At 72.8% G+C, this 57,671-nt stretch carries 46 protein-coding genes and 1 tRNA gene (2 of these 47 cut by a window edge); 22 read left to right on the top strand and 25 right to left on the bottom strand.

The features are described from left to right. A protein-coding gene (mfd, locus tag AB0D67_RS07735; RefSeq protein WP_362931074.1) for a transcription-repair coupling factor crosses the window boundary here: on the bottom strand, positions 1 to 2,640 show its 5' portion. It extends 930 nt beyond the left edge of the window; only the first 2,640 of its 3,570 coding nucleotides appear in the window; its start codon is at positions 2,638 to 2,640; its stop codon lies beyond the left edge, outside the window. Between the two features lie 162 nt (positions 2,641 to 2,802). On the opposite strand from mfd, the gene AB0D67_RS07730 reads away from it, so the two are divergent. The 3 genes from AB0D67_RS07730 to AB0D67_RS07720 all read left to right on the top strand — a co-directional run bounded on the left by AB0D67_RS07730 (position 2,803) and on the right by AB0D67_RS07720 (position 5,864). After that, the gene (locus tag AB0D67_RS07730; RefSeq protein WP_362931072.1) at positions 2,803 to 3,531 is read left to right on the top strand and encodes a methyltransferase domain-containing protein; all 729 of its coding nucleotides are present in this window, start codon (positions 2,803 to 2,805) and stop codon (positions 3,529 to 3,531) included. A 101-nt stretch (positions 3,532 to 3,632) separates the two neighbouring features. After that, positions 3,633 to 4,880 carry an adenylyl-sulfate kinase gene (gene cysC, locus AB0D67_RS07725; RefSeq protein WP_362931070.1) on the top strand — a complete coding sequence of 416 codons (1,248 nt, stop codon included), beginning with the start codon at positions 3,633 to 3,635 and terminating at the stop codon, positions 4,878 to 4,880. 30 nt (positions 4,881 to 4,910) lie between these two features. Next, a complete protein-coding gene (locus tag AB0D67_RS07720) occupies positions 4,911 to 5,864 on the top strand; it encodes a sulfite exporter TauE/SafE family protein (protein ID WP_362931068.1) in 954 nt (317 codons plus the stop codon). On the opposite strand, the gene AB0D67_RS07715 is transcribed toward AB0D67_RS07720, so the two are convergent. Beyond that, complete coding sequence (locus AB0D67_RS07715) at positions 5,748 to 6,833, bottom strand: hypothetical protein (RefSeq protein ID WP_362931066.1); 1,086 nt, start codon at positions 6,831 to 6,833, stop codon at positions 5,748 to 5,750. The two genes, AB0D67_RS07720 and AB0D67_RS07715, sit on opposite strands and share 117 nt — an antisense overlap. Positions 6,834 to 7,628: 795 nt before the next feature. Here AB0D67_RS07715 and AB0D67_RS07710 point away from each other — a divergent pair. From AB0D67_RS07710 to AB0D67_RS07675, 8 genes are all read left to right on the top strand, one after another. Then, positions 7,629 to 8,543, top strand: a complete 915-nt coding sequence (locus tag AB0D67_RS07710) for a Wzz/FepE/Etk N-terminal domain-containing protein (RefSeq protein ID WP_362931064.1) — start codon at positions 7,629 to 7,631, stop codon at positions 8,541 to 8,543. Continuing rightward, positions 8,537 to 9,874 carry a hypothetical protein gene (locus tag AB0D67_RS07705; RefSeq protein WP_362931062.1) on the top strand — a complete coding sequence of 446 codons (1,338 nt, stop codon included), beginning with the start codon at positions 8,537 to 8,539 and terminating at the stop codon, positions 9,872 to 9,874. The genes AB0D67_RS07710 and AB0D67_RS07705 overlap by 7 nt, the downstream gene beginning before the upstream one ends. Further along, the gene (locus AB0D67_RS07700) at positions 9,871 to 10,944 is read left to right on the top strand and encodes a hypothetical protein (protein ID WP_362931060.1); all 1,074 of its coding nucleotides are present in this window, start codon (positions 9,871 to 9,873) and stop codon (positions 10,942 to 10,944) included. Before AB0D67_RS07705 ends, AB0D67_RS07700 begins: the two co-directional genes overlap by 4 nt. A 73-nt stretch (positions 10,945 to 11,017) precedes the next feature. Further along, positions 11,018 to 11,875 (top strand): sulfotransferase, encoded by an 858-nt coding sequence (locus tag AB0D67_RS07695; protein ID WP_362931058.1) that lies wholly within the window; start codon positions 11,018 to 11,020, stop codon positions 11,873 to 11,875. Beyond that, positions 11,863 to 13,410 carry a lipopolysaccharide biosynthesis protein gene (locus AB0D67_RS07690; protein ID WP_362931056.1) on the top strand — a complete coding sequence of 516 codons (1,548 nt, stop codon included), beginning with the start codon at positions 11,863 to 11,865 and terminating at the stop codon, positions 13,408 to 13,410. The genes AB0D67_RS07695 and AB0D67_RS07690 overlap by 13 nt, the downstream gene beginning before the upstream one ends. Then, positions 13,407 to 14,312 carry a sulfotransferase family protein gene (locus tag AB0D67_RS07685; RefSeq protein WP_362931054.1) on the top strand — a complete coding sequence of 302 codons (906 nt, stop codon included), beginning with the start codon at positions 13,407 to 13,409 and terminating at the stop codon, positions 14,310 to 14,312. Before AB0D67_RS07690 ends, AB0D67_RS07685 begins: the two co-directional genes overlap by 4 nt. Before the next feature lie 238 nt (positions 14,313 to 14,550). Beyond that, on the top strand, positions 14,551 to 16,302 hold the full coding sequence (locus AB0D67_RS07680; protein ID WP_362931052.1) for a ricin-type beta-trefoil lectin domain protein: 1,752 nt from the start codon (positions 14,551 to 14,553) through the stop codon (positions 16,300 to 16,302). Continuing rightward, entirely contained in the window at positions 16,303 to 17,919 is a 1,617-nt protein-coding gene (locus tag AB0D67_RS07675) for a sigma-70 family RNA polymerase sigma factor (protein WP_362931050.1), read from the top strand. A gap of 165 nt (positions 17,920 to 18,084) precedes the next feature. On the opposite strand, the gene AB0D67_RS07670 is transcribed toward AB0D67_RS07675, so the two are convergent. The 12 genes from AB0D67_RS07670 to AB0D67_RS07615 form a co-directional block, all read right to left on the bottom strand. Further along, the gene (locus AB0D67_RS07670; protein ID WP_362931048.1) at positions 18,085 to 18,828 is read right to left on the bottom strand and encodes a WecB/TagA/CpsF family glycosyltransferase; all 744 of its coding nucleotides are present in this window, start codon (positions 18,826 to 18,828) and stop codon (positions 18,085 to 18,087) included. Between the two features lie 89 nt (positions 18,829 to 18,917). Next, entirely contained in the window at positions 18,918 to 19,997 is a 1,080-nt protein-coding gene (locus AB0D67_RS07665; RefSeq protein WP_362931046.1) for a glycosyltransferase, read from the bottom strand. Next, the gene (locus AB0D67_RS07660) at positions 19,994 to 21,016 is read right to left on the bottom strand and encodes a sulfotransferase (RefSeq protein WP_362931044.1); all 1,023 of its coding nucleotides are present in this window, start codon (positions 21,014 to 21,016) and stop codon (positions 19,994 to 19,996) included. Before AB0D67_RS07660 ends, AB0D67_RS07665 begins: the two co-directional genes overlap by 4 nt. A gap of 365 nt (positions 21,017 to 21,381) precedes the next feature. Then, positions 21,382 to 22,644, bottom strand: a complete 1,263-nt coding sequence (gene cysN, locus AB0D67_RS07655) for a sulfate adenylyltransferase subunit CysN (RefSeq protein ID WP_362931042.1) — start codon at positions 22,642 to 22,644, stop codon at positions 21,382 to 21,384. Between the two features lie 98 nt (positions 22,645 to 22,742). Beyond that, positions 22,743 to 23,657 carry a sulfate adenylyltransferase subunit CysD gene (gene cysD, locus AB0D67_RS07650; protein ID WP_362931040.1) on the bottom strand — a complete coding sequence of 305 codons (915 nt, stop codon included), beginning with the start codon at positions 23,655 to 23,657 and terminating at the stop codon, positions 22,743 to 22,745. A gap of 19 nt (positions 23,658 to 23,676) precedes the next feature. Then, the gene (locus AB0D67_RS07645; protein WP_362931038.1) at positions 23,677 to 24,444 is read right to left on the bottom strand and encodes a 3'(2'),5'-bisphosphate nucleotidase CysQ; all 768 of its coding nucleotides are present in this window, start codon (positions 24,442 to 24,444) and stop codon (positions 23,677 to 23,679) included. Further along, entirely contained in the window at positions 24,441 to 25,889 is a 1,449-nt protein-coding gene (locus AB0D67_RS07640) for an exopolysaccharide biosynthesis polyprenyl glycosylphosphotransferase (RefSeq protein ID WP_362931036.1), read from the bottom strand. Before AB0D67_RS07640 ends, AB0D67_RS07645 begins: the two co-directional genes overlap by 4 nt. A 103-nt stretch (positions 25,890 to 25,992) precedes the next feature. Then, positions 25,993 to 26,589 (bottom strand): aminoacyl-tRNA hydrolase, encoded by a 597-nt coding sequence (pth, locus tag AB0D67_RS07635; RefSeq protein ID WP_362931034.1) that lies wholly within the window; start codon positions 26,587 to 26,589, stop codon positions 25,993 to 25,995. Positions 26,590 to 26,663: 74 nt separating this feature from the next. Next, positions 26,664 to 27,287 carry a 50S ribosomal protein L25/general stress protein Ctc gene (locus AB0D67_RS07630; RefSeq protein WP_362931032.1) on the bottom strand — a complete coding sequence of 208 codons (624 nt, stop codon included), beginning with the start codon at positions 27,285 to 27,287 and terminating at the stop codon, positions 26,664 to 26,666. A gap of 250 nt (positions 27,288 to 27,537) precedes the next feature. Continuing rightward, complete coding sequence (locus tag AB0D67_RS07625; RefSeq protein ID WP_362931030.1) at positions 27,538 to 28,515, bottom strand: ribose-phosphate diphosphokinase; 978 nt, start codon at positions 28,513 to 28,515, stop codon at positions 27,538 to 27,540. A gap of 76 nt (positions 28,516 to 28,591) precedes the next feature. Beyond that, positions 28,592 to 30,043: a bifunctional UDP-N-acetylglucosamine diphosphorylase/glucosamine-1-phosphate N-acetyltransferase GlmU gene (gene glmU / locus AB0D67_RS07620; protein ID WP_362931028.1), complete on the bottom strand. Its 1,452-nt coding sequence runs from the start codon at positions 30,041 to 30,043 to the stop codon at positions 28,592 to 28,594. A gap of 168 nt (positions 30,044 to 30,211) precedes the next feature. Further along, positions 30,212 to 30,283 (bottom strand) — tRNA-Gln (locus tag AB0D67_RS07615). Between the two features lie 323 nt (positions 30,284 to 30,606). On the opposite strand from AB0D67_RS07615, the gene AB0D67_RS07610 reads away from it, so the two are divergent. The 5 genes from AB0D67_RS07610 (at position 30,607) to AB0D67_RS07590 (ending at position 37,554) form a co-directional block, all read left to right on the top strand. Further along, complete coding sequence (locus tag AB0D67_RS07610; protein ID WP_362931026.1) at positions 30,607 to 31,548, top strand: fatty acid desaturase; 942 nt, start codon at positions 30,607 to 30,609, stop codon at positions 31,546 to 31,548. A gap of 325 nt (positions 31,549 to 31,873) precedes the next feature. Continuing rightward, positions 31,874 to 32,830, top strand: a complete 957-nt coding sequence (locus AB0D67_RS07605) for a TetR/AcrR family transcriptional regulator (protein WP_362931024.1) — start codon at positions 31,874 to 31,876, stop codon at positions 32,828 to 32,830. Between the two features lie 108 nt (positions 32,831 to 32,938). Beyond that, positions 32,939 to 35,002 carry an RNA degradosome polyphosphate kinase gene (locus tag AB0D67_RS07600; RefSeq protein ID WP_362931022.1) on the top strand — a complete coding sequence of 688 codons (2,064 nt, stop codon included), beginning with the start codon at positions 32,939 to 32,941 and terminating at the stop codon, positions 35,000 to 35,002. Then, positions 34,995 to 35,882 (top strand): NUDIX hydrolase, encoded by an 888-nt coding sequence (locus AB0D67_RS07595; protein WP_362931020.1) that lies wholly within the window; start codon positions 34,995 to 34,997, stop codon positions 35,880 to 35,882. Before AB0D67_RS07600 ends, AB0D67_RS07595 begins: the two co-directional genes overlap by 8 nt. A 250-nt stretch (positions 35,883 to 36,132) precedes the next feature. Beyond that, complete coding sequence (locus AB0D67_RS07590; RefSeq protein ID WP_362931018.1) at positions 36,133 to 37,554, top strand: ricin-type beta-trefoil lectin domain protein; 1,422 nt, start codon at positions 36,133 to 36,135, stop codon at positions 37,552 to 37,554. 81 nt (positions 37,555 to 37,635) lie between these two features. On the opposite strand, the gene AB0D67_RS07585 is transcribed toward AB0D67_RS07590, so the two are convergent. Continuing rightward, entirely contained in the window at positions 37,636 to 39,132 is a 1,497-nt protein-coding gene (locus AB0D67_RS07585) for a CYTH and CHAD domain-containing protein (RefSeq protein ID WP_362931236.1), read from the bottom strand. A 184-nt stretch (positions 39,133 to 39,316) separates the two neighbouring features. Continuing rightward, complete coding sequence (locus tag AB0D67_RS07580) at positions 39,317 to 40,084, bottom strand: trans-aconitate 2-methyltransferase (RefSeq protein ID WP_362931016.1); 768 nt, start codon at positions 40,082 to 40,084, stop codon at positions 39,317 to 39,319. A gap of 56 nt (positions 40,085 to 40,140) precedes the next feature. Here AB0D67_RS07580 and AB0D67_RS07575 point away from each other — a divergent pair, with 56 nt between their 5' ends. The 3 genes from AB0D67_RS07575 (at position 40,141) to AB0D67_RS07565 (ending at position 42,721) form a co-directional block, all read left to right on the top strand. Next, positions 40,141 to 40,704 (top strand): MarR family winged helix-turn-helix transcriptional regulator, encoded by a 564-nt coding sequence (locus tag AB0D67_RS07575; RefSeq protein WP_362931014.1) that lies wholly within the window; start codon positions 40,141 to 40,143, stop codon positions 40,702 to 40,704. Between the two features lie 455 nt (positions 40,705 to 41,159). Next, complete coding sequence (locus AB0D67_RS07570) at positions 41,160 to 41,735, top strand: RNA polymerase sigma factor (protein ID WP_362931012.1); 576 nt, start codon at positions 41,160 to 41,162, stop codon at positions 41,733 to 41,735. Continuing rightward, positions 41,735 to 42,721 (top strand): CU044_5270 family protein, encoded by a 987-nt coding sequence (locus AB0D67_RS07565; RefSeq protein ID WP_362931010.1) that lies wholly within the window; start codon positions 41,735 to 41,737, stop codon positions 42,719 to 42,721. Before AB0D67_RS07570 ends, AB0D67_RS07565 begins: the two co-directional genes overlap by 1 nt. 120 nt (positions 42,722 to 42,841) lie before the next feature. Here the strand turns inward: AB0D67_RS07565 and AB0D67_RS07560 are convergent, their stop codons facing one another. The 8 genes from AB0D67_RS07560 to AB0D67_RS07525 form a co-directional block, all read right to left on the bottom strand. Further along, positions 42,842 to 44,668, bottom strand: a complete 1,827-nt coding sequence (locus AB0D67_RS07560) for an ABC-F family ATP-binding cassette domain-containing protein (protein WP_362931008.1) — start codon at positions 44,666 to 44,668, stop codon at positions 42,842 to 42,844. Between the two features lie 123 nt (positions 44,669 to 44,791). Next, positions 44,792 to 45,703, bottom strand: a complete 912-nt coding sequence (locus AB0D67_RS07555; protein ID WP_362931006.1) for a 4-(cytidine 5'-diphospho)-2-C-methyl-D-erythritol kinase — start codon at positions 45,701 to 45,703, stop codon at positions 44,792 to 44,794. Between the two features lie 144 nt (positions 45,704 to 45,847). Further along, positions 45,848 to 46,696, bottom strand: coding sequence for a 16S rRNA (adenine(1518)-N(6)/adenine(1519)-N(6))-dimethyltransferase RsmA (gene rsmA / locus AB0D67_RS07550; protein ID WP_362931004.1), 849 nt, complete (start codon positions 46,694 to 46,696; stop codon positions 45,848 to 45,850). Between the two features lie 100 nt (positions 46,697 to 46,796). Then, positions 46,797 to 47,642, bottom strand: coding sequence for a TatD family hydrolase (locus AB0D67_RS07545; protein WP_362931234.1), 846 nt, complete (start codon positions 47,640 to 47,642; stop codon positions 46,797 to 46,799). 76 nt (positions 47,643 to 47,718) lie between these two features. Continuing rightward, on the bottom strand, positions 47,719 to 48,537 hold the full coding sequence (locus AB0D67_RS07540; RefSeq protein WP_362931001.1) for a MerR family transcriptional regulator: 819 nt from the start codon (positions 48,535 to 48,537) through the stop codon (positions 47,719 to 47,721). 5 nt (positions 48,538 to 48,542) lie between these two features. After that, positions 48,543 to 49,922 carry an amidase family protein gene (locus tag AB0D67_RS07535; protein WP_362931000.1) on the bottom strand — a complete coding sequence of 460 codons (1,380 nt, stop codon included), beginning with the start codon at positions 49,920 to 49,922 and terminating at the stop codon, positions 48,543 to 48,545. 86 nt (positions 49,923 to 50,008) lie between these two features. Then, positions 50,009 to 51,796, bottom strand: a complete 1,788-nt coding sequence (gene metG, locus AB0D67_RS07530) for a methionine--tRNA ligase (protein ID WP_362930998.1) — start codon at positions 51,794 to 51,796, stop codon at positions 50,009 to 50,011. A gap of 69 nt (positions 51,797 to 51,865) precedes the next feature. Then, positions 51,866 to 53,125 (bottom strand): glycosyltransferase family 2 protein, encoded by a 1,260-nt coding sequence (locus AB0D67_RS07525; RefSeq protein WP_362930996.1) that lies wholly within the window; start codon positions 53,123 to 53,125, stop codon positions 51,866 to 51,868. Between the two features lie 100 nt (positions 53,126 to 53,225). Between AB0D67_RS07525 and AB0D67_RS07520 the strand changes: the two genes are divergently transcribed. Next, positions 53,226 to 54,773, top strand: coding sequence for a hypothetical protein (locus AB0D67_RS07520; RefSeq protein ID WP_362930994.1), 1,548 nt, complete (start codon positions 53,226 to 53,228; stop codon positions 54,771 to 54,773). Here AB0D67_RS07520 and rsmI read toward each other — a convergent pair. Then, a complete protein-coding gene (rsmI, locus tag AB0D67_RS07515) occupies positions 54,736 to 55,590 on the bottom strand; it encodes a 16S rRNA (cytidine(1402)-2'-O)-methyltransferase (protein WP_362930992.1) in 855 nt (284 codons plus the stop codon). The genes AB0D67_RS07520 and rsmI overlap by 38 nt on opposite strands. Before the next feature lie 368 nt (positions 55,591 to 55,958). On the opposite strand from rsmI, the gene AB0D67_RS07510 reads away from it, so the two are divergent. Both AB0D67_RS07510 and AB0D67_RS07505 read left to right on the top strand, forming a co-directional pair. Then, positions 55,959 to 57,476, top strand: coding sequence for a phospholipid carrier-dependent glycosyltransferase (locus tag AB0D67_RS07510; RefSeq protein WP_362931232.1), 1,518 nt, complete (start codon positions 55,959 to 55,961; stop codon positions 57,474 to 57,476). Positions 57,477 to 57,519: 43 nt separating this feature from the next. Beyond that, positions 57,520 to 57,671, top strand: the start of a protein-coding gene (locus AB0D67_RS07505; protein WP_362930990.1) for a hypothetical protein. It continues 1,135 nt past the right edge of the window; the window shows 152 of its 1,287 coding nt (coding positions 1-152); the start codon lies at positions 57,520 to 57,522; the stop codon falls past the right edge of the window.

Raw genomic sequence — 57,671 nt, 5'->3', positions numbered from 1 at the left:
CTCCTGCATCTGGCCGTGCGCGATGGCGACCCTGGCCTCGGGCACCAGCTCGCGCAGCCTCGCGGCGACCTTGCCGATGCTGGAGACGCGGTTGTGCACGAAGAAGACCTGGCCGTCGCGCATCAGCTCGCGCCGGATCGCCGCGCCGATCTGCCGCTCGTCGTAGGGGCCGACGAAGGTCAGGATGGGGTGGCGCTCCTCCGGCGGGGTGAGGATCGTCGACATCTCGCGGATGCCGGTCAGGCCCATCTCCAGGGTGCGCGGGATCGGCGTGGCGGACATGGCCAGCACGTCGACCTGGGTCCGCAGGTGCTTCATGGCCTCCTTGTGCTCGACGCCGAACCGCTGCTCCTCGTCGATGATGATCAGGCCGAGGTCCTTGAACCTGACCTCCGGGGAGAACAGCCGGTGGGTGCCGATCACCACGTCCACCGTGCCGTCGCGCATGCCCTCGACGGTCGCGGAGATCTCCGAGTCGGTCTGGAAGCGCGACATCGGCCGCACGTTCAGCGGGAAGCCGGAGAAGCGCTCGGCGAAGGTGGACAGGTGCTGCTGGACCAGCAGCGTGGTGGGCACCAGCACCGCCACCTGCTTGCCGTCCTGCACGGCCTTGAACGCCGCGCGCACCGCGATCTCGGTCTTGCCGTAGCCGACGTCGCCGCAGATCAGCCGGTCCATGGGGACGCCGCGCTCCATGTCGCGCTTGACCTCGTCGATGGCTTCGAGCTGGTCGCCGGTCTCGGCGTAGGGGAAGGCGTCCTCCATCTCGCGCTGCCAGGGCGTGTCGGAGCCGAACGCGTGGCCGGGCGAGGCCATCCGGGCCGAGTAGAGGCGGATCAGCTCCCCGGCGATCTCCTTGACGGCCTTCTTCGCCTTGGTCTTGGCCTTGGCCCAGTCGGCGCCGCCCATCCGGTTCAGGGTGGGCGACTCGCCGCCGACGTAGCGGGTGACCTCGTCGAGCTGGTCGGTGGGGACGTAGAGGCGGTCGCCCTTGGCGTACTCGATGACGAGGTACTCGCGGGTGGCGCCCTGCACGGTCCGCTGCACCATCTCCACGTAGCGGCCCACGCCGTGCTGCTCGTGCACGACGTGGTCGCCGACCTTGAGCTGCAACGGGTCGACCATGTTGCGGCGCTTGGACGGCAGGCGCCGCATGTCCTTGGTGGACGCCTTCTGGCCGACCAGGTCCAGGTGGGTCAGCACGGCCAGGAAGGAGTTGACGAAGCCGTGCTCGACCAGGCCGGTGCTGATGTGCACGACCCCCGGCTCCGGCCGGTGGCCCAGGTCGCGCTCCAGGCGGGCGGGCATGTCCGCGCCGCGCAGCAGCTCGGCCATCCGCTCGGCGGGGCCGTACCCCTCGCTGAGCAGCACGACGACCTTGTCCTGGTCCAGCCAGCCCTTGATGTCGCTCAGCGCCCGCTGGGTGTCGCCGCGGTAGGACTCGGCCTCGCGCGCGGGCAGGACCACCGCCCCGCCGTCCGGGACCGCCCCCGCCGGGTCCTCCGGCCCGCCGTCCGCGCCGGCGCCGAACGGCGCGATCGACCACCACGGCTGGCCGAGCTGCCCGGCCCGCTCGCGGACGTCCTCCAGGGTGCGGAACGCCGCCGCCCCCAGATCGATCGGCGCCTCGCCGCCTGAGGCGGCGTTGATCCAGGAGGCCTCCAGGAACTCCTGGCTGGTGCGCACCAGGTCGTCGGCGCGGCCCCGGATGCGCTCCGGGTCGCAGACGAACACCGCCGACCGGGCCGGCAGGTGGTCCACCAGCAGGTCCATCTCCCCGGCCAGGACCGGCGCGAACGCCTCCATGCCCTCCATGGCGACGCCGTCGGCGAGCTGGTCGAGGATCTCCGCGAGCGCCGGGTGGCTCTCCGCCAGCTCGCGGGCGCGGTCGCGCACGTCGGCGGTCAGCAGCAGCTCGCGGCAGGGCGCGGCGAACAGCCCCTCCTCGGCCACCTCCAGCGACCGCTGGTCGGCGACCTTGAACCAGCGGATCTCCTCCACCGAGTCGCCCCAGAACTCCAGCCGCAGCGGGTGCTCCTCGGTCGGCGGGAAGACGTCCAGCAGGCCGCCCCTGACGGCCACCTCGCCGCGCTTCTCGACCATGTCGACGCGGTTGTAGCCGTTCTCCACGAGCCGCGCGACGACCTGGTCGAGGTCGGCGTCGTCGCCGGCGCGCAGCCGTACCGGTGAGAGGTCGCCCAGGCCGCGCACGATCGGCTGGAGCACCGCGCGGACCGGCGCGACGATCACGTGTAGCGGGCCCGCGGCGGGGTCGCCCTCGACCGGGTGCGTCAGCCTGCGCAGTACGGCCAGCCGCTGGCCCACCGTGTCGCTGCGCGGCGACAGCCGCTCGTGCGGCAGCGTCTCCCAGGCCGGGAAGACCGCGACCGTGGCCGGGTCGAGGAGGCTCGCGACGGCGGCGGCGAGGTCCTCGGCCTCGCGGCCGGTGGCGGTCACCGCGAGCACGGCGCGTCCGCCCCCCTCGGCGCCGTCGCGGGCCAGCGCGGCCACCGCGAACGGCCGCAGCGCCGGCGGAGCGACCAGCGGCACGTCGGAGAGGTCCCCCGCGCGCACGCCCTCCAGCGCGGAGGCCAGCTTCGGCTCGGAGACGACGAGGTCAAGCAGTCCGGAAAGGCTCATCAGTTTCGCCCACAGCCCCACGATGGCAACACGATGGAAAACACGACTGCCCCCGGCCGGCGGGCGCGGGGGTGATGCCCCAAGGCTACTTGCACACGCCGGTCCCCCGTCGAGAGTGGTAAATGCACGGCGAATCGTCATGTGTTGACTACTCTCGGTGACATGTCTGAGGTACGGTCGGTCGTCGGTCATGACGACATGTTCGGTCGGCGCATCCGCGAGCAGTGGGCGGGGCTGCCGGGGCGGCGGCTCGACGTCCTGGTGGCCGGGTGCGGCCGGCCAGAGCCACTGGATCTGGAGCGGGTCGAGGCGCGCGTCACCGGGATCGACGAGGATCTTCCGGTGCTGCGCGAGAGCACCTCCGCCCGCAAGGATCTCGATTCCTGGACGCTCGGCGACCTGCGGACGGTGCCGGTGCCGCCGCGGGCGTTCGACGTCGTGCACGTGCCCTTCCTGCTGGAACGGCTGGACCATCCCGAGCTGGTGCTCGACCGGCTGCTGACCGGCCTGCGCCCGGGCGGGCTGCTGCTGGTGCGGATGCGCGACCGGTCCTCGGCCTACGGCGCGTGCGACCGGCTGCTGCCCGCGCCGCTGCGGCGGCTGCTGTGGCGCAGGTTCGCCCCGAAGGACGCCGTGGGGCCGCTGCCGGCCCGCTACCGGCCGGTCACGTCCCGCCAGGGGATGCACTCCTTCTGCCTGACGCGGGGACTGATGGTCACCGACGACGCCTCGCAGCGGAGCGGCCCGGCGCTGCGGGGGCGGATGGCGGGCCTGGCGGCCTTCGCCTGCTCCGCGGTGGAGAAGCTCTCAAGGGGCAGGTTCCCGGCCTCGCACGATGAGATCATCATGGTCATCCGCAACCCGCACAGCCACTTCGCCCGGGTGATCTGACCGGCCGCGGGCTGGTGCGGGCGCTCGGGTTGTGAGTAAGCTGATGAAATCCGACTAAGTCGATCGGGATTAGGGAGCAAGGCCGTGGGGATGGCGGGGAGATGACGGCGGAGACAGCGGAGACGGCGGCGCACGAGCACACCCCCGACGCCCGCGAGCTGGCCGACCTGGAGCTGCTGCTCTCGGGCGCGTTCCACCCGCTCACCGGCTTCATGGGACCGGCCGACGCGCACGCGGTGGCCGGGCACGGCACGCTGGCCGACGGCACGCCGTGGCCGGCGCCCGTCACCCTCGCCCTTCCCGGCGACCACCCGGCCGCCCCCGGCGACCGCGTCACGCTCCGCGACCCCGAGGGCGCCGCGCTGGCCGCGCTGACCGTCACCGAGCGGCGCGACGGCCTGGCCGCCGGGCCGGTGGAGGCACTGGGCGCGGCCGAGCACGGGCCGTTCGCCCGGCTGCGCCGTACGCCGGAGGAGGTCCGCAAGGAGCTGGCCGGACGGCCGGCGCTGGCCGTCACCATGCGCGGCCCGCTCGACGACCTGGAGGAGATCCGGGCCGTCGCCCGGGAGCTGGACGCGGTCGTCCTGCTGCTGCCCCTGGTGTTCGGCGAGGGCGGGCCCGCGGTGGTCCGCGCCGCGCTGCGCGCCCGCGACCTGCTGCCGGAGGGCACGCTCGTGGCCGCGGTGCCGCTCGCGCCCCGCGAGGAGGCGGCCGTCGACCTGGAGCTGCGCGAGCGGGTGGCCGAGGCGTACGGCGCCGCCGAGCACCTGGCCGGTCCCGAGCCGGTGACCATCCCCGGCCCGCCGCACCGCCGCGGGCTCGTGGTCTTCTTCACCGGCCTGTCCGGATCGGGCAAGTCCACCGTCGCCCGGGGGCTGCGCGACGCGCTCCTGGAGCGCGGCAGCCGTACGGTGACCTACCTCGACGGCGACGTGGTGCGCCGCCTGCTGTCGGCGGGGCTGAGCTTCTCCCGCCAGGACCGCGACCTCAACATCCGCCGGATCGGGTTCGTCGCCGCCGAGGTCGCCCGGCACGGCGGACTGGCGATCTGCGCCCCCATCGCACCGTACGCCGCGACCCGCGCCGAGGTCCGCGCCATGGTCGAGGACGTCGGCGCCGACTTCCTGCTCGTCCACGTGGCGACGCCGCTGGAGGAGTGCGAGCGGCGCGACCGCAAGGGGCTGTACGCCAGGGCGCGCGCCGGGCTGATCCCCGAGTTCACCGGCGTCTCCGACCCCTACGAGGAGCCCGACGACGCCGACCTGGTCATCGACACCACCGGCGTCTCCGTCGAGGACGCCGTCGGCCGGGTGCTCGATCCGCTGGTCCGTGGAGGGTGGGTCCGCTGAGGGCCCCGAGCGAGGAGTGGTGAGCGACTCATGGACATCGACATCCCCCTGGCCCTCGGTTCCTTCCTCGTCGCGATCATCGTCGGCCTGACCGGCATGGGCGGCGGCGCGCTGATGACGCCGATGATGATGCTGTTCTTCAACGTTCCGCCGCTGGCCGCCGTCTCCAGCGACCTCGTCGCCTCGGCCGTGATGAAGCCGGTGGGCGGGATCGTCCACCTGCGGCGCGGCACGGTCAGCCTGCGGCTCGTCGGCTGGCTGTGCGCCGGGTCGGTGCCGGGCGCGTTCTGCGGGGTGCTGGTGGCCCGCGCGTTCGGGGACGGCGAGGCGATCCAGCAGACGATCAAGTACGCCCTGGGCGTCGCGCTGCTGCTGGCCGTCGCGGGCCTGGTCGCCAAGGCGTGGATGGCGCGGCGCGAAGGGCCCGTCTCGGCGGACCTGGGGTCCATCGTCGTGCGCCCAATCCCGACCTTACTGGTCGGTACGATCGGTGGAATCGTGGTCGGCATCTCCTCCGTGGGATCCGGCTCGCTGATCATCGTGGCGCTGCTCGCCCTCTACCCGGCGCTGAAGTCCAACCAGCTCGTCGGCACCGACCTCGTCCAGGCCGTGCCGCTGGTCGCCTCGGCCGCCCTGGGTCACCTGCTGTTCGGCGACTTCCAGCTCGACCTCACCACCTCGCTGCTGGCCGGCTCGATCCCCGGCGTCTATCTCGGCGCGCGGATCTCCTCCCGGGCCCCCGGCGGGGTGATCCGGGCGATCCTCGCGGTGGTGCTGCTGGCCTCGGCGCTGAAGCTCCTCGGCGTGGGCAACGCCGCCCTGCTGTGGATCCTCGCCGGGGCGGTGGCCGCCGGGGCCGCGGGCTGGTCACTCCTGCGGCACCGGGGTGGCGCCGAGGTAGGGATCGTGGACGAGGCCGGTGAAGGCACGGGCCGCGTCGGCGGTGGCGTCGAAGCGGGTGTCGCCGCGCGGCGCGCGCGGTGAGTCGAAGTACACCAGCGCCTTGATCTGCGGATAGAGCCGCATCTCCCGGCGGACCGCGGCGAAGAACGCCGCCTTGGCGCCGGGCATGCCGGGGCGCTCGAACACGCCCCACTCGGCGAGCATGATCGGCTTGTCCGGGAAGCGCCACCGCATCCAGCGGTGGAACCCGGGCCAGCCGGCGGCGTCCGGGCGCGTCCGGTCAACCAGCCCGGCAAAGCCGCCCGTCCCGGGGGAAGGGCCCGTTCCAGGGAAGGGGTCCGATCCGGCGGGAGAGCCCGTCCGGCTCCCGGCCGAGGGGTCCAGGTAGGGGTCCAGGGCGACCCAGTCGATCACGTCGTCGCCGGGGTAGAGCCGCGTGAACCACGGCGCGACGGCCCAGTTGGGCGCGCCCATGTAGGTCATGACGGTGACCGCGTTGCGCACCCCCCGCTCACGCAGGCGCGTCACCACGTGCCGGAACATCGCCGCGTAGTCGGCGGCGGTCATCCCCGAACCGGGCTCCTCGCGCACGTCGTTCTCCGGCTCATGGTGGACGGTCAGGAAGAACCTGCCGGGGAAGGTCCGCCTGATGTGCCCGGCCAGCCGGTCGATCCGCCGGTCCAGCGCGCCCCGGGCGATCTCGGCCCAGGTGCGGTCGAAGGACGGCTTCCAGTTGACCAGCAGCAGCCGCGGGCCACCGGGACCGGCGGCGATCGAGCGTTCCCCGGCGGTGGGGAACAGCTCCGCGCCCCGGTGGTAGACGTGCACGATGCCGGCCCGGCGGCCCACGCGGGCCTCGGCCCGCTCCAGCGCCCGCGCCGGGGACCTCCCGGTGAAGACCTCCGGCGCGATGCCCCACCACGCCCCGCAGGTCGGGACGAGGATGGCGGTGGCCGCGCAGGACGTCGCAGGCGGAGGCGGGTACGGCGGGCCGATGGCCCCGGCGGTCCCGACGGACCCCGGCGGCCACGTCCCCGGCGCGCCGGTCACCGGCGGCCGCGTCCCAGGCGGCCACGTCTCCGACGGCGCCGTTCCCGGGGCTCCGAGCGTCCCCGAGGTCCCGGGAACCCCGGGCGTTCCCGAGATCCCGGGGCCTCCGGGCGCTCCTGAGGTCCCGGAGGCTCCGGGCGTCCCCGGGACCTTCACCGGGTGAGGCGACGGGAGGCCGGGCCCGGCCGGGGCGGGGCCGCAGGCGCCGAGGGCCGGAAGCAGTGCGAGGACCAAGACCACGGAGACGGCGAATACTGCCTTTCTCCGGAAAACTTCCGGACAACCCGATATTCGCGGCAAATCAGCCCCACTATTTGTTCTCCAGCCCACCGCGCCGTCCTTTCCTTCGGGTTCCACGCCGGCCGTACCGCCACATCCACGGTCCTTTCCTCCGAACCTCGCTCCGGGTCGCACCGCCGTCGGCGGCGAACCGTTCCGCCACCGGCCGCCGATCGGCCCCGCCGTCGAATGCGGGCCGTACGGCCTGCGGAAACGACGGGACGACGCGGGTTCCGGCGTACCCGAACCGCGCGAGGGCGACGAATGAGAAATGTCCGATAAACGCTGGTCATCACATCTCGATAGACGAGAACAATCTAAAGAAAATCTTGTGTATCGGTCCGGTAAACCGGAAAGCCGACCTATAGTTCCTAGGGTTCTCAAGGCGTCGACCCGCCCGAGAGGGGCGCATGCCGAACGCCCCCTCGCGAAGGGTGTTCCAGGGTGCGGCGACGCGTACCGGAAAGCCCCGCGCCGACCGGCCCGCGTCGATCCTCGTGAAGGAGGTGCGTTCGATTGACGGCGTTCCACCCGGGCCCGTCCCCGGACGCGCCCGTCCGCCCCGGCGGAGACCTCGCGGACCACGCCTCCCTGCTCCGCCGCAGGTGGCCGATCCTGCTGATCTTCATCACCGCCGGTCTCGGCTGCGGCGGCCTCCTGCTCCGGGTGGTCCCGCCCTCCTACACCGCCTCCGCGCAGGTGCTCGTCTCCCCCACCGGCCTCCCCGAGCAGGTCAACCAGGTCACCGGCCGCCAGCGAGAGGCGCTCAACCTCGACACCGAGGCCCAGATCGCCAAGTCCGCGGTCGTGGCGGCCCGGGTCCGCGCCCTGCTCGGCCACGCCCCCGGGCCCGTCGAGGTCTCCGTCCCGCCCAACACCTCGGTCCTCGACCTCTCCTGCACCGCCGCCGACCCGCGCGCGGCCGCGGCCGGGGCCTCCGCCTACGCCAGGGCGTACCTCGCCAACCGCGGCGAGTCGGCGGAGCAGACGCGAGACGCGCAGCTGCGGGCGCTGCTGGCCAAGCTGCGCCAGGTCAACACGAGCCTGGCGTCGGGCGCGGCGGCGCTGCCCCGCCTGGCCAGGGGCACCGCGGAGCGCACCCTGGCCGCCCACCGGCAGAGCGTCCTGGGCCGCCAGTCCGCGAGCCTGACCCTCCGGTACGACGCGCTGCGGACCGTCGCCGTCACCCCCGGGTCCGTGATCAGCGACGCCGTACCACCGGCCGGGCCCAGCGCGCCCAGTCCTCCCCTGTACCTCGGCAGCGGCCTGATGACCGGCCTGCTCGCCGGGGCGGGCCTCGCCCGATGGCTGCCCGAGCGCCCGGTCGCCCGTCCCCGCCTGCGTCCCCGCCCCCGTCTGCGTCCCCGTCCCGGCGCCCGCCCCGATGCCCGGCGCCCGGTCGCGCCCGGAGAGGCGCCCGCCCGATGGTGAGAGTGCCGCACCGCGCGGCCTGGCCGATCGCCGCGCTGCTGGTGGGATACCCGCTGTGGTGGGCTCTGGGTCTCGGCGGGCTGTCGGTGGTCGCGCTCGCCCCGGCGATGGCACTGGTCCTGTGGCGGCGGCGGCCGATCAGGACGCCGCGCGGCTTCGGGCTCTGGCTGCTGCTGCTGGCCGGATACCTCGTCAGCGCGCTCATGCTCGGCGAGATGCCCCCGGGCACCTACGGCGAGTTCGGCCCCGGGCGGGTCGCGGGATACCTCATGCGCCTGGCCCTCTACGTCTCACTGACGATCATGGTCCTCTATCTCGGCAACCTGACCGAGCGGGAGCTCCCCCAGCTCACCCTGGTCCGCATGCTGGGCGCGCTGTTCGTCACGACCGTCGCGGGCGGCCTGCTGGGGGTCGTCGCCCCGCACGCCGACTTCACCTCACCGGTCGAGCGGCTGCTGCCCGCGGCGGTCAGCGGCAACTCCTTCGTCCACAACCTGATCCACCCCACCGCGGCGCAGGTGCAGAAGGTGCTCGGCCACGCGTCCCCGCGCCCGGAGGCGCCCTTCGAGTGGGCCAATGCCTGGGGCAGCAACGTCTCGGTACTGCTGGTCTGGTTCGTCATCGGCTGGTGGGTGTACGGCGGGCCGCGCCGGCGTCCGGCCGTGCCGCCGCTGCTCGCACTCGCCGCCGTGCCGATCGTCTACTCCCTCAACCGGGGGCTGTGGATCGGCCTGGGCGTCGGCGTCGCGTACCTGCTGCTGCGCCTGCGCGGTCGGACCCGCGCCGCGCTCTGCGCGGCCGCCGCCGCGGCGGCGCTGGCGTTCCTGCTCTCCCCGTTGCGGACGATGGTCGCCCAGCGCCTGGACAACCCGCACAGCAACGACATCCGCGCCTTCACCGTCTCGGCCACCGTCGCCGCCGCACGCACCTCCCCGGTGATCGGCTACGGCAACACCCGCAACGCCACCGGCAACCACCGCACGATCACCACCGGGAAGACCGACTGGTGCGACACCTGCGGCCACCCGCCGCTGGGCAGCGACGGCCAGCTCTGGCACCTGATGATCACGCAGGGGTTCACCGGGGCCGCGCTGTACGTGGCCTTCTTCGCCGGAGCCGTCCGCCGCCACTGGCGCGACCGGAGCCCGATCGGAATGGCCGGGGTCCTGGTGATGATCCTCACCCTGCTCTACATGTTCGTCTACGACGGGCTGGTCACACCGCTCGGCCTGTACCTGATCTCCTTCGCACTCCTGTGGCGCAACCAGAAGGGCACGCCGTTTCCCACCCGCCCCCGACCGGCCGTCCACGGAGGAGGCACGTTCGATTGACCAGCCCCTGGACCGAGTACCGAGCGAGCCGCGCCGGCGACGCGCAGGCCCGGCTGCGCTACCTCGACCGGACCGTCCGCCTGCTGTTCCCCGACGCCGGCGAGGCCCGCCCCCACAGCCTGCTCCCGCACCCCGTGCTCCCCCGCAGGCTCGTGCCACGGCGGTGGTGGCACCCCGGCAGAAGGATCATGGTCCCCTCCGGGGAGGACACCATCGAGACCTACCTCGGCGAGGCGCTGAGCGCGCCGGTCCGGGTCGTTCTGCACGTCCGCCCGGCCCGGCGGGCCAACCGCAAGCCGATCCTGGAGGCCCACACCCCGGACGGCCTGGCCGCCTTCGTGAAGATCGGAGACACCGGCCGCACCCGCGCCCTCGTCACGAACGAGGCCCGAGCGCTCGGCCTGCTGGCGGACGTGCCGCTGAAGACCGTCGTCCCTCCGGTCGTGCTGCACCACGGGACATGGCGCGGCCTGTCGGTGCTCGCGCTGTCCCCGCTGCCCGTACGGCGCGGCCCGGTGGCCGCGGACCTGGTCGCCGAGGCGGTCGGCGAGATCGGCCGCCTCGGCCGGACCCACAGGGACGGCCCGCCCGGCGGCCTGGCCGGGTCCGGTGGGAGAGGTCCGACCGGCGAAGGGGATCCGGTCGGTGGAAACGGCCCGGTGGGTGGAGGGGGCCCGGCCTTCCCGAACGGCCCGGCCGACGGACCGGACGGGTTCGCCTGGCACGGTGACTTCTCACCGTGGAACATCGCACGCGGCCCGGACAGGCGGCTGCTGGTGTGGGACTGGGAGCGGTTCGCCACCGGGGTGCCGCTCGGCTTCGACGCCGTCCACCACTTCTTCCAGCGCGCGCTGCGCCGTACGGATCCCGCCACCGCGGCCCGCGCCTGCGTGACCCGGGCGCTGCGCGTCCTGGCGCCGTTCGGGCTGACCGCCGCCGAGGCCAGGCTGACGGCCGCCCGCTACCTCATCGCCCTGGCCGACCGGCACGCCGCCGACGGGCACTCCCCTCTGGGCCCGCCCGCCCGGTGGCTCGGCCCCGCCGTCGACTTCGAGGAGGCCCTCATCTGAGGCCCCTCCCCCTCTCCGAAGGAGAGGGGGTCTCCGACCTGACGACCTGATCCCCACGCGGAGAGGAGTTCACATGACCCCCGGGGTGAAACGCCCGGTCCATGCCGTGTCCCGCGTCGCGGGACGGCTGACCGCCGGGCACCGGCTCCTGCCGTCCTTCCTGGTCATCGGGGCGCAGCGTTGCGGCACCACCTCGCTGTACCGGGCGCTGGCGCAGCATCCGCTGATCCTCAAACCGGTGCTCCACAAGGGCGTCCACTACTTCGACGTGGCCTACGACCGGGGTCTCCCGTGGTACCGCGCCCACTTCCCCCTTCAGGTCCGCTCCGCGCGCCTCGCCCGTCGGTACGGCCACCGCCCCCGGGCGTTCGAGTCGTCCCCCTACTACCTCTTCCATCCGCTCGCCGGCCCCCGGATCGCCCATGACCTGCCCGGGGTGAAGCTGGTCGTGCTGGTCCGCGACCCCGTCGAACGCGCCTTCTCCGCGCACGCCCACGAACTGGCCCGGGGGTTCGAGACCGAGCCCGACTTCGCCCGCGCGGTGGAGCTGGAGGAGGAGCGGCTGGCCGGGGCGGAGGACGCCCTGCGCGCCCGTCCCCACTCGCTGAGCCATGCCCACCGCCACCACGCCTACCTCGCCAGGGGCCGCTACGCCGAGCAGCTCGCCCGGCTGGAGCCCCTGTTCGGCCGGGACCGGCTGCTCGTCCTGGACAGCGGGCGGTTCTTCGCGGAGCCGGAGGTCGTCTACGACCGGGTGCTGGAGTTCCTCGGCCTGCCGCACCTCGGCGACCCCCGGTTCGAGCGGCACAACGCCCGGCCGCGGCCCGCCCCGATGCCCGAGCCGCTCCGCCGTGAGCTGGCCGGACGCTTCGAGGAGTCCGACGCCCGGCTCTCACCGTGGCTCGGCACGGAGCCGTCATGGCGGCGCTGATCTCCCCGCGTCCGTCCGACCGCACCGCACCGGCTTCACCAGCCTCACCGGTCTCACCGGGCGGGACGGCACGGGCCGGCCTGGCCGGCCTCGCCGGGGCGGGGGCGGGCGCCGCCGCGCAGTTCGCGACGGTCGTGCTGGTCACCCGGGAGACGGACCGGCAGACGGCCGGGGCGTTCTTCACCGCGACGGCGCTGTGCCTGACCGTCGCCGGGATTCTGCGCCTGGACGCCGGAAACGGGCTGATCCGTCTCATCGCCCGGTCGCGTCCCCTGGGCTACGGCCCCGCCCGCGGCTACGTCCGCGCGGCGTTCGTCCCGGTCGCGGCGCTCTCGCTGGCCGCCGCCACCGTCACCGCCGCCGTCGCCGCCCTCCGTCCGGCCGACCCCGCGTCGCGCGTGCTGGCCGTCGCGCTGCCGGCGGTGGTGTGCGCCGAGGTCGCGGTGGCCGCGACGCGCGGGTTCGGCGCGATGCGGCCCACCGTCCTGCTCACCGGCCTGTTCCTGCCGTCGGCCCAGCTCGCCGGGGTGGCGTTGGTCCTCTGGGCCGCGCACACCGGCGCGGGAGGCTCCGCACCGGGCGCGTGGATCGGCATGACCGATCTGACCGATCTGAGCGGCGGCGCGGGGGGCGCCGGGATGCCGCCCGCCGTACCGGCCATCGTCGACGCCGGATCGCCGTCGGCCGTCGCACCGGCCATCGCACCGGCCGCCGTGGACGCCGCCACGCTCACGGCGCTCGCGGTGGCCTGGGTCTGGCCGTACGCGGCGGTCCTGGCGCCGGCCGCGCTCTGGCTGCGCCGGCGGCTGCCGCGCGGGCCGCGCACGCCGGGCGCCGCGCTCGACCTGTGGCGCGACACCTGGCCCCGATCGGCCGCCGCCGCCCTCCAGTCGGTCTTCCAGCGGCTGGACGTCCTGGTCGTCGCGGCGCTCGCCGGCCCGGCGGAGGCGGCCGTCTACACCGCGGCGACCAGGTTCAAGGTCGTGGGACAGCTCGCCGGGCAGGGGCTGGCCCACGCGGTGCAGCCCAGGCTGGTGCGCGCGCTGTCCGAGGGAGACCTGCCACGCGCCCGCGCGCTGTACCAGTCGGCCACGATGTGGCTGGTCGCGCCGACCTGGCCGATCTGGCTGGGCTACGCCGTGCTCGCGCCGTGGCTGCTCGGCGTGTTCGGCGACGGCTACGCCTCCGGCGTGCCGGTGGCGCTCGTGCTGGCCGGGACGATGATGGCCGCCACCGCCTGCGGCATGGCCGACGTGGCGTTGTCCGCGGCCGGGCACACCCGCGCCGGCCTGGCCAACCTGGTGGCGGCCGTCGCGACGACCGTGGCGCTGGACGCGCTGCTCGTCCCGTCCGAGGGCGTGCTCGGCGCCGCCCTCGGCTGGTCCGGGGGAACGCTGGTCAAGAACCTCCTCCCGCTGTGGCGGATCAACCGCCTCTACGGCCTGCGCCCCTTCGGCGCGCACAGCGTCGCCGCGCTGACACCGTGGCGGTCACCGTGGCGGTCACCGCGCCTCCGGGCCGGAGGCGGCCGATGACGCCGGTGCTGGTGACCGGGTTGCCGAGGAGCGGCACGAGCTGGACGGGCAAGATGCTCGCCGCCGGGGGCGAGCTGGTCTACGTCAACGAGCCGCTGAACCCCGAGCATCCGCCCGGCGGCTGCCCCGGCGTGCTCGACGCCCGCGTGACCCACCGCTTCCAGTACATCTGCCCCGACAACGAGGCGGCCTGGCTGCGCGCCTTCTCCGGCACCGTCGCGCTGCGCTACCGCTTCCTGGCCGAGCTGCGCCGCAACCGCTCGCCGTACGACCTGGCGCGGCTGGTCCGGTACGGCACGGCGTTCACGCTGGGCAGGCTGGCCGGACGGCGGGCGCTGCTGGACGACCCCTTCGCGTTGTTCTCGGCCGGCTGGTTCGCCGAGCGGCTGGGCTGCCGGGTGATCCTGTTGCTCCGCGACCCGGTGGGACTGGTGGGGAGCTGGCGGCGGCTCGGCTGGTCCGTCGGTCCCCGCGAGCTGCTCGGGCAGCCACTGCTGGTCCGCGACCATCCGTGCCTGGCGGAGCTGCGCCCGCTGGCGGACTGCCGGGACCCCGTGACCACGACCGTCGCCCTGTGGCGGGCGGCCCGGGACGTCGCCGCCGCCCTCGCCGCGCGGCATCCCGGCATCCTGCTGGTGAGCTACGAGGAGCTGGCCGCCGACCCGGTGCGGGGCTTCCGCGGCCTGTACGACTGGGCGGGCCTGACCTGGTCCCCCCGCGCCGAGCGTCGCATCTCCCGTGCCTGCACCGCACCCGCCGGACGGCCGGGCGGCGGCTTCGCCTGGAGCGGCCTGTCCCGTACCGCATACCGCCCGATGGACTCCCGGCGGGCGGCGGCCTCGGCCGCGGCGCGGCTGAGCCGCGAGGAGGCCCACCGGGTCAGGCGGCTGGCCGCCCCCTGATCCGCGCACGGCCGGCCGTACAGCCGGTCATGACCGGTCGCGCCGTCGTACGACCGGCGCGACCGGTCAGCCGGAGAGCGCGGTCATCGTCCCGGGTGGCGACGCCCCTACCGGCTCCCGCGTCACGCGTGCGGCCGCCTCGGACGCCACGAAACCACGACGAGGCCGGGAAATTTCTGAAACCGCGTAATCGGGGCGAGCGGCCGGACTCCTTCCCTGTGAACGAAAGGAGTTCGGATTGAGCAAGTTGAGATCCATCCTCATAGCGGTGCTGCTGTCGTCGATGGGCGGGGCGGGTCTGGCCGTGCCGTCGCCCGCGGTGGCAGCGGCTCCGGCGGCCCAGTCGCGGTTCGCCTGCGACGGGGTGGACACCAAGGACAAGGGCTGGGTGCTGCCGATCTACGTCCACCAACCAGGGCAGGACGCCTGGGAGGCCGACAGCGCCGCCCTGCTGAACACCATCTGGGAGACCGACCAGACGGTCGACTCCAGCGCCGAGCGGTTCGGGGTCTCCCGGCGGATCCGGTTCGTGCAGGACGGCGACTGCCGTCCGGTGGTGGCGAAGCTGCCGTTCACCAAGGGCCGCAACCGGGCCGAGATGGGCAAGGCGATGGCGGAGAACCTCGCCTCCCAGCCGGCCCTGGTGCGCACGCTCTGGCAGACCAACCGGGTCAAGCCGCTGTACCTCGTCAGGGACAACGAGATCACGGACTCCTGCACGGGCGGCGGCGCCAACGCCGGCCTGAGCACCGGGAACGTCATCCTTCCGCGTTGGTGCTGGAGCGAGGCCGGGCTCACCCACGAGCTGATCCACAGCTTCGGGCTCTCGCACTGCGACGGGGGCGGCGTGAACGGCAACGACCCGGTCTGCCGGAACATGGGCACCCGGAAGGAGTGCACGAGCGACCCCGCGTCCAACTACCACCTCGACTCGTGCCGGATCGACGACTTCCGTTACTTCGAGCCGACGCCCGTACGGCAGCCGGAGCTGGAAAAGATCAGGAACGTCGCGTTCAGCCCGTACCTGATCCAGGACCAGCCGAGCCCGGTGTGGCGGTTCCGCATCAGGGTGGTGGACGGCGGCAGATGCCTCGATGGGAGCGCGGCACAGGTCGTGCAGCGCGCGTGCACGGACGGTGCCGCGCAGACGTGGCAGCGCGGCATCGACGACGACGGGTACCTCACGATCCGCAACGCGGCGAACGGCCGCTGTCTCACCATGGCGGACACCGTCGTGACCGGGCCGTGCGCGAAGAAGGACAGGACGCAGCAGTGGCTGCCGGACGCCGGTCAGGACAGGACCAACTTCACCGGCCGCGCCGGCGGGAAGCTGACCGTCAAGGACGACCGCGACGGTGGAGCGGTGGTGCGCGACGGCAAGGGCGAGTTCGTGGCCGAGCTGCTGGGCGGCCTGGCCTCCTCGCCCACCCTGCCGAGTTCCCCGGCCCCGACGGCCACGTCACGGCCGACCACCGGCCCGACCGGGACGCCGACCGGGGCGCCGACCACCAAGCCGACCGCCGGACCGGCCGCGACGCCGACCTCCGCTCCGGAGCCGGCCGTCACGTCGGGCCCGATCGGGTCGCCCGACGCCACCCCCGCTCCCGCCGAGACTCCCGCGCGGGGCCGGAACGTCCGGTTCAGGAGCACGTACGGCACCTGCCTGACCTCGTCCGGCACCAGGGTGCGCCTCGGCGCCTGCGGCGCCACGTGGAACGTCGTGACGGTCGGCGAGCACGTGCAGCTGCGCCGCCAGAGCCGCTGCATGGCGCTCGGCGAGGTCAGCGGCGGCAAGCGCCCGGTCGTCCTGGTCAAGTGCAGCGGGGCCGCCAAGGGACAGCGCTGGCTGCTGGAGAAGACCGGCGGCTCGGTCACGCTGAGGAGCGCGACCACGAGGGCCACCCGGCTCGTCGCCCTCTCCGCCAAGCACACCGGCGTCTACGCCAAGGCCGCGTACCAGCAGAATTCCGTCAAATTTACACTCAAGTAAGTGATCGAACCGGACACTGACGACCCGGCTCTGACGCGAATGGTCAGGGCCGGTGACGACCGTGCCGTCTCCGAGTTGTACGAGCGGCACCACCCGGCCGTCCTCGCCTTCGCCAGCCGCCTGTGCCGGGATCCGCACACCGCCGAGGACCTGGCCAGCGAGGCGTTCGCGCGGACTCTGCGAACCGTCCTGAACGGCCCGGCCGGTCCGACCGGCGACTGGCGTCCCTACCTGTACGCGGTGGTCCGCAACACGGCGGCGGAATGGGCGCGTTCCGATCAGCGGTCCGTCCTGACCGACGAGTTCCGCGAGAACGATCTCACGACGAACGCGCCGGAGCCGCCGGACGATCTCGTGACCCGCGCCTACCGCTCGCTGCCTTCACGCTGGCGGACCGTGCTCTGGCACACCCTGATCGAGGGCGAGGAACCCGATCGGGTCGCGAAGATCCTCGGCGTCACTCCCGGCAACGTCAGCGTGCTGGCCTTCCGCGCCCGCGAGGGGCTGCGCAGGGCGTATCTGGCCGCGTACGTGTCCGGCGCGTCGCCCCGCTGCCAGGAGTACGCCGAGCCGCTGGCCGCGGTCGTGCGCAAGAGGAACGGCCGCCCTCCGCGGGCGTTGCGCGCGCACCTGGAGTCCTGCGCGAGCTGCGCCCGGGCGCACGCGGAGCTGCTCGACCTCAACGCCACGCTCCGCGCGGCGCTGCCGATCGCCCTGTTTCCGCTCGCCCTGGGAGCGGGGGCGGGTAGGTGGACCGCGGCGGGAACAGGGGTGCCAGGCGCGGCGGAGGCCGGGACATCGAGCGCGGTGGGGACCGGGACACCGACCGGGACGGAGGCCGGGACGCCGGTCGGGACGCCGGTCGCCGCGTCGAAGGGAGCCGGGACGCCGGGCTGGGTGATCCCCGTGTCGGGGGTGACGGCGATCGCCGCCGTGGCCGTGGCCGTGGCCGTGTTCGGCTCGCCTGAGGACCCGGCCCCCTCCCCGCCCACGCGGATCGCCGCTCCCGCGCCGGGCTCGTCACCCACCCCGGAACCCACCCGCCTGAGGACCCGGCCGCCCGAATCCACCCGCGCGAGGACCCGGGCACCCGAGCCCACCCGCGCGAGGATCCGGCCGCCCGCTCATGAGAGAACCCCCACCGCCCGGGTGACGACACCGGGATCCGCGTCGCCGTCCCCCCGCGAGCCCACTTCCCAGCCGGGCACCCGGATCGCCCACGCGGGCCGATGCGTCGGCGTGGCGAGCGGACTGGTGGCGGCGCTGCCGTGCGCCGACCCGCGTACGGCCTGGCGTACGCGGCGCGGGACCCAGCGGTTCCAGCTCGTCAACCTCGTCAGCGGACGCTGCCTGTCCGCCGGCGAGCGGTACGACACCGTCGCCTTCAACGGCGGCGGCATGCTCGCGGTCCGGATCAGGTCGTGCGCCTCCACCCCGGCCCAGCTCTGGCACCGCCCGGCCTTCAGCGACGGCGTGCGCCGGCTGGTGAGCGTCCCTTCCGGCAAGGCGCTGTCCATCGGCAAGGAGTTCGCCGGCAAGCGTCCGCCGACGGCGTTCATTCTCTACGGTCCCTACACCGGCTCAGCCGATCAGCGCGTCACCCTCGTGGACGGCTGAGCCGCGCAAGTGCGGGGGCGGCGCGGCTCCGCCGATCAGCGCGTCACCCTTGTGGACCGCTGAGCGCCGTGGGCGCGCCGGGCGGCGCCCACGGCGCTCCGGAGCGGTTCGGGTCCGGCCGTCCACCGGCCACCGGACGTCGCGACCGTCCGGTGAGCGGGCCCTTCAGGAGAAGAGGCGGCGCAGGAGGCAGGAGCCCAGGAGCCGGAGTGTGAAGGGCAGGTCGTTGCGGAGGTAGCGGCGGGCCAGCCGGCCGGGCTCGTGGACCAGGCGGAAGAACCACTCCAGACCCGCTTCCCGCATCCACACCGGCGCCCGGGGGACCGTACCGGCCGTGAACGCGATGGCGGAGCCGCACCCCACGAACCAGGTGCCGGGAAGGTCGTCCCGGAGCCGCGCGATGAGCCGGTCCTGCTTGGGGAAACCGAGCCCGACGAAGACCAGCCGGGGCGCGGCGGCCACCAGCGCCTCCCTGATCCCATCGTGGCCGCCGGGATCCGCCTCGAACCCGTACGGCGGAGCCTGCGTGCCCGCGACGACGAGCGCGGGATGACGGCGGACCAGCCGGTCGGCCGCCTGCCGGGCCGTCCCCGGCGGGCCGCCGAGGAGGTAGACGGGGTACCGGTAGAAGGCGGCCGCCTCCGACAGCGACCAGATCAGGTCGGCCCCGGCGACCCTCGCCGGCAGGGGCGTGCCGAGCAGCCTGGCCGCCCACACCAGCGGTATGCCGTCGGCGACCGACAGGTCGGCCCGCTCGACGATCTCGTGCGCCCCGGGGTCGCGCGCGGCGGTCCAGGCGATGTCCATGTTGGGAGTGACGAGGTGGCCGCCCTCTCCGCGTTTCAGCGCGCCGACCACGTGGTCGACGACCTCCCCCTCGGTCATCGGGTCGAGGGGGAGGCCCGCCACGCGCACCCTGTGGCGGGTTCGTCCGTGGTCGTCGCCGGGCCATGGACGCCCCGGGACGCGCGTCGCCTCCTGGACGGTCCGGAGCGCCATCAGATGCCGCGCCCGAGGTGGTGGAGCGCCCCGAGGACGGTCGCGGCCGGCACCAGGCCCGCGGCCACGGCGAGCGCGAGAGGCACCCGGGGTTCACCGCGGTGCGCGGTGAACGCCCGCCGGGCCCAGCGGCCCGCCTCCCTCCGCCGGCCGAGGGCCGCGTGGTGGAAGGCGAGCTGGCCGTAGACCCGCGCCGCGCCGCGCGGATCCACGACCAGATCGGGGTGCCGGGCGAGCATCCACTCCAGCCCGGCGATTCGGTCGGCCCAGCGGGTCGCGTACGCGGAACCGCCCCAGCGCACCCGCACCAGGGGACGGTCCACATGCGCGATCGGGTGACGCGCGGCCGCGCGCAGCGCGAGGTCCCAGTCTTCGTTCTGGCCTCCCGGGGCGCTCTCGTCGGCCCAGAACGCGCCCCGCCGGAACAGGAACGTCGAGGAGTGGACCATCACCATCCGCGAGCGCAGCAGGTGCGCCCGGGTGACGGCGGCCGTCCCGGCCAGCCGGGTGACGCGGCGCGAGCCGTACTCGACCTCGATGGCGCAGCTGGAGAACTCCGCGCCGGGTCGCGCCTCCAGGGCGGCGACCTGGGCGGCGACCTTGCCGGGCGCCCACTCGTCGTCGTCGTCGCAGAAGGCCACCAGGTCGGTGCCGAGCGCCGCGATGCCGGTGTTGCGGGCCCCTGGAAGGCCGGGGCTGAGGCGGTTGGCCGTCACCCGGACCCGGCGTGGCGCCTCCTCGGCGGAGACGGCGGGATCCCGGGCGTCCCCTCCCGTGGGGGCCGGACGCCGGACACTCTCTCCCGAGACGACCGGACGCCAGGCATCTCCTTCCGAGGCGGCCGGGCAGCGGACGGCCCCTGCCGGAGGCCGGGCGTCCCCTCCCGGGGTGGCCGGGTTCCGGGCGGCCAGGAGGTCGGCCGTCCGGTCGGTGACCGCCGCCGGGTCGCCGCCGTCGACGACGACGACCACTTCGAGGGGACCGGGGTGGTCCTGGCCGAGCGCGGCGCGGATCGCGGCGCGCAGCCGGTCGGGCCGATGTCCCCGCGTGGGGATGACCACGCCCACCGATGGGCTCACGCCGATCTCCTGTCGTAGCCGTACTTGATCATGAGGGGCCAGGTCAGGGTTGCGACCAGGCGCCGGTGCCGCGGCGGGGCGGCGGTGCGCCAGCCGTCGTCGGGATCCAGGCGGATCCGGCCGACCGTGAAGCGCACGGGGTTGCCGGAGACCGTGTGGGCCGGAGAGAGATCGGCCCGGCCGGTGGAGAGGAAGTCGAGGCGGGGCGCGAGACCGGCCTCCGCGGCCACGCGGCCCAGGGTGGCGGCCGGGGCGTCGAGCAGGTCCTCGTAGCGGACCCGGGTGACGCGGACGCCGCCGCGCGCCAGCAGTTCCAGGCTGAGGTTCTGGGCGAGCCAGTGCAGCGAGGTGCGGGCCGGCGACCAGCGGGTCATCGGCCGGCCGTCCTCCGGGCGGGGCACCCGTCTGCGCCAGGAGTGGGCGACCGCGCGGGGGTCGCGCACGACGTGCACCACGTGCACGTCGAGCCCGGCGGCCGCCAGGCAGAAGGCGGTGGAGGCGTGCTTGCTGGAGTCGACCACGACGGGCCGGCCGGAGACCTCCGCCGCCGCGTCGTACAGGCGACGGTGCGCCGCGGCGTACTCGGCGAGCTCCGGAGACGCCGTGAGCTCCGCGGACTCCCCGAACGGCATGAATCCCGGGAACACCGGAGGCGTCACGGACCGGGCGAACGTCGCCGGTCCCGCGGACCCCGTGGACCCGGCGAGACGGCGGGCCAGTTCGGGAACGCGCCGGGTGCGGTCCACCCGGCGTCCGAGCCGGAGCATCCGGCGGGCGAGGTCGTCCGGCCAGCCGCCGAACGCGCGCTCGCCGACCTCCCGCCAGAACGGGCACGCGCTGAACGGCCGCCGGCAGCCGCATGGCTCGTCCGCGAGCACGCCCCTGGCCCAGAGGTGGACGACCTCGCCGAGCGGCGTGACGCCGGGGACCTCGCCGAGCAGGCGCTCCAGCAGGGTGGTCCCGCTGCGGCCGAGACCGCCGAGGAAGACGACCCGGGCGGGAGGCGGCTTGTCAGGCACGGCACGAATCCTTACCCGTCGGATACGGAACGTGCACATCCTAATGCGGAGGGTTACCGTGCCATCGCGGAAAGGACAAAGGATCTACCTGGGACGCGCCGGGCCGGATCGCGTCCCGCGGATGATCCGCGGGACGCGGTCCGGCACCGTGGCCGGAGGCACCCTGACCGTCCGACACCCCGGAACCCGGCGCCGTACACGGGAAGTCCCCTGACCGTCCGACGCCCCCGGAACCCGGCGCCGTGACCGGGCGGGCCCGGTGGCCTCCCCGTGCACGCCCGGTCACGGCGCCGGATCCCGTCCGGCGGATCGTTTCTCCCGTCGCGACCACCCGGGCGGCCCCTGACGGGCGCCCGGGACAGGCCCTAACGGGCGTCGGTGATCATCCCCGCGCCGACGGTGTTGTTGGTGGCCTCGTCCACGAGGATGAAGCCGCCGGTGAGGCGGTTCCTCGCGTAGTCGTCCACGAACAGGGGCTGGGTGACGCGGAGCGAGACGCGCCCGATCTCGTTCAGCCCGAGGGAGCCGGCCTCCTCGTCGCGGTGCAGGGTGTTGACGTCGAGCCGGTAGTGGAGGTCCTTGACCAGCGCCCTGGCGGTGCGGGTGGTGTGCTTTATGGCCAGCTTGGCACGCGGCGCCAGCTTGACGGCGTCGGTCATCCAGCAGACCATCGCCTCCAGCTCCTGGGTGACCTGCGGCTGGTTGTTGGGCCGGCAGATCATGTCGCCGCGGGAGATGTCGATGTCGTCCTCCAGGCGGAGCGTCACCGACATCGGCGCGAACGCCTCCTGCACCGGGCCGTCGAAGGTGTCGATCGAGGCGATGCGGGTGCTCAGCCCCGACGGCAGGTGCACGACCTCGTCCCCGGGCTTCAGCACGCCGCCCGCGACCTGCCCGGCGTATCCCCGGTAGTCGTGCAGGGCCGGATCGGTGGCGCGCTGCGGCCGGATGACGTACTGGACCGGGAAGCGCACGTCGACGAGGTTCCGGTCGGAGGCGATGTGCACGTTCTCCAGGTGGTGCAGCAGTGAGGAGCCGTTGTACCACGGCATGTTCTCCGAGCGGGACACCACGTTGTCGCCGTGCAGCGCCGAGATCGGGATGAACGTCAGGTCCGGGGCGTTCAGCTTGGCGGCGAACGCGGTGAACTCCTCGCGGATCTCCTCGAACCGCTCCTGGGAGTAGTCGACCAGGTCCATCTTGTTCACCGCGAGCACCAGGTGCGGCACCCGCAGCAGCGTGGTGAGGAACGCGTGCCGCCGCGACTGCTCCAGCACGCCCTTGCGGGCGTCGATCAGGACGATCGCCAGGTCGGCGGTGGAGGCGCCGGTCACCATGTTGCGGGTGTACTGGATGTGCCCCGGGGTGTCGGCGATGATGAACTTCCGCTTGGGCGTGGCGAAGTAGCGGTAGGCCACGTCGATCGTGATGCCCTGCTCCCGCTCGGCGCGCAGGCCGTCGGTGAGCAGCGACAGGTCGGTGTACTCGGTGCCGCGGTCGCGGGAGGTGCGCTCGACCGCCTCCAGCTGGTCCTCGAAGATCGCCTTGGAGTCGAAGAGCAGCCGTCCGATGAGGGTCGACTTGCCGTCGTCGACGCTGCCCGCCGTGGCGAAGCGAAGGATGTCCATCAGAACCGCTCTCCAGAGGTCGTACGGCGTGCGCGGGAGGGCCGCGCGGGAAGGGACTGCCGGGCCGCGCGGACCGGCCGGGAAGGAACCGTGCTCACTTAGAAGTACCCCTCCCGCTTGCGGTCCTCCATCGACGCCTCGGAGGCCCGGTCGTCGGCGCGGGTGGCGCCGCGCTCGGTGATCCGGGTGGCGGCGATCTCGTCGATGATCTCCTCGACCGTGGCGGCGGTGGACTGGACGGCGCCGGTGCAGGTCACGTCGCCGACCGTGCGGTAGCGGACCACGGCCTCGAAGATCTGCTCGTCCTCGTCGCGGGTGATGAACTCGCTCTCGGCCAGCAGCATGCCGTCGCGCTCGAACACCTTGCGCGTGTGGGCGTAGTAGATCGAGGGGATCTCGATGCCCTCGCGCCGGATGTAGTCCCAGATGTCCAGCTCGGTCCAGTTGGACAGCGGGAACACCCGGATGTGCTCACCCTTGCGGATCTTCGCGTTGTAGAGGTTCCACAGCTCGGGGCGCTGGTTCTTCGGGTCCCACTGGCCGAAGTCGTCGCGGAAGGAGAACACCCGTTCCTTGGCGCGGGCCTTCTCCTCGTCCCGGCGGGCGCCGCCGAAGACCGCGTCGAACTCGCCGTCCTCGATGGCGTCCAGCAGCGTGGTGGTCTGCAGCCGGTTGCGGGAGGCCCGGCGGCCGGTCTCCTCGGTCACCCGGCCCGCGTCGATCGAGTCCTGGACGCTGGCCACGATCAGTCGCGCGCCGAGCTCGGCGGCGCGGCGGTCGCGGAACTCGATGACCTCGGGGAAGTTGTGCCCGGTGTCGACGTGCAGCAGGGGGAAGGGGATCGGCGCCGGCCAGAACGCCTTCTCCGCGATGCGGAGCATGACGATGGAGTCCTTACCGCCTGAGAAGAGGAGACAGGGACGCTCGAACTCGGCCGCCACTTCACGCATGATGTGAATGGACTCTGCCTCGAGGACGTCGAGCTGCGACGTGGTGTAGTCGCACTGGAGCATCAGACTCTCCTAGCGGTGCTTATCGGTGCAGGTCCCGGATGCCGGCAAGCAACGCTGGCGCCAGTTCCGGTAGGGAAACCAGGATATCCGGCAGCGAGGGGTCTCCCTGGTTGTACCGGAGCGGCGAGCCGTCGATCCGGCTGGCGTGCGCCCCCGCGGCCAGGGCCACGGCGACCGGCGCGGCGGAGTCCCATTCGTACTGCCCGCCGGCGTGCACGTACGCCTCGACCTCACCGGTGAGCACCGCGGAGATCTTCGCGCCGGCCGAGCCGATCGGCACCAGGTCGGCCCCGGCGAGCTCGGCGAGGGCCCGGACGAACTCCGGCGGGCGGGTGCGGCTGACCGCGATCCGCGGCCTGGCCCCGGCGGCGGGCGCCGGCCGTACGGGGGGTTCGAGGGTGGACAGGGTGCGGCCCTGCGCGGGCAGCGCGACCGCGCCGGCCGTCAGGACGCCGCGCTCCCACAGCGCCACGTGGACCGCCCAGTCGGAGCGGCCCTGCTCGGCGAACTCGCGGGTGCCGTCGAGGGGGTCGACGATCCACACCCGCTCAGCCGCCAGGCGGCGGGGGTCGAGGCGCTCCTCGCGGGTCGCCTCCTCCGACAGCACGGCGTCGCCGGGGCGTGAGCGGGCCAGGGCATCCATCAGGAACAGGTGGGAGGCGGTGTCGCCCTCCTTGCGCAGGACCGCGGGGTCGCCGAACCCCCGCTCGGCGCGCAGGGCCAGCAGCCTCTCACCCGCCTCGGCCGCCAGATCCGCCGCGAGAACGTGGTCGTCCCGGATCGTCATTCAGCAAGCTCCGTTCCTCGCGCGACGGCTGCCCATGTGTTCCAGAGAATCTGCAGGTCCAGCGTGAGGGACCAGTTCTCTGCGTAACGCAGCTCCCACCGTACTGATTCCTCCCACGGAATGTCAGGGCGCCCGGTGAGCTGCCACAGGCCGGTCATCCCGGGCTTGACCGGCAGCCTGCGGCGGACGTCGTCGTCGTACCGGGCGACCTCCTCCGGCAGCGGCGGCCTCGGTCCCACCAGCGACATGTGGCCCAGCAGGACGTTGAGCAGCTGCGGCAGCTCGTCCAGGGAGCGGCGGCGCAGCCGCGCGCCCAGCGGGGTCAGGCGCGGGTCGTGCCGGATCGCGTACGGCACGGCGCGGCCGTCCCCGCGCAGGCCGACCCGTCCGCGCTCGGCGCCGCCGGCCATGGTGCGGAAGGTGTAGAGGGTGAACTCCGCGCCGTCGCGGCCCACCCGGCGCCGCCGCAGGAGGACGGGCCCGGGGCCCGACGCCCGGACGGCAAGCGCCAGCACGGTGAGCAGCGGCAGCAGCGCGGCGAGCAGCGCCGCGGCCGCGGCCCGGTCGAAGGCGGCCTTGAGCACCCGGCGGGAACCGGTGATCCGCGGGTGCTCGGCGTACAGCAGCGGCACCCCGGCCGCCAGGCGGACCCCGGTGCGCGGCCCGGCGGGCTCCAGCAGCGCCGGGGCGGCGACGAGGTCGGCGCCGGTCCGCTCCAGCCGCCAGGCGAGTCTGCGCAGCGCCGTGCCGTCCAGCTCCGGGCAGGCGAGCACGGCCACGGTGTCGGCCGCGGCCTGCCCGACCGCGAGCGGCACGTCGGACAGGTCTCCGAGGACGGGGACGCCCTCGACGTCGTCTCCTCCGTCGTACGGCACGCACGCCGCCACGACCTCCATGCCGTGGCGGCGCTCCCTGCGGAGCAGGCCGATCAGCTCGGCGACGGCGGGCCGGCGTCCGGCCGCGACGACCCGGCGCGCGCACCGGCCCCGCTCGCGCATCCGCCGCAGACGGCGGCGCAGGCCGTACCGGCCGAGGAGTGCGAGCGCCGTTGCCAGCGGGACGGCCAGGACGACGTAGCCGCGGGCCGTCTCGGTGCGGGCGAGGTAGGCGCCGGAGGCCAGGGCGACGGCGAGGGCGAGCCCGCACCGCGCGATCCGGCGGTACTCCTCGGGCCCGAGGCCGGCCACACGGGGCTCGTAGGCGCGGTTCAGCGCGGCCGCGCACACCCAGACGGGCGGCAGCGCGGCGCTCAGCGCGACGTACGGGGTGACGTCCGGGCCGCTCTCCCCGAAGCGCGCGAACAGCGCGAGGAGGCCGGCCACGGAGGAGCAGAGGAGGTCGGTGGCGACGGTGTACGCCCGGTGGCGGCGGGCCCAGGCGGGCGCCCGCGGGCGGGACGCCGACGTCGATCCCGGACCGGTCGGGACGGCTTTCACCTCGCGCACACGCTCCCCCAGCGTAGTCGATCGGCGACCGATGGTCACCGGATGTTACCGAGGGAGAAGGGGGCGCGGCGGCCGAAGGCCGAAACGCGCGCCGCCCGGATGACTATCTGGGCGGGCCCGAGAGCTTCAGGTCGCCCGAGTGGAAGGCGTTCTGGGTGGCCTCCAGGCCGGAGGCGATCAGCGACTCGACCATGTCGGCGGCCCGGTCGACGAGGAACGGCAGGTCCTTGCGCTCGGCGGTGGCGAAGTCGCGAAGGACGAAGGCGGCGGGGTCCATCCGGCCGGGCGGGCGGCCGATGCCGAACCGCAGCCGCAGGTAGTCCCGGGTGCCCAGCGACTTGGTGATCGACTTCAGCCCGTTGTGGCCGTTGTCGCCGCCGCCGAGCTTGGCGCGGAGCGCGCCGTACGGGATGTCGAGCTCGTCGTGGACGGCGATCACCCGGGCCGGATCGACCTTGTAGAAGTCGGCGAGGGCCTTGACCGGGCCGCCGGAGAGGTTCATGTAGGACAGCGGCTTGGCCAGCACGGCGGGGGCGCCCGCCACGCGCCCCTCCAGGGCCTCGGCGCGCGACCGGTGCGCCTTGAACCGTCCTCCGATGCGGGCGGCGAGCTCGTCGGCCACCATGAAGCCCGCGTTGTGCCGGTTACCGGCGTACTCCGGCCCGGGATTCCCCAGACCCACGACCAGCCAGCGGTCCATGGTCGGCGCCCCTTCCACATGCGCGTCAGGGCAGCCCGGTCGCGGGCTGCCCTGACAAGGTCTAGCAGATGAAACTACTCGGCGGCCTCGGCCGGCGCGGCCTCGGCGGTCTCGCCCTCACCCTCGGCGGCGGCGGCCTCACCCTCGGCGGCCTCCTCCTCGATGGGGGCGGCGGCGGTGGTGACGTGCAGGACCAGGGTCTCCGGGTCGGCGATGAGGGTGGCGCCCTCGGGCAGCTTCAGGTCGCCCGCGGTGACCTGGGTGCCGACCTCCATGCCCTCGACGTCGACCTCGACGCCGGTCGGGATGTGGGTCGCCTCGGCCTCGATCGCGATGGAGACGAGCTGCTGGTCGAGGACGCCGTCGGCGACCTCGCCCACCGTGGTGACCGGGATCTCGACGGTGACCTTCTCGCCGCGCTTGACGAGGAGGAGGTCGACGTGCTCCAGGAAGCCCTTGATCGGGTCGCGCTGGACGCCCTTGGGCAGGGCCAGCTCGTCGGCGGCGCCCTTGAGGCGGATCAGCACGTTCGGCGTGCGCAGGGCGAGCAGGAGCTCGTGGCCCGGGAGCGTGAGGTGCAGCGGCTCGGTGCCGTGCCCGTACAGGACGACGGGGACCTTGTTCTCACGGCGGATCTTGCGAGCGGCGCCCTTGCCGAACTGGGCGCGCGGCTCGGCGTTGATGACTACTTCGGCCACGACGGATCTCCTAGGGATCTTCGATGGATTCTGAAGGGCGCGCTCCCCCTCACCCGCCCTAGCGGAAGGCGTTACGAGCGCGCGCAACCCGAACAGCCTACCGGCACACGGGCCGGGTTCGGCCCGCCGAGGCTCGGGTCGCCGCCTCGGCGGGGTCTCGCGGGGGTCTTACGGGGGTGTCGCGGGGGGCGCGGCGGTGTGCCGGGGAGGATCGATCAGGTGCCGCGGGGGCGGCGGTGTGCCGGGAGGATCAGGTGTCGCCCTCGAAGAGGCTGGTCACCGAGCCGTCGTTGAACACCTCGCTGATCGCGCGGGCGATCAGCGGGGCGATCGACAGGACGGTGAGCTTGTCGAACCTCTTCTCCTCCTCCAGTGGCAGGGTGTTGGTGACGATCACCTCGGAGATGCCGGAGTTCTTCAGCCGGTCCACCGCGGGGTCGGAGAACACCGCGTGCGTGGCGGCCACGATCACGTCGGTGGCGCCCTGCTCGTACAGCGCGTCGGCGGCCTTGCAGATCGTGCCCGCGGTGTCGATCATGTCGTCGATCAGCACGCAGGTACGGCCCCGCACCTTGCCGACGACCTCGTTCACCTTCACCTGGTTGGCCACGTCGAGGTCGCGGCGCTTGTGGATGAAGGCCAGCGGGGTGCCGAGGGTGTCGGCCCAGCGCTCCGACAGGCGGACGCGGCCGGTGTCGGGCGAGACGACGGTGGTGGTCTCCAGGTCGAGCTTGTCCTTGAGGTAGTCGACCAGCACCGGCATGGCGAACAGGTGGTCGACCGGGCCGTCGAAGAAGCCCTGGATCTGCGAGGTGTGCAGGTCGATGGACATCAGCCGGTCGGCGCCCGCGGTCTTGAACAGGTCGGCCATGAGGCGGGCGGTGATGGGCTCGCGGCCGCGGCCCTTCTTGTCCTGGCGGGCGTAGCCGAAGAACGGCATGATCACGGTGATCCGTTTGGCGGAGGCGCGCTTCAGCGCGTCCACCATGATCAGCTGCTCCATGATCCACTGGTTGATCGGACCGGTGTGGCTCTGGATGACGAAGGCGTCGCAGCCCCGGACCGACTCCAGGTAGCGGGCGTAGATCTCGCCGTTGGCGAAGTCACGCAGGGTGGTGGGGGTGGGGTCGATCCCGAGATGGCTCGCCACCTCCTCGGCCAGCTCCGGGTAGCCGCGTCCGGAGAAGAACATCAGCTGCTTCTCACCGGTCTGCTTCATGCCGCTCATGCCGTCCTCCTCGCCTGACGGCCCTCGGTCGTCGTCGCGACGCTGCCGTGCCCGCCGGCCGGCTCGCTGCGCTTGATCACGTCGTGCTCCCCTGCTGGTTTCCGGCGTCGATGGCCTTTTGGGCCGCCTCGGCCGATCTGGTGCCCGCGCGCCTGCGCGCGACCCACCCTTCAATGTTGCGCTGCCGCGCGCGGGCCACCCCGATCGCCCCCGGAGGAACGTCGCCGTCGATGACCGAGCCCGCGGCAGTGTAGGCGCCGTCGCCGATGTTCACCGGCGCGACGAGCATGGTGTCGCACCCGACGAAGGCGTGGTCGCCCACCACCGACCGGTGCTTGTTGACCCCGTCGTAGTTGACGAAGATCGTCGAGGCGCCGATGTTCGCCCCGGCGCCGATCACGGCGTCACCCGCGTAGGTCAGGTGGGGCACCTTGGCGCCCTCGCCCACCTGGGCGTTCTTCATCTCCACGTAGGTCCCGGCCTTGGCCCCGCGCCCGAGCACGGTGCCGGGCCGCAGGTAGGCGTACGGTCCCACCTGGGCGGCGGGGCCGATCTCGGCCTCGACGCAGACGGCGTTGCGGACCACCGCCCCCTCGCCGACGACCGTGTCGGTCAGGGTGACGCCGGGGCCGATCTCGGCGCCCTCGGCGACGGCCGTACGGCCGTGCAGCTGGGTGCCCGGGTGGATCACCGCGTCGGGTTCCAGGGTCACGTCCACGTCCACCCAGGTGGTGGCGGGGTCGATCACCGTGACCCCGGCCCGCATGTGTCCCTCCAGCAGGCGCGTGTTGAGGACTTTGCGGGCGGAGGCGAGCTGCACCCGGTCGTTGACGCCCTCGACCTCGACGTGGTCGGCCGCGATGTGCGCGCCGACCCGGTGGCCGTCCTCCCGGAGGATGGACAGCACGTCGGTGAGGTACTCCTCGCCCTGGGCGTTGGCGGTGGAGACCCGCTTGACCGCGTCGGCCAGCAGGCGGCCGTCGAAGGCGTAGACGCCGGAGTTCATCTCCCGGATGAGCCGCTGCTCGGGGGTGGCGTCCTTCTCCTCGACGATGGAGAGGACCGCTCCCGTCCCGTCGCGGACGATCCGGCCGTAGCCGCGGGGGTCGGGGACCTCGGCGGTGAGCACGGTGACGGCGTTGCCGTCGCGGTCGTGCCGCTCCAGCAGCGCGGCGAGGGTCTCGGTGCGCAGCAGCGGCGTGTCGCCGTAGGTCACGAGGACCGTGCCGTCGACGGTCCCGGTGGTCTCCAGCACCACCCGGACCGCGTTGCCGGTGCCGCGTTGCTCGGGTTGCACGACGGCCTGGGTGTCGGGGCCGGTCCGCGCTAGGTGCTCGCGCACCCGTTCGCGCTCGTGGCCTATGACAACAATGAGCCGCTCGGGTTCGAGACCTCGAGCGGCGGCGAGCATGTGGTCCACGAGTGCGCGACCGCACAGCTCGTGCAGGATCTTGGGTGTTTTCGACTTCATCCGGGTGCCCTCACCTGCGGCGAGGACGATGACGGCGGCCGGGCGCGGCACACTCACGGACGAGGCTCCCTCGGCGTCGCGGCTGAGACATTGACCGGGTGGCGGACCGTCCCCGCCCTCTTCAGGGCATCGGACGGTCACCCACTCGACAACGTGAGGATACCTGCCCGCCCGGGAACCCACCCAGCCGACTAGCCGGGCCAATAAAACGGTCAAAAGTTACAGCTCCGGCACCAGGACTCGAACCTGGACAACAAGGACCAAAACCTTGCGGGCTGCCAATTACCCAATACCGGATCGACAGGGCCGCCCGAACCGGTCGGGCACCCGGCACCCCCCCACGATACCGAGCCGTCGATATCGAACGCGCCTCGTTTCGGCTCCGCCTGCGCCACGGGCGCCGGGAGGAGTGAGAGGACCCCGGGGCGGGCATGGACCGGGGGACGCCGTTTAGCAGATCCGTCCGGTGGTAGCAAGTCATGAACCGACCACGGGATCCGCCGGGGAGCGTCATCTTCTCCACATCCATCCGTAGGTGTTCCTAACTTACGATGGCGTAGGTTACGGTTGCGTAGCCGGACGAAACCGCCCTTCTCCTATGAGTCGTATCGAGGTAGCCCATGACCGTCCTTGAAGAGCGTTCCGCCCCTTCTCCGAAACCGGACGTCGATCCGGAGCCCAAGACCCGTCCCGAGATCATCACCTTCATGGTGGTCGTCGCCCTGCCGCTGATCGCGCTCGTCGCCGCCGTGCCGTTCGCCTGGGGGTGGGGGCTCCGCTGGACGGACGCCGTCATCGCCCTGGTCTTCTACGTGGTCTCGGGCCTCGGCGTCACCGTCGGCCTGCACCGCTACTTCACCCACGGGTCGTTCAAGGCCAAGCGCCCGCTGAAGATCGCGCTGGGCATCGCCGGCAGCCTCTCACTGGAGATGTCGGTGCTCGACTGGGTGGCCACCCACCGCAAGCACCACAAGTTCTCCGACAAGGATGGCGACCCGCACTCGCCGTGGCGGTTCGGCACCGGCTTCTGGGCGGTGAGCAAGGGGCTGCTCTGGGCCCACATGGGCTGGCTGTTCGAGGCCGACCGGGCCAACCGCGAGAAGTACGCCCCCGACCTGGTCAAGGACCCCGACATCATCAAGCTGCACAGGTACTTCCCGGTGCTGGCGATCACCTCGATGGTGATGCCCGCCCTCCTCGGCGGCCTGCTGAGCTGGTCCTGGTGGGGCATGGCGACCGGCTTCTTCTGGGGCACGCTGGTCCGCATCGGCCTGCTGCACCACGTCACCTGGTCGATCAACTCCATCTGCCACGTCTTCGGCGAGGAGGTCTTCGAGTCGCGTGACAAGTCCCGCAACGTGTGGTGGCTGGCGATCCCCTCCTTCGGCGAGTCCTGGCACAACCTGCACCACTCCGACCCGACCTGTGCCCGGCACGGCGTGCTCAAGGGCCAGATCGACCTCAGCGCCGGCGTGATCCGGATGTTCGAGAAGCTCGGCTGGGCCCACTCCGTCCGCTGGCCGACTCCGGAGCGACTGGCGGCGAAGCGCATTGCCGCCTGACGGCCCATCACGGAGTCCCGGGGCGGCCCGCGTCACCGCAGCGCCGCCCGGCATCCCGTCCCGGAGTCCCGGGACCGCACGTCCCCTCGGGGCGGCCCGCCTCACCGCGGCGCCGCCCGCACCCCCGGCGACGGCCTCCGGCGGTACGGCGCCGCCCACCGCCCCGCCCGGGACCGCGAGGCGGACGGGCACCGTCCGGAAGGCGGTCACCGCGCGGCAGACGGGTGCCGTGACCGCGGATGAGACGATCGACCGGAGTGCCGGAATCGACGCCGTCCAGGGCGCGGTTCCCGCTTCGCGCTCCGGGGACGCCATTATTGGAACCGTGAGCGAGCCCCGAAGACGCATGTCAGGCAAGGAGCGCCGGGAACAGCTGATCCAGATCAGCCGGTCCCTGTTCGCCGAGAAGGGGTTCGACGGCACCTCGGTGGAGGAGATAGCCGCCACCGCCAACGTCTCCAAGCCGGTGGTCTACGAGCACTTCGGCGGCAAGGAAGGCGTCTACGCGGTCGTCGTCGACCGTGAGATGGACAAGCTGCTCGGCATGGTGACCGAGGCCCTGTCGGCCTCGCACGCGCTGATCAAGCTGGAGCGGGCCGCCCTGGCGCTGCTCGCCTACGTGGAGGAGAACAGCGAGGGCTTCCGGATCCTGATCCGCGACTCCCACGCCGCCTCCGGGACGGGCACGTTCGCCAGCCTGATCAACGACATCGCCAGTCAGGTCGAGGACGTCATGGTGGACGAGTTCGTCCGCCGGGACTACGACCCCAAGCACGCCCCGATGTACGCGCAGATGCTGGTCGGCATGGTGGCGCTGACCGGCCAGTGGTGGCTGGACGTGCGCCGGCCGCCGCGCGAGGAGGTGGCCGCCCACCTGGTCAACCTCGCCTGGAACGGCCTGAAGGGCCTGGACCCGCATCCCCGCCTGACCGCCGCCCGCGGCCTGGACCAGCTGCGTCCCCGGCCGTCGGAGAAGGAGCTCCGGGAGCGGGAGAAGGCCCGCGAACGCGACCTGAAGGAGCTGGAGAAGGCCCGCGAGCGCGAGCGGCGCGAGGCCGAGAAGCTCGCCCGCGAGCAGGAGAAGGCCCGCCAGCGCGAGCAGCGGGAGGCCGAGAAGGCGCGGGAGCGGGAACTGAAGGGTCAGGAACGGCTGCTCAGGGAGCGGGAGAAGGCTCGCGAGCGCGAGCTGAAGGAGCTGGAGAAGACGCGCCAGCGCGAGCAGCGGGAGGCCGCCAGACAGGCCAGGCTCTCCGAGCACCCCGGCGAGCCGCCGGAATCCTGAACCCACGGGGTCCCGGACCGGCGGGGATCCCGAACCGCTCCGGCGGGTGACAGCGCTCGTTGATCCGGCGTTCACGTTGAGTTTCCAAAAACCGGGCATTGTCGTCATATGTCGGTAGAAGTCGCTCACACTGACCCCGGAGATCAGCCCCTTCCCCAGGACCGCTTCCTCAACCGCGAGGAGAGCTGGCTCCAGTTCAACCAGCGGGTGCTGGAGCTGGCCGAGGACCCTTCCCTCCCCCTCCTGGAACGGGTCAGGTTCCTCGCGATCTTCGCCAGCAACCTCGACGAGTTCTTCCGGGTGCGGGTGGCCGGCCTCAAACGGCGGATGGCCACCGGCCTGCTGCTGCGGACCAAGAGCGGGCTGAAGCCCAGCGAGGAGCTCGCCAGGATCTCCGCGATCGCCCACGAGCTCGCACTGCGGCACGCGGCCTGCTTCCGCGAGCTGCTGTGCCCGCTGCTCGCCGCCGAGGGCATCGAGATCGTGCGCTGGGACGACCTGGGCCGCGACGAGCGCACCGAGATGCGCAGGCTGTTCCGGGAGCGGATCCGGCCGGTGCTCACCCCGCTCGCCGTGGACCCCGCCCACCCGTTCCCCTACATCTCCGGGCTGTCGCTGAACCTCGCGGTCACCGTACGCAACCCGGTGACCGGTCACACCGTCTTCGCCCGGGTGAAGGTGCCGAGCCGGCTCCCCCGCTTCGTCGCGGCGTCCGGGGACCGGTTCGTGCCGCTGGAGGACGTGATCGCCGCCCACCTCGGCCAGCTCTTCAAGGGCATGGAGATCGTCGAGCACCACGCCTTCCGGGTGACCCGCAACGAGGACCTGGACGTGGACGAGGACGTCACCGAGAACCTCATGCAGGCTCTGGAGCGCGAGCTGCTCAGGCGCCGCTTCGGCCCGCCGGTCCGGCTGGAGGTCGAGGAGAGCATCACCCCCGAGGTGCTCGACCTGCTGGTGGACGAGCTGGGCGTGGCCCCGCACGAGATCTACCGGCTGCCCGGCCCGCTGGATCTGACCGGCATGCACGCCATCGCCGACCTGGACCGGGACGAGCTGAAATTCCGCCCGTTCGTTCCCGCCGAGGTCGTGCACGTCTCCGACGACATCTTCGCGTTGCTGCGCGAGCGGGACGTGCTGCTGCACCACCCGTACGACTCCTTCGCCACGAGCGTGCAGCGCTTCATCGAGCAGGCGGCGGCGGACCCGAACGTGCTGGCCATCAAGCAGACGCTCTACCGGACCAGCGGCGAGTCGCCGATCGTGGACGCGCTGATCGACGCGGCCGAGGCCGGCAAGCAGGTCGTCGTGGTGGTGGAGATCAAGGCGCGGTTCGACGAGCACGCCAACATCACCTGGGCCCGCAAGCTGGAGCGGGCCGGCTGCCACGTGGTCTACGGCGTGGTCGGCCTGAAGACCCACTGCAAGCTGGCGCTGGTGGTACGGCAGGAGCCCTCGGGCGAGCTACGCGCCTACTGCCACATCGGCACCGGCAACTACAACCCCAAGACCGCCCGGGTCTACGAGGATCTGGGCCTGCTCACCGCCGACCCGCTGGTCGGCGAGGACGTCACCGACCTGTTCATCCACCTGACCGGCTACTCCGCCCACTCGGCCTACCGGCGGCTGCTGGTGGCGCCGCACTCGCTGCGCGGCGGGCTGGTGGCCAGGATCGAGCGGGAGACCGCCCACCAGGAGGCGGGCCGCCCGGCGGGCATCAGGATCAAGACGAACTCCCTGGTGGACGAGCCGGTCATCGACGCCCTCTACCGCGCCTCGCGGGCGGGTGTTCCGGTGGACCTGTGGGTGCGGGGAGTCTGCACGCTGCGGCCGGGCGTCCCGGGACTGTCGGAGAACATCCGGGTCAGGAGCGTGCTGGGCCGGTTCCTGGAGCACTCGCGGATCTACGAGTTCGGCCGGGGCCGACGGCCGGAGATCTGGATCGGCAGCGCCGACCTGATGCGCCGCAACCTGGACCGCCGGGTCGAGGCGCTGGTGAAGGTGACGAGCCAGCGGCAGCGGGCATACCTGTCGGACCTGCTGGACCTCGCGATGTCGGAGGACACCGCCACCTGGTGGCTCAACGGCGACGGCACATGGACCCGGCACGGCGGCGCGGACCTGCAGGACCACCTGATCGGCACCCGGCGATGGAGGACGATGGATGACTGACCCGGACACCCGCCCGGCGGACCTGATCCGCGCGGCCGGGGCGGTGGTGTGGCGGGGCCGGGAGTCCGCGCCGGAGGTCGCGCTCGTGCACCGGCCGAAGTACGGCGACTGGACGTTCCCCAAGGGCAAGCTGCACCCGGGCGAGCACGTCGTCGCCGGAGCCCTGCGCGAGGTGGCCGAGGAGACGGGCCTGGCGCTGCTGCTCGGCCGGCCGCTGCCGCCGGTCCACTACCTGATCGGCGGCCGGCCCAAGCGGGTCGACTACTGGACGGCCCGGGTGGCGCCCGGCGTCCGTCCCGTCGCCGAACGGGAGGACGACGAGGTGGACGAGGTCGCCTGGGTGCCGGCGGCCGAGGCCGCGCGGCTGCTGACCTACGAGTGGGACACCGCCCTGCTGGACGCGCTCGCCGCCGCGCCGCTGGCCACCACCCCGCTCGTCCTCGTACGGCACGCCCTGGCCGGGTCGCGCGAGAAGTGGGAGGGCGACGACGACGAGCGGCCGATCGACCGGGACGGCGCGGCGCAGGCCGCCGCGCTGGCCGGCGTCCTGCCCGGCTACCTGCCCGCCGAGCTGGTCAGCTCCCCCAGCAGGCGGTGCGTGCAGACGCTGGAACCGTACGCGGGCCGGGCCGGTCTCGCGATCCGCCCGGAGCCGGCGCTGTCGGAGAGCCGCCACGACCCCGACGCGGCCCTGCGCCTGGTCACCGGTCTCCTGTCCTCCGGCCGGCCCGCCGCGGTCTGCAGCCACGGTAAGGTCCTGCCCGGCCTGATGACCGGCGTCGGCGTGGGGCGGGAGGAGGCGGGCCTGCCCAAGGGCGGCTTCATGGTGCTCCACCACGCCGCGGGCCGCCTCGTCGCCACCGAGAGCCACCCCGTCTGATTCCCGTTGGGTGGACGTGCGCGTGCGGGCAAGGTTCGTGCGCGGATGCGCAATGACAGGCGCTCCCCCGTCTGCGACCGTCGTGTCGTCGCTGCTCATCATCGCCCGCCGCCCGCGCCGTCCGCGGCCGCCGCCCGTCTCCCCGTACGGCCGGCGGCACACCCCGTCGTCCCCGGTGCCCCGATGCCGGCACCCGCGCCGGGAGCGGCGCCGGGCGGCGGACGGGCCCCAAGGAGACCATGTGTCGCTGGTGGACGGAAAACCCTTCAGCAAGATCCCGAACGGCGCCAGGACGATCATCTCGTGCGTCCTCGCCATGCTCTGCCTGCTGATCGCCCAGGCTCCTCCCGCGGCCGGTGAGACGCCGGCGTCCGGGGAGTCCGCGGTCGCGGCGGCGGCCCTGGCCGCGCCGCAGAGGCAGACCCTGAAGCTGCTGCACTTCAACATGGCCGGAGGGGCCAAGAACAACGGGACCTACCCCATCATCGGCAGGATCATCCGGGAGGTGCAGGAACGCCGGCCCGACGTGATCTCCCTCAACGAGGTCTGTGACCGGCAGTACGGGCACCTGCTGATCCAGCTGGAAGCGATCGGCTACGCCATGCAGGGCCACTTCCAGGAGTCCAGGACGTTCGTGCCGGACTGCGTCGTCTTCCCGGACACCCGCAACGAGGCCGGCAACGCCGTCCTGGTCCGCGGCACGGTGACCGGGCACCAGGGCTACATGTTCACCACCGACCACAAGCTGGAGGCGCGTGAGCAGCCGACGGTCACCGAGAGCCGCAGCGTCGCCTGCGTGACCGCCCTGTTCGCCATCGCGGACCAGCCGGTGAAGGCGTGCTCGACGCACCTGGCGCCCAAGGACTCCGCGGCGAGCAACCCCTACGCCGCCCCCGAGGCCGAGGCCAGGGAACTGGCCAGGGTCTTCGGCCCGGAGGCCGCGGCGGGATCGTTCATCCTGATGGGCGACCTGAACCTCAAGCCCGGCAACCCGGCGCTCGGCTCGCTGTACGCCCCCGACGCGGGCACCACCGGGGAGTTCTGGGAAACCGACATGCACTACTACTGTTCCGACACCTTCTGTGACGGTCCGGTGCAGGGCGGCGACCCCAGCCACGCCGAGGGGAAGATCGACTACACGTTCGTCAGCCGCAAGCACTTCAGCTTCGAGCACCAGAACGTCCAGATGGTCGACGCCGGCAACTGCGACGACCACATCTGCTCGGACCACAAGATGTTCCGCAGCGAGGTGTACCTCCACCAGACGCGGACTCCCTACGGATTGATCCGCAACTACTACAGCGGCAAGTGCGTGAGCGTCACCGGCACGGCGAACGGCGCCAAGGCCCTCCAGGGCAACTGCACCCCGTCCTCCACCGACCAGCGCTGGCGCTTCGAGCACGCCTTCTGGGGCTCCTACACCATCCGCAAGGAGAACGGCGGCAAGTGCCTGATGACCCCCAGCGCGGTGAACAAGGTGGGAGCCGTGCAGTACGCCTGTGACATCAACGACGGCAGGCAGCGCTGGACCACCGACTACCCGCAGGCGGACATGTGGCGGGCCGTCGACACGGGCAAGTGCCTGATGGTGGGCAGCGCGTCGGTCAACACGGCCGTCATGAACGCCACCTGTGACCAGGCGTCCCCCGCGCACCACTGGGCCTACCTCTGACCCTGATCCGGGCCCGCACGTGACTCCTGGCCCGGATCCGGCCCGTGGGTCCGCGGCCGGGTCCGCTCCCCGCCGCGGGCCTCACAGGAGCTTCGCGACCGCCTTCGACGTCTTCTTCCACAGGCGGGGGAACTCCTCGCGGGCCCGCTCGGTGCGGGCCCGCTCCAGGCCGGTCAGCACGCCGTAGGTGAAGGTGTCCTCCCCGGCCCGCCGCGCGGCGTCGGCGACCGCGGCCAGCCGTCCCTGGGCGACGACGCCGTCCATGCGGGCGCCCAGCGCCTCCTGTACGGCCTCGGCCCGCCCGGCGAGCTCGTCCATGCCGATCGCCTCGGCGGTGTAGCGGGCCCGCTTGGCGGCCTTGCGCACGTCGTGCATGGCGTGCTCGCGGCCGGCGGGGTCGGTGACGGCCAGGGCGGCCCGGTGCGCCTTGACCACGCGCCGCCAGCTCTTGGCGGCCAGGGCGCGGAGGGTCTTGGCCGGCCGGTCCGCCGCGCCGGTCAGCGCCGGGGCGGCGGTCAGCGCGTCGAGGGCGTCCAGCAGGGCGAAGTAGCGCTCGCCGCGCAGCGCCTCCCGCGCCCGGTCCAGCGCCTCGCGTTCGGCGGCCCCGAGTTCGGCGTCGAGGCGGAGCCGGACGGGGCCCGACACCGCCCCCTCCCCGAGGGCGTCGAACCCGGCGATGAGGCGCTCCCTGACGACCTCGGCGTCCCGTGCCTCGCCGAGCACCCGGCCCAGCCACTTCAGCTCCTCCTGGAGCCCGGCGGTGTCCTCCACGACGCCGCCGAACGATCTCAGCGCGCTGCGGAGTCGGCGGGCGGCGACGCGCATCCGGTGCACGGCGTCGTCGTCGGCCCGCCGTACGCGGGGGTCCTGGGCGAGCAGGGCGTCCGCCTGGGCGGTGAGGTAGCCGGTGACGACCTCGCCCGCGGAGCCGGGCCGGGTGCGCGGGCGGGGCCGCCCGGGGATGGGACGGGCGGAGCCGAGCACGCGGACGAGCTTGCTCGGCGACGCGGCGGGGACGGCCCCGGCGGCGGCCAGCCGCTTGCCGACCTTGCGGAGCAGCCGTTCGTCGCCCCCGACCAGCTCGGCCTCCACCTCGCGCCACCGTTCCACGTGCGGCCCGGATCCGGGCTCGCCGCCCGCGACGGCTTCGGGGACGGAGCCGGTCACCTGGTCGTCGGCGATCTCCACCAGCCGCACGCCCGCGCCGTTGACCAGGGTGGTCACCGTACGCCGCGTCTCCAGCTCCGCGACGGGGGCCAGGGGCGCGCCCCGGGTGAAGGCGAGCACGAGGTCGGCAAGGTCGGCGGGGACGGTCTTCGCGCTCCGGCCGAGCGGGCGGGCGATCTCCTGCCGGGCGCCCCCGGCCTTGGGCAGCTTCAGGTGCCAGCCGGCGTCGGTGCCGCCCCTGCGGCGGCGCAGCGTGACGCCGCGCGCGGCCAGCCGCAGGTCGGGGGTGTCGAAGTAGACGGCGGCGAGCCGGTGGGTCACCGGCCCGGCGGCCCCGGTGACCCCGGGCAGCCCGGTCAGGTCCGGGACCTCGAACCCGGCGGGCACGTCGAACTTGTCCTCGATCTCCATCGCCACGGGCCACCCCCGGTCAACCGGACACATCTCTCACATCACACGCAGTGGGTATTGATGCCCAGTTCTGCGGCCGGAAACGTCGGAAGGTCCCGCCGGTCGGTCCCCGACGTCAGTCCGGGCCGAGGGCCGGAGGCCGGAGCCTCCGGGCAGCCGATCGTCAGGACCGGCCCGGATCCCTCTACCTGTGGGCGACCACGAAGATCCTGCGGAACGGGAAGACCGTCCCGTACGGCCTGCGCGGGTACGCCTCGCCCAGCCGCGCGCCGCACTCGGCGAGGAACTCCTCCGTCTCCCGGGGGTCCAGCCGGTCGAGCGCGGGCCGCAGGGCGGTGCCGCTGACCCAGCGCAGCACGGCGTCCTCGCCCTCCAGGACGTGCAGGTAGGTGGTCTCCCAGGCGTCCACCCGGCAGCCGAGCCCGGACAGCAGGTCCAGGTACTCGGCCGGTTCGCCGACCGGGGCGTCCCGCGTGAGGTCCCCGAGCCGGTCGCGCCACCTGTCCGTGGCGTACAGCTCGCGGATGATCCGGTGGCTGGGGAAGTCGAAGTTGCCGGGCACCTGGAAGGCGAGGTGCCCGCCGGGGGCGAGCGCGTCCACCCAGGCGGGCAGCAGCTCGCGGTGTCCGGGCACCCACTGCAGGAGGGCGTTGGAGACCAGCACGTCCACCGGCCGTCCGGGCCGCCACCGGGTGGCGTCCTCGACGGAGAAGGTCAGCCGCCCGCCCGGCACCGCCTTGGCGATCATCGCGGGTGAGGAGTCGAAGCCGTGGACGTCGGCCTCGGGCCACCGCGCGGCGAGGTGCGCGGTGAGCTCGCCTCCGCCGCAGCCGGCGTCCACCACGTACGAGGGCCGCTCGGCCGTTATTCTGGCCGTGAGCTCGAAGAAGGGGCGCGCACGCTCACCGGCGTAGCGGCCATAGGTCACGGGGTCCCACATATCTCTTGACATCAAGATAATTGATATCCACCGAGATATCTCGATGTCAAGAGAGATAGGATCGCGGTATGACGCTGCAGCACGCGGACGACGGCGACGGCCGGGCGGACCGGCACGAGGACGAGGTCGACCGGCTGGTGGCCGCCTGGCGCGTCGAGCGCCCGGAGCTCGACGTGGCACCCCTCCAGGTGCTCAGCCGGGTCTCCCGCCTCGCCCGCCACCTGGACCGCGCCCGCCGGACCTCCTTCGCCGAGCACGGCCTGGAGATCTGGGAGTTCGACGTGCTGACGGCGCTGCGCCGGGCCGGCGAGCCGTACGAGCTGAGTCCCGGGGCGCTGCTCCGCGCGACCCTGGTGACCTCCGGGACGATGACCAACCGGATCGACCGCCTCGCCGCGGCCGGGCTGGTCCGGCGGCGGCCCGACCCCGAGGACCGGCGGGGGGTGCTGGTGTCGCTCACCGACGCCGGGCGGGAACGGGTGGACGGCGCCTTCGACGACCTGCTCCGGCGTGAGCGCGACCTGCTGGCGGCGCTGGGAGAGCATGAACAGCAGGTCCTCGCGGACCTGCTGCGCACGCTACTCGTCCCTTTTGACGCCGATGACACCGGAGCTTCCGGAGCGCACGGATGATCTACTGCCCGCCTGCCGGAGGGTAAACCGGCCGGAGACGACCGATCGGAGGGTATTCGTAAGAACCGGGACACCAGCCGCCAGACGAAGGAGACGATGAGGAGGCCGATCCGAGCGCGCTGGCGCTGATCAAGGTCCCGGCGGGGAATGTGAGCCCGTCGTCGATGCTGACCGAGATCTCCCGCCTGGAGGCGGTGCACGCGATCGAGCTTCCGGCGGGCCCGGTCCGCAGTGGAGTCGCCCTCGCACCTGCGTGATCACAGCGATGAGCCGATCTTGGACGGCCGACCGCGAGATCCTACGGGGAACCTTTTACCTGAATACGGATAAGTACCGTCGTGACATCCATTCCACACGATGAGCCAGTCCTGGCCGGTCCTCCAGCGGACGTGCGAGCACCGTTTCAGGCGGACGTATCAGAACCGGCCCGGGCAAAGGTTTCGACAGTCTTCGAAGTGCCGGCCCCCATGCAGGACTCGGCTGTCATCAAAGAGTCGCTGATCGAGCCGGAGCGTTTCGCCGAGCTGTTCGAGCGGCATGGCGCCGTCCTGCATCGCTACGTCGTCCGGCGTCTCGGTCCTGACCAGGCGGAGGATGTGGTGGCCGAGGCGTTCACCAGGGCGTTCGAGAAGCGGCACAAGTACGCCTCAGATCGCCAGGACGCCCTGCCGTGGCTGTACGGCATCATCACGAACATCATCGGCTCCCATCGAAGGGCGGAGATACGCGGATACCGGGCGCTCGCCCGAACCGGGGAGGACCCCGTGGCGGTGGCCTTCGACGATCGGGTGGTCGCCCGCGTCTCCGCCTCGGAGATCCGCAGACCGCTCGCGGCCGCCTTGGCCAAGCTGGGCAAGGGCGAGCGCGACGTACTGCTGCTGATCTCCTGGGGCGACCTCAGCTATGAGGAGACGGCGCAGGCGCTGAATGTGCCCATCGGCACTGTGCGGTCCCGGCTGTCCCGCGCCCGCCGCAAGATCGCCCAGGCACTGGGCGGCAGCAACCCCACCAACGTGATCGAGGAGGCCTGATGAACGATCTGGACATGGTCCGCGACCTGCGGTCAGAAGTGCGGCAGAGCGAGGCGAACGATCTGCATCGCGCCCGGCGGCGGCTGCTGGCCACGGTGGCTCCGGAGCCACCGGCCCGCCGGGTCCGGCGTACGGTGCTGCGCGTGGCCGCCATGGGCGCACTCGGCGTCACGATCACGGCAGGCGTCACGATGGTGCAGAGCCTTGGTACGAATGATCGGGGAAACGGAATCGCCAGCGCCCCGGCATGGCTGTCGGTGGCGAACGCGGAGACCCTGGCCAAGCACGCGACGGCGGCGGCGGCCGACCAGACGGACGTATACCCGCGAGCCGACCAGTGGATCTACGCCAAATGGGACTCCTACACCTCACCCAAGCTGATGCCCGAAGCCGCCGTGCCACCGGTTGGAGGAGGCAAGACAGGCTCACGGAAGACCGTCGAAACATGGATTCGGGGGGACGGCGAAGAGAGGGCCATGCGGGACGAAGTCAGTAAGACGATCAAGCGGCGCCGAGACGGAGCGGATCCCCGTCTGCGGTTCGACCCCGCTTATCTGCGCTCGCTCCCCCTGGAGCCGTCCGCCCTGCTGGAACGCCTGAAGAAGGACACGAGTGAGATCCCTCTGCCCGAAGCGCGGGCGGTGTCTCATCAGATCATGAGCATCCTGGAGGAAGGCGCTCCGGCGGCTCGCCTGCGAGCCGCTCTCTACACCGTCCTCTCCCGACTGGACGATGTCGGCGTGGAGACGGTGCGCGATCTGCTGGGCAGACAGGGCGTGGCGATCTACACGCACGACGACGAGGGGGTCCGTCAGGAAGTCATCATCGACCCGAACACCTTCGTCCTGCTCGGGGCACGCCGCATCTACGTCGGCGGGGTCAAGGCGCCCTCTCCGTACTACAGCGGGTTGCCCAAGGGTGAGGTGATCGCCTCAAGGGCCCGGGTGTCCGTCGGCATCGTCGACGACGCGGGGGACATTCCGTAATCAAGCCCTTGGCCGGTGCCGGTGACCTGCAAATTCGGCGAGATGGAAATCGTGTGACCCACGCACGTTGTCCGGACGCCGGCCGCCCAGGATCGACTCGCGGACAGCCGGTCGCCCCGGTCACTCGCCGAGGCGGTCGGCCGTCTCCAGCCACTCGGCCTCGATCCCGTCCTTCTCGGCCAGGATCTCCTTGAGCTCGGCGTCCAGCGAAGCCAGCCGGCCGTAGTCGGAGGCGGCCTCGGCCATGGCGGCGTGCAGCCTCTCCTCGCGACCACTCAGCTTGTCGAGCTGGCGCTCCAGGCGGGACAGCTCCTTGCGCAGCTCCCGCTCCTCCTTGGCCGACAGGCCCGCCTGGGCCGCCGGGGCCTTCGCCCCGTCCGCCGACGCGGCCGGGGCGGCGAACGCGGCGGACGCCGACCCGCCGCCGGCGGCGCGGGCCGACAGCGCCGCGCCCGAGGCCCGCCGGGCGAGATACTCGTCCACCCCGCCGGGCAGCATCGACAGCCTCCCGTCGCCGAGCAGCGCCACGACCCGGTCGCACACCCGCTCCAGGAAGTAGCGGTCGTGGCTCACCAGGATCAGCGTGCCCGGCCAGCCGTCGAGCAGGTCCTCCAGCTCGTTCAGCGTCTCGATGTCGAGGTCGTTGGTCGGCTCGTCGAGCAGCAGCACGTTGGGGTCGTCCATCAGCAGCCGCAGCATCTGCAGCCGCCGCCGCTCACCGCCGGACAGGTCGCCGACGACCTTCCACTGCGCCTCGCCCTTGAAGCCGAGCCGCTCCAGCAGCGCCGAGGCCGTCCACTCCTTCTTGCCGACCTGGACGAACTTGCGGACCTCCTCGACCGTCTCCAGCACCCGGCGGGCGGGGTCGAGCTCGGCCAGCTCCTGCGACAGGTGCGCCAGGCGGACCGTGCGGCCCCGCACGACCCGTCCCGAGTCGGGCTCGACCGTGCCGGACAGCAGCCGCAGCACCGAGGACTTGCCCGAGCCGTTCACCCCGATCAGGCCGATCCGGTCGCCCGGACCGAACTGCCACGTCGAGTGGTCCAGCACCAGCGGGCCCTGGCCGGGACCGCCGGCGTGCAGGGTGACGTCCTCCAGGTCGTAGACCGTACGGCCCAGCCGCGCCGCGGCGAACTTGACCAGCTCGACGGTCTCCCGCGCCGGCGGCTCGTCGGCGATCAGCGCCTGGGCGGCGTCGATGCGGAACTTCGGCTTGGAGGTGCGGGCGGGCGGGCCGCGCCGCAGCCAGGCGATCTCCTTGCGCATGAGGTTCTGGCGGCGCGCCTCGGCCGCGGCGGCGATCCGGGCGCGCTCGGCCTTGGCCAGCACGTAGGCGGCGTACCCGCCCTCGTAGCGCTCGACCGCGCCGTCCACGACCTCCCAGGTGCGGGTGGAGACGGCGTCCAGGAACCACCGGTCGTGGGTCACCACCAGCAGCGCCGACCTGCGGCCCGCGAGGTGCCTGGCCAGCCAGTCGATGGCCTCGATGTCGAGGTGGTTGGTGGGCTCGTCCAGGATGATCAGCTCGTGCTCGCCGATCAGCAGCCGGGCCAGCGCCGTACGGCGCCGCTCGCCGCCCGACAGGCTCCCGACCGGGACGGTGAGGTCGATGTCGCCGAGGAGGTTGGCGAGGATCTCGCGGATGCCGGCGTCGCCCGCCCACTCGTGCTCGGCACGGCCGCCGAGGACGGTCTCGCCGACCGGCCGGTCCGGGTCGAGGTCGTCGCCCTGGGACAGCGCGCCGATCTGCAGGCCGCGGTTGTGGGTGACGCGCCCCTCATTGGGCTTGAGGGCGCCGGCGATCACCGAGATGAGCGTGGTCTTGCCGCCGCCGTTGCGGCCGACCACCCCGATGCGGTCGCCCGCCTCGATGCCGAGGGAGACGTCGCTGAGAAGGGGCTTGGGGCCGTATGAGTGGGATACCGACTCGAGGTTGACCAGATTCATCGCCCTACAAGGGTATCCGCTCCCGGACCGCGCGGCCGTCGCCCCGGGCAGGACCGGGTCCGCCGCCCGGTCGCCGGGACACGGGCGACGCGGCGACACCGCCCACGCCGCCGGTGGACCGCCTCAGTGGCGCTGCCCGACCGCCGGGCCCGGGACCGGGCCGTGGGCGGTCACCGCGTCGCGGGCCACGCCCTCGGCCCGCAGCGCGGCGGCCAGCTCTGCCGCGTGGGCCTCGGACTCGGCCAGGAAGGCGCAGGTCGGGCCGGAGCCGGAGACGAGCGCGCCCAGCGCGCCGTGCCCGCGCCCGGCGTCCAGCGTCCGGGCCAGGGAGCGGCGGAGCATGACGGCCGCGGGCTGCAGGTCGTTGGCCAGCTCCGCGCCCAGCGCCTTGGCGTCCCCCCGGCGCAGCGCGTCCAGCAGCGGCTCCGACGCCTGCGGCCAGGCGGCCTCGACGCCCGTCGCCTCGCGGATCCGGTCGCACTCGGCGTAGACGGCGGGCGTGGACAGGCCGCCCTCGGCCAGGGCGAAGACCCAGTGGAAGGCGCCGCCGACCTCAAGGGGGGTCAGCCGCTCCCCCCGGCCGGTGCCGACGGCCGTGCCGCCGAGCAGGGCGAACGGGACGTCGCTGCCGATGTCCGCGCCGATCTCCATCAGGTCCGCGAGCGGCAGGCCCAGGCCCCACAGTTCGTTGCAGGCGACCAGCGCCGCGGCGGCGTCGGCGCTGCCGCCCGCCATCCCCCCGGCGACCGGGATCGACTTGCGGATCAGCAGGCTCACGCCGTACGACCGGCCGGCGTGGCGGGCCAGCGCGGAGGCGGCGCGGATGGCGAGGTTGTCGTCGTCCTCGGGCACCTGGCCGGCGCTGTCGCCCTCGACGCGGACCCGCATCCCGGTCTCGGCGGTGGCCGTCACCTCATCGAAGATCGAGACGGCGTGGAAGACGTTCACCAGGTCGTGGTAGCCGTCGTCACGCAGCGGCCCGACCGCCAGTTGCAGGTTCACCTTGGCCGGCACGCGGACGGTCACGGAGTTCATGGGTCCTCAAGGCTTTCGCTCAGGGGATGACGAGGTCCGATCGTAGCCGGGTGGGACTCCGCCTCCCCGTCAACCCCCGACGTTTCGCCACGCTAGAGCCGGTTTTGGGGGTCCACCGCGCGGCAAAGGTCCGTGGAACGCACTTCAAGGGCGGTTCTCCGCGATCCGCGCGAAGTCCTCGACCGTGAGCTGCTCGCCCCGGCGGGACGGATCGACCCCCGCCGCCCGCAGCGCCCGCTCGGCGGCGGCGGGCGAGCCGGCCCAGGAGGCCAGGGCTGCGCGCAGGGTCTTGCGGCGCTGGGCGAAGGCGGCGTCCACGGCCGCGAAGACGTCCTCGCGGGACGCCCCGGTGGTGGGCGGCTCGCGCCGGGTCATCGCGACGAGGCCGGAGTCGACGTTGGGCGCCGGCCAGAAGACCGTGCGGCCGACGGGGCCGGCCCGGCGCACGTCGGCGTACCAGGCGGCCTTGACCGACGGGATGCCGTACACGCGGGAGCCGGGCGTCGCGGCCAGCCGGTCGGCCACCTCGGACTGGACCATGACCAGCACGGTGCGCAGCGACGGCAGGACCTGCAGCAGGTGCAGCACCACCGGGACCGCGACGTTGTAGGGGAGGTTGGCCACCAGCGCGGTCGGCGGGTCCCCCGGCAGGTCGCCGGGGGCGATCCGGAGGGCGTCTGCGTGCACGACGGCGAGCCGGCCGGCCAGCTCGGGGGCGTGCTCGGCGACGGTCAGCGGGAGCTGCCCGGCCAGCACCGGGTCGATCTCCACCGCCGTCACGGCGCGGGCCTCGGGCAGCAGCGCCAGGGTCAGCGAGCCCAGGCCGGGGCCGACCTCGATGACCACGTCGTCGGGGCGCAGCCCGGCGGCGCGGACGATCTTACGGACCGTGCCGCCGTCGATGACGAAGTTCTGGCCGAGCTTCTTGGTGGGGCGGATGCCGAGCCGCGCCGCCAGGTCGCGGATCTCCACCGGTCCCAGGAGGCCGCTCATGCCCGCCCCCCGCGTGCCGCCGCCGGGCGCGCCCCGCGCATCACCGCGGGTCGCGCCCCGCGCGTCGCCGCGGGTGCCACCACGCGCGTCACCACAGGTGTCACCATGCGCCGAAGACCGCCTCGCCGTTCGCGTTGATCACGCGGGCCAGGTCGTCCGGGTCGGTCCCCCGGACCTCGGCCAGGCAGCGCAGAGTGAGGGGGATCAGGTAGGGGGCGTTGGGCTTGCCCCGGTGCGGCGTCGGCGGGAGGTAGGGCGCGTCGGTCTCGACCAGCAGCAGTTCGTCGGGCGCGATCGCCGCGGCCTCGCGGAGGTAGCCGGCGTTCTTGTAGGTGACCGGCCCGGAGAAGGACATGAAGTAGCCGGCCTCGGCGCACCGCTTCGCCATCGCGGCGTCGCCGGAGAAGCTGTGGAAGACCACCACGTCGGGGGCGCCCTGGTCGGCGAGCACGGCCAGCACGTCGTCGTGGGCCTCGCGGTCGTGGATCACCAGGGCCCGGCCCGTCCGCTTGGCGATCTCGATGTGCGCGCGGAAGCTCGCGTGCTGGTCGTCCCTTGCGGCCCAGTCGCGGTAGTAGTCGAGGCCGGTCTCGCCCACCGCGCGGACGTGCGGCAGGCGGGCCAGCTCCTCGATCTCGGCGAGGACCTCCGGGGTCGCGGCGTGCGCCTCGTTGGGGTGGATCGCCACCGCGGCGTACACGTCGGGGTGCGCCGCGGCCGCCTCGGCGTTCCACCGCGAGGACGGCAGGTCGTAGCCGACGGTGACCAGCCGGGTCACGCCCACCGCGCGGGACTGCCGGACGATCTCCTCGACGCTCGCCCTGGCCGCCTGCGCGGCCAGGGCGACCGGGTCGCCCGAGGACGCCTGGCGGTGACCCACCATGATGTCCAGGTGGCAGTGGCTGTCGAACACCTCACCGGTCAACGGCTCCGGTACGGCTGGCATCGTGGTCACGCCGCCCAACCTACCGCCTGGGCCCCGCCGCCCGGATCCGGCGGGGAGCGCGGCGGGCCGTCTGCGCCTATGAGACGGGGCTCAGGGGCTCCTGGAGCTCGGTGACCCACCCGTCGGGGTCTTCCGGGCAGTCGAGGTAGAGCTCCCGCTGGGACCTGGCGGAGCGACGGCCGGTGGCCTCGACCCAGTGGACCAGGGCCTGCCAGGCCGGCAGCACGGCCTCGATCGCACCGCGGTGGACGAGGGTGGCGGCCTCGGTCTCGGGCAGGTCGATGACCGACAGGCCGTTGAGGTCGCCGCCGGTCACCTTCGCGGGCAGTGCCGCGTGGACGACGACCGTGTCCTCGTCGCCCTGCTCGTAGAAACAGGTCAGACGGCCGGTCGGGACGACCGCGGAGGCGCCCGGCAGCCGCCGGCCGAGTTCGGCGCACATCGGGCGGACGACCGGGGCCATGTCCTCGGGATGGAAACTCGCCGCGACGCCGGTGAGCTCGACCATCCTGGTCGCCGGGAGCCGCTTGACGATGACGTCGGGGGCGCTCCGGCCCTCCGTCTCCAGGGTCCGCAGCCGCGCCTCGATCTGCGTCAGCCGCCCACGGCTCACGGCCAGCGCCGACTCCAGCTCGGCCCGCCGCAGCGTCAGCATTCCGCGAAGGTGTTCCACGCTGACGTCCTCCTTCGACATGGCGCGGATCTGTTCGAGGGTGAAACCGAGATCCTTCAGCGCGACGATGCGGTTGAGCCATATGAGCTGCCCCGCCTCGTAGGCACGGTGACCGGTGACCGGGTCGACGCGCGCGGGCCGCAGCAACCCGATGGCGTCATAGTGCCGCAGCATCCGGACCGAGACCCGGCCGTGCCGGGCGAACTCCCCGATGGTGAACACGGCGGTCACCGGGCCGGCGGCGGGGTGAAGCCACCGAGCACGTCCGCGGCGAGCCCGGCGAAGGTGATCGCGGTGTCATCCTCGAAACGAGGGCCGACGACCTGCATGCCGACCGGCAACCCGTCTTGGGAGAGACCGGCGGGAGCGGCCACCGCGGGCAGGCCGGGCAGGGCCGCGTGCGTGGTCCAGAAGACCTGGTCGTCGTAGCGGCGCCCGCCCTCGGCCGTCGGGATCACCCGCTCGGCGAAGGGCCGGTCGTCGTGCGGGAACGCCGTGGTGAAGTTGACCGGGCAGAGGAACACGTCGATCTCCTCGAAGTACCGCGTCCACGCGGCCCGCGCGGCCATCCGCGCGTGCTCCTGCGCGACGACGTCCCCGATCGGCGCGACGTCGGCACCGGGCTGATGGTGGGCGAAGAACAAGCCCACATGGAAGCCGAAGGTCTCGGCCTCGCGGTCCGGGTCGATGCCGTCCGGCCAGCCCTCACGAAGCTTCACTCCGGCCACGCCCAGCGCGTCCACGGCGTCGGACAGCACGGCGCCGACCTCGTGGGTCACCGGAGCCCCGGGATGATCCAGGACGACGCCGACCCGGAAGTCGGCGAGCCTGGCGTGCCGCGGCGGCGGAAGCTCCCAGCGGTACGCACCGGCCGCCTCGCCCTCGGGACCGGCGGTGACCCGCAAGGCCGTCCGCAGGTCGGCGGCCGAGCGGGCGAGCGGCCCGAGCACGGACAGGTGCCCCGCCTCACTGGGCGGGGCGGACGGACCAGGAGGTTGGAAGCCGCGCGTGGGGACGGTCCCGGCGGTCGGACGCAGCCCGTAGACACCGCAGAAGCCGGCCGGGATACGGATGGAACCCACCAGGTCGGAGCCGTACTCGAGGTAGCCGAGGCCCGCGGCCAGGGCCGCCGCGCCGCCGCCGGTCGAGCCGCCCGGCGTGCGCGCGGTGTCCCAGGGGTTACGGGTGCGGCCGTACAGGTCGTTCGCCGTCTGCCCGAAGTCCGCGAGCATCGCAGGCACGTTCGTCTTGCCGACGATGATCGCCCCCGCCGCCCGCAGCCGTTCGACCACGGTGGCGTCCCGGTCGGGAACGAACCCGGCGAAGACCGGATTCCCCCAGGTGGTGACCCTCCCCGCGACGTTGAAACCCTCCTTGACGGTCATCGGGACGCCGTGCAGCGGGCCGGTCTCGTCACCACGCAGGAGCGCCGCGTCCGCCTCGGCCGCGGCGCGCAGGGACTCCTCGGGCCACAGGTCGACGACCGCGTTCAGCGCGGGATCGACCTCCTCGATACGGGCGAGGAGGCGTTCGGTGAGCTCGTGCGAGGTGATCCCACCGCCGCGGATCCCCGCGGCGGCTTCGGTCACCGTGAGATGAGAGGTCATGTCCTCCGGTTTAGGGCCTGACACCGTGTCAGGTGCAAGCCCGTTTCGCGGATCGGCTCTTCCGTCGCGAACCCGCGAGGCGTGACCTAGTCGCCCAGCCGGGCGAGCTCCTCGTCGACGATCTTGGGGTCCAGCTTGGAGAACAGCGGGGTCGGCGGCGCCAGCGGGACGCCGGCCCGGATGGGCGTGGACTCCCAGCGCGCGGCGCCGTCGTAGGACCCGGTGATGATCGGGTAGCTCCGGGCGGGATCGTCGAGGTCCTCGACCTCCCGGATCTCCGGCATGCCGGACCAGGCGCCCTCGCCGCCGAGCATGGCGTGGACCTTGTCGGAGGAGGCGGGCAGCACCGGGGTCAGCAGGGTCTTGGCGTCGTCGACGACCTGCAGGGCGACGTGCAGGATCGACTTCACCCGCTCCGGGTCGTCCTTGCGCTTCCACGGCTCCTGCTCGGCGAGGTACTTGTTCGCCTCGCGGATGACGTCGAACGCCTCGTTCGTGGCGTTCTTGAACCGGGAGCGCTCGAACTCCGCGGCGACCCGGGGGAAGGCGGCCCTGCTGCGCTCCAGCATGGCGCGGTCGGCGTCGGTGAGGTCGCCCGCCTCGGGGATGGTCCCGAAGTTCTTGGCGGCCATCGAGATCGAGCGGTTGACCAGGTTGCCCCAGGCCGCCACCAGCTCGCCGTTGTTGCGGTTGAGGAACTCCGACCAGGTGAAGTCGGTGTCCTGGGTCTCCGGTCCGGCCACGGCGATGTAGTAGCGCAGCGCGTCGGCGTCGTAGCGCGCCAGGAAGTCGCGCACGTAGATGACGACCTGGCGGGAGGAGGAGAACTTGCGGCCCTCCATGGTGAGGAACTCGCTGGAGACGACCTCCGACGGCAGGCTCAGCTCGCCGAGGGAGCCGGGCCGGCCGTCGCGGGCGCCCTGGCCGTTGTAGCCGAACAGCAGCGCCGGCCAGATCTCCGCGTGGAAGACGATGTTGTCCTTGCCCATGAAGTAGTAACCCCGGGCGTCGGGGTTCTGCCACCACTGCCGCCAGGCGTCGGGGTCGCCGGAGCGGCGGGCCCACTCGACGGAGGCGCTGAGGTAGCCGATGACGGCGTCGAACCACACGTACAGCCGCTTGTTGGGCTGGTCGCGCCAGCCGTCCAGCGGGATCGGCACGCCCCAGTCGAGGTCGCGGCTCATCGCGCGGGGCTGCAGGTCGCCCAGGAGGTTCAGGGCGAACTTCAGGACGTTGGGCCGCCACTCGCCCTGCTTCGACTGCAGCCAGGAGCCGAGGACCTCGGCGAACGCGGGCAGGTCGAGCATGAAGTGCTCGGTCTCGACGAAGACCGGGGTCTCGCCGTTGATCCGGCTGACCGGGTTGATCAGCTGGATCGGGTCGAGCTGGTTGCCGCAGTTGTCGCACTGGTCGCCGCGGGCACCGTCGAAGTGGCAGATCGGGCAGGTGCCCTCGATGTAGCGGTCAGGCAGGGTGCGGCCGGTGGACGGCGAGATCGCCCCCATGGTGGTGCGGGGGAAGATGTAGCCGTTGTCGTACAGGCCCTTGAAGACCTCCTGCACCACCGCGTAGTGGTTGGCGGTGGTGGTGCGGGTGAACAGGTCGTAGGACAGCCCCAGGCCCCGGAGGTCCTCGGCGATCACCCGGTTGTAGCGGTCGGCGAGCTCGCGGGCGGTCACACCCTCCTTGTCGGCCTGGACCTGGATCGGGGTGCCGTGCTCGTCGGTCCCGCTCACCATCAGGACCTTGTTGCCCGCCATCCGCTGGTAGCGGCTGAAGATGTCGGACGGCACGCCGAAGCCGGACACGTGCCCGATGTGGCGGGGGCCGTTGGCGTAGGGCCAGGCGACCGCGGTCAGGATGTGGTGGGACATGTGCCCAAGCCTAAGGGACGTCACCCGGGCTTCGCCGCCCGGAATCCGGAGGCGCCGCCCCGGGAAACCTCAGGCGCCGCCCCGGCTGCCGGCCGGCTCGTCGTGGTTCCCGGCGCGGCCGTCCTCCCGGCTGACGGCCTCGGCCGCCTCCTCCGCCGCGGAGGCCGCCACGTCGATGGGCGTCTCCTTGGTACGGCGGATGCCGAGGATGCTGACGAACAGGGCCGCGAAGATGGTCTGGAAGCTCATGACCAGCGCGGTGGCCGAGGGCACGACCAGGCGCAGCGACTCCGACGGGATCAGCGTGCCGAAGCTGCGGGTCTGCCAGTGGACCAGCGAGGCCACCAGGCCGCCGAGACCGGCCAGGGCCAGCAGGCCGCCCACGACCAGGCCCTTCTCCAGGGTGACCACGTCGACGAGCTTGCGCACCCTCCGGTCCTCCGGCAGGAAGCCCTCCTCGGCCGCGTACACCTTGGTGAACACCGCGAACAGCATCGCCTGGAAGCCGATCACCACCGCGGCCGACGCCCCGACCAGGGTGTCGACGTCGAAGGCGAGCTTGCCGATGTAGACCGGGCCGAAGGTCAGCGCGGTGCCCGCCACCAGGCCCAGGATCATCAGGACCAGGCCCGGGATCAGGAACAGCCAGCGGGGGCTGTAGAGGAGCAGGAAGCGCAGGTGACGCCAGCCGTCGCGCCAGGAGCGCAGGTGCGGCGGGCGGGAGCGGCCGTCCGGCGAGAGCGTGGTGGGCACCTCGCGCACGTCGAGGCCGGAGAGCGTCGAGCGCACCACCATCTCGCTGGCGAACTCCATGCCGCCGGTCTGCAGGCCGAGCCGCAGGATGGAGTCGCGGCGGAAGCCCCGCAGGCCGCAGTGGAAGTCGCCGATGGCGCTGGGGAAGAACAGCCGGCCGATGAACGACAGCACCGGGTTGCCGAGGTAACGGTGCAGCGGGGGCATGGCCCCCGGCGCGATGCCTCCCTTGAACCGGTTGCCCATCACCAGGTCGGCGCCGTCGCGCAACTGCTCGACGAACGGCAGCAGCGAGGTGAAGTCGTAGGAGTCGTCGGCGTCGCCCATGATGACGTACTTGCCGCGCGCCGCGCGGATGCCGCCCAGGAGCGCGTTGCCGTATCCCTTGGCGTCCACGTGCACGACCCGGGCGCCGGCGTCGCGCGCCAGCTGCTGCGAGCCGTCGGTGCTGCCGTTGTCGGCGATCAGCACCTCACCGTCGATCCCGTGGTCCCGCATGCAGGCCAGCGCCTTGCGTACGCAGGTCTCCACGGTCTCCGCCTCGTTCAGGCATGGCATGACCACGGTCAGTTCCACGTCTCAACCCTTCGATCCGGCACAAGCCAATCTCATCATGATGCCCTGTGCCGACCCGTGCGCGGGGCAACTCCGTGAAAGGACTGGCATCCTGTAAGGCATGGTTACCATGGCCGAACGACCATGCCTGGACGAGCCTCCAGCGGGCTGGAGAGCGCGTCTGGCGGCGTTCGCCCGCCGTCACCGCGTCTTCCTCGCCGCCCTGGCGGCGGCGTTCGCGCTGCGGCTGGTGACCATGATCGGGTACGGCCCGGCGCTGTGGTTCAACGACTCCTACGACTACGTCTCCGGGGCGGTGCACCCCGAACGACCCAGTGCCCTGCGGCCGAACGGTTATTCCTTCTGGCTGCTTCTGCTCAGACCCTTTCACAGTTTCGGGCTGGTGGCCTTCACCCAGCACCTCATGGGCCTCGCCGTCGCCGTCCTGATGTACGCGCTGCTGCGCCGGAGGTTCGGGCTGCCCGCCTGGGGGGCGACGCTGGCGACGGTGCCGGTATTGTTCGACGCCTACCAGATCCAGCTCGAACACCTGATCATGTCCGACACCATGTTCATGCTGCTGGTCGTCGGCGTCGTGACGCTGGTGCTGTGGCATCGGAGGATGTCGTGGCGGCTGGGCGCCGTCGTCGGCCTGCTGCTCGCCCTGACCGCGCTCACCCGGTCGATCGGCCTGCCGATCCTCGCGCTGGTGGTGGCCTACCTCCTGGTCAAGCGGACCGGCTGGCGGCCGGCCGCCGCCATGGTGACGGCCTGCGCGATCCCGGTGACGGCGTACATGGCGTGGTTCGCCTCCGCGCACGGCAACTTCGCGATGACCAACAGCGACGGCGCGATCCTCTACATGCGCACGGCGCTGTTCTCCGACTGCGGGAAGATGGGCGTCGACCCGCGCAAGGAACTGGAACTGGCGCTGCTGTGCATCAGCACGCCGCCGGACCAGCGTTCCTTCTCCGGCCAGGGCTACCTGTGGTGGGCCAATGGCGAGGGCCAGCGCTTCCACGCCTTCGGCTCCGGCACGACCTTCACCCCGGAGATGAACGGGGTCGCCGGAGACTTCGCCAAGCGGGCCATCCTCTCCCAGCCCGGCGACTACCTCGCCCGGGTCGGCCTCGACTTCGTCCGCGCCTTCCACTGGGGCCGGCCGCGCTTCCCCGACGCCAAGACCTATCTGCAGTACGAGTTCCCCTTCGAGGACAGGGTGCTGCCCTCGTGGTCGTCGTACAAGGGCACCACCGACGGCGACGCCCAGCTCTACGACCCGGGCCTGCGGACCGCGAAGATCGACGGCCGGGTGAAGGCGGTCGGCACCCAGGTGCGCGACCCGTGGGCCGCCTTCATGCAGGGCTACCAGCGGACCGTGCGGCTGCCCGGACTGGTGCTCGGCGTGCTGCTGCTGGTCGGCCTGGCCGGGGTGGCGGTGCGCTGGCGCAGGCTGGGCGGCCCGGTGCTGCTGCCGTGGCTGGCCTCCTTCGGCCTCCTCCTGGCCCCGGCGGCCACCGCCGAGTTCGACTACCGCTACCTGCTGCCCGCGGTGCCGCTGGCCTGCCTGGCCGCCGCGATCTCACTGCGGCACGGGGTGCCGTGGCTTCGGCGGGCCCGCGTCATCCCCGTCATCCCCGGTGGACGGCGTCGTACAGGATCCGCTTAGGCACGCCCGCGCCCTTGGCGACGTCGACGATCGCCTGTTTCCTCGGCGTCCCCGCCTCCTCGCGGCGGGCCACCTCCTCGACCAGTTCCCCGATCGACGGGGGCTCGGCGTCGTGGACGCGCCCGGCGACGACCACGGTGATCTCGCCCCTGACCCCGCCGGCCGCCCACTCGGCCAGCTCGCCGAGGCCGCCCCGCCGTACCTCCTCGTAGGTCTTGGTGAGCTCGCGGCAGACGGCGGCGGGCCGGTCGGGGCCGAACGCCCCGGCCATCGCCTCCAGCGCGGCGGCCAGCCGGTGCGGCGCCTCGAAGAACACCATCGTGCGCTCCTCGGCGGCCAGGGCGGCGAGCCTGCGGGCGCGCTCGCCGGGCTTGCGCGGCGGGAAGCCCTCGAAGCAGAAGCGGTCGCTGGGCAGGCCGGACACGGCCAGGGCGGTGGTGACCGCCGACGGGCCGGGCAGCGAGGTGACCGTGATCCCGGCCTCCACGGCCAGATGGGTCAGGCGGTAGCCGGGGTCGGAGACGCCGGGCATCCCGGCGTCGGTGATCACCAGGACGGTACGGCCCTCCTGGAGCGCCGCGAGGAGTTCGGCGGCCCGGCCGGACTCGTTGGCGTCGTAATAGGAGACGACGCGCCCGCCGATCTCGGCGCCCAGCTCCGCGGCCAGCCGGCGCAGGCGCCGGGTGTCCTCGGCCGCGACCACGTCGGCGTTCTCCAGGGCGTCACGCAGCCTCGGGGAGGCGTCGCCCGCCTGCCCGATCGGGGCCCCCGCCAGCACCAGCCTACCGTTGTCCGTCACGTCCCCATCCTCGCGCATCCGGGGGCGGGCCTCCGCCGGGGACCGCCCCCGGACCGCTCGCGGACCGCTCGCAGATCGTCCGTGGGTCGCCCGCGGGCCGTCTGGAGGCCGTCTGGAGGTCGTCTGGAGGCCGTACCCGTTCACCGGCACGTCTCGGGGCGCGGGCCTCCGCCGGGACCATCCCGCCCGTGGGGCAACCCTGGATCACTCGGGAATATCACCCTCAATTGGGCATGCGGCCGGGGTTTCCCTGGGTTACCGGGCGGGGTGCCCCTTACGATGGCCGGGTGGCCGTGACCGATTTCACCAACAAGGGGTTCGAGCAGTCCGACCCCTCGCCGACCCGCGAATCGGCACGCTCCGTGCGCGACCGTCTGGTCCCGCCGATGCCCGGGAGCGTCCTGTGGGGATGGCTGGGCCCGGCGCTGGTGGCGGCGTTCGGGGCGATACTGCGCTTCGTCGACCTGGGCCGCCCGAAGGCGGTCATGTTCGACGAGACGTACTACGCCAAGGACGGCTTCGCGCTGCTGAACTTCGGCACCGAGCACACCCCGGTGGACAACGCCAACACGCTGCTGATCCAGGGCAACACCGACATCTGGCAGCGATGCGCGGCCGACCAGCTCGACAAGTGCGCCTCCTACGTCGTCCACCCCCCGCTGGGCAAGTGGATGATCGCGCTGGGCGAGCAGATCTTCGGCATGACCCCGTTCGGCTGGCGCTTCGCCGCCGCCCTCACCGGCGCCCTGTCGATCCTCATCCTGGCCCGCGTCGCCCGCCGGATGACCCGCTCCACCCTGCTCGGCTGCCTGGCCGGGCTGCTGCTGTCGGTCGAGGGCCTGCACTTCGTGCTGTCCCGCACCGCGCTGCTCGACATCTTCCTGATGTTCTGGGTCCTGGCCGGCTTCGCCTGCCTGGTCACCGACCGCGACGAGGCCCGCGCCCGCCTGGCCGCCTGGTACGAGACCTCGACGCTCGACGAGCACGGCCCCTGGCTCGGCTGGCGTCCCTGGCGTGTCGCGGCCGGCGTCTGCCTGGGCGCGGCCTGCGCCGTCAAGTGGTCCGGCATCTTCTTCCTGATCGCCTTCGCCGTCATGTCCCTCGTCTGGGACGCCGGTGCCCGCAAGGCCGTCGGCCTGCGCAGGCCGTACGGCGGCGCGGCGGGCAAGGACCTGCCGACCGCGCTGACCGCCATGGCCCTCGCCCCCGCCGTCGCCTACATCGTCTCCTGGAGCGGCTGGTTCGCCACCGCCGGCGGCTGGGGCCGCAACTGGGACCGCGCCACCGGCCACGGTCCCGCCTACTTCGTCTTCGACTCGGTCCGGTCGTGGCTCGCCTACCACTTCCAGGTCCTCGGCTTTCACAGCGGCCTGACCACGCCGCACAACTACCAGTCCGAACCGTGGAGCTGGCCGCTGCTGCTGCGCCCGGTGGCGTTCTTCTACGAGACGCCCCAGTCCGGCTGCGGCGCGCAGGGCTGCTCGCAGGCCGTCCTCGGGGTCGGCACCCCGATCATCTGGTACGGCGGGCTCGCCGCGCTCGTCGCCATGTTCACCTGGTACGTCTCGGCCCGCGACTGGCGGGCGGGGGCCGTGCTGCTCGCCTACCTCGCGGGCTGGCTGCCCTGGTTCTACTGGGCGATCGCCGACAACCGCACGATGTTCCTGTTCTACGCGGCCCCGATGGTGCCGTTCATGATCCTGGCGCTGACCCTGGCCGCCGGGCTCATACTGGGCCGCGCGGACGCCCCGCAGCGCAGGCGTATGGTCGGAGGGGTGGTCGTCGGCTCCTTCACGCTGCTGGCGCTCCTGAACTTCTGGTGGCTGTACCCCGTCCTCACCGCCGAGATCATTCCCTACACGGACTGGAGCGCGCGGATGCTCTTCAAGAAGGGCTGGATCTGATCGTTCCCATGTGGTGCCCGGATGCGGATTTCCCAGGGTAGGCATGACGGTGCATGACCCACTGCGTCACCTCCATCGTCAGGGCAGGCCCGGCCACGGCAGGCTGCGAAGCGTGCCCGCGCCGGACGTGGCCGCGCTGCTGACCGAGCTGGAACGGTCGGAGCCCCGGCACGCCGGCCGTGCCCGCGACGCGAT

The organism is Streptosporangium sp. NPDC048047 (assembly GCF_040653115.1).
Classification (GTDB): Bacteria; Actinomycetota; Actinomycetes; order Streptosporangiales; family Streptosporangiaceae; genus Streptosporangium.
Note: the sequence above shows the minus strand (reverse complement) of the source record. Positions and strands in the feature narration are given on the sequence as shown.

Coding starts and splice junctions, on each gene's coding strand:
- AB0D67_RS07695 (WP_362931058.1), top strand. CDS start 11,018: ATGACCCCCGGGGTGAAACGCCCGGTCCATGCCGTGTCCCGCGTCGCG.
- AB0D67_RS07580 (WP_362931016.1), bottom strand. CDS start 40,084: ATGTCAAGAGATATGTGGGACCCCGTGACCTATGGCCGCTACGCCGGT.
- metG (WP_362930998.1), bottom strand. CDS start 51,796: ATGTCCCACCACATCCTGACCGCGGTCGCCTGGCCCTACGCCAACGGC.
- AB0D67_RS07510 (WP_362931232.1), top strand. CDS start 55,959: ATGCCCGGGAGCGTCCTGTGGGGATGGCTGGGCCCGGCGCTGGTGGCG.
- AB0D67_RS07565 (WP_362931010.1), top strand. CDS start 41,735: ATGAACGATCTGGACATGGTCCGCGACCTGCGGTCAGAAGTGCGGCAG.
- AB0D67_RS07685 (WP_362931054.1), top strand. CDS start 13,407: ATGACGCCGGTGCTGGTGACCGGGTTGCCGAGGAGCGGCACGAGCTGG.
- AB0D67_RS07585 (WP_362931236.1), bottom strand. CDS start 39,132: ATGGAGATCGAGGACAAGTTCGACGTGCCCGCCGGGTTCGAGGTCCCG.
- AB0D67_RS07560 (WP_362931008.1), bottom strand. CDS start 44,668: ATGAATCTGGTCAACCTCGAGTCGGTATCCCACTCATACGGCCCCAAG.
- AB0D67_RS07645 (WP_362931038.1), bottom strand. CDS start 24,444: ATGACGATCCGGGACGACCACGTTCTCGCGGCGGATCTGGCGGCCGAG.
- cysC (WP_362931070.1), top strand. CDS start 3,633: ATGACGGCGGAGACAGCGGAGACGGCGGCGCACGAGCACACCCCCGAC.
- AB0D67_RS07595 (WP_362931020.1), top strand. CDS start 34,995: ATGACTGACCCGGACACCCGCCCGGCGGACCTGATCCGCGCGGCCGGG.
- AB0D67_RS07575 (WP_362931014.1), top strand. CDS start 40,141: ATGACGCTGCAGCACGCGGACGACGGCGACGGCCGGGCGGACCGGCAC.
- AB0D67_RS07720 (WP_362931068.1), top strand. CDS start 4,911: ATGGACATCGACATCCCCCTGGCCCTCGGTTCCTTCCTCGTCGCGATC.
- AB0D67_RS07555 (WP_362931006.1), bottom strand. CDS start 45,703: ATGAACTCCGTGACCGTCCGCGTGCCGGCCAAGGTGAACCTGCAACTG.
- AB0D67_RS07520 (WP_362930994.1), top strand. CDS start 53,226: ATGGTTACCATGGCCGAACGACCATGCCTGGACGAGCCTCCAGCGGGC.
- pth (WP_362931034.1), bottom strand. CDS start 26,589: ATGGACCGCTGGCTGGTCGTGGGTCTGGGGAATCCCGGGCCGGAGTAC.
- rsmI (WP_362930992.1), bottom strand. CDS start 55,590: ATGCGCGAGGATGGGGACGTGACGGACAACGGTAGGCTGGTGCTGGCG.
- AB0D67_RS07730 (WP_362931072.1), top strand. CDS start 2,803: ATGTCTGAGGTACGGTCGGTCGTCGGTCATGACGACATGTTCGGTCGG.
- AB0D67_RS07690 (WP_362931056.1), top strand. CDS start 11,863: ATGGCGGCGCTGATCTCCCCGCGTCCGTCCGACCGCACCGCACCGGCT.
- AB0D67_RS07610 (WP_362931026.1), top strand. CDS start 30,607: ATGACCGTCCTTGAAGAGCGTTCCGCCCCTTCTCCGAAACCGGACGTC.
- cysN (WP_362931042.1), bottom strand. CDS start 22,644: ATGGACATCCTTCGCTTCGCCACGGCGGGCAGCGTCGACGACGGCAAG.
- AB0D67_RS07705 (WP_362931062.1), top strand. CDS start 8,537: ATGGTGAGAGTGCCGCACCGCGCGGCCTGGCCGATCGCCGCGCTGCTG.
- AB0D67_RS07535 (WP_362931000.1), bottom strand. CDS start 49,922: ATGACCTCTCATCTCACGGTGACCGAAGCCGCCGCGGGGATCCGCGGC.
- AB0D67_RS07545 (WP_362931234.1), bottom strand. CDS start 47,642: ATGCCAGCCGTACCGGAGCCGTTGACCGGTGAGGTGTTCGACAGCCAC.
- cysD (WP_362931040.1), bottom strand. CDS start 23,657: ATGCTCCAGTGCGACTACACCACGTCGCAGCTCGACGTCCTCGAGGCA.
- rsmA (WP_362931004.1), bottom strand. CDS start 46,696: ATGAGCGGCCTCCTGGGACCGGTGGAGATCCGCGACCTGGCGGCGCGG.
- AB0D67_RS07600 (WP_362931022.1), top strand. CDS start 32,939: ATGTCGGTAGAAGTCGCTCACACTGACCCCGGAGATCAGCCCCTTCCC.
- AB0D67_RS07625 (WP_362931030.1), bottom strand. CDS start 28,515: ATGAGCGGCATGAAGCAGACCGGTGAGAAGCAGCTGATGTTCTTCTCC.